Consider the following 53,157-nt stretch of genomic DNA (forward strand, 5'->3'; position numbering starts at 1 on the left):
GGGCAGGCTGGTGGCGAGGGCGACGACGACCTGCTGGCCGTCCTCGACCGGGGCGACGGCGCTGGTGAGCCAGCCCGGTATCGCCAGGTGGGCGCCGGGCTGGGGTCGCAGGATGATCTGCCGGCCCCAGGGCAGGCCCGGCACAGCGGTCAGGTTGTTGCCGGTGCGCGGGTCGGCGAGGGTGATCGCGCCGGACTCGTCGTGCCGCCCTCCGGAGGAGGCCAGTACGCACCAGGCGACGTAGTCGGCTGGGTAGGACACGGCCGGGGCGTCGTAGCCCGCGCCCCAGACCTCTACACGAAGATCGACACCGGTGCACGGGCCAGCGCCGTCCGCCGCGGCGAGCTCGTTGACCGAGGCCAGCAACACGGCCGCGAAGCCCTCGGGGTCGGCCAGGATGTCGTCAGGGGGCACGACGCGGACCGGCCGCCTGGTCATGGCCGGCGGCCAGGGTGGCACCAGCTGGCCGGCGAGGTCAACCGTGCCGAGCAGCACCGGGGTTGCCCAGTAGTGCGACACCGCGCCGTCGGCGCCGGCGAGGACGGGAACCGGCGCCAGACCAGCCGGCGCCGCCTCGGGGGCGATCATCGCGCACCGCCCGCGGGCAGGTCGCGGTAGCCGACGTTGAACGCGAGCGCGACCCGCATTCGGCCGCCGACGAGGGTCGCGCGCACGGCGTGCGGCAGCCAGCCGGGGAACGCGATGAGCCGGCCGGCGACGGCCTCCAGCAGGATCGGCCCCGGTGACGCCTGGCGCGCCACCGCCGTCGGCCGGGGGTCGAGCACCATCAGCTGGCCGGCGCCCGACGAGCCCGCGCCGGACCCGCCGTCGACGTAGTAGACGCCGCTCCACGGTGAGTCGTGGTGGGTGTGGGTCCGCAGGTTCCCGCCGCCGCGGTAGACCGCGCTCCATGCCTCGGCGACGATCTGCTGGTGGACGGTCCGCGCCGCGTCGCCAAGGACGTCGGCCATCAGCGTGTCGACCGCCGTCCGGATGTGGCCGAGCAGCCAGGTGATCTCCGGCCGGTCCCAGCGCAGGATGTTCCTGTTCGCGCGGACCACGTCGGTGCCCCCAAGGAAGACCTCCGCGCCCGGGTCGCGTCGCTCGGCTTCCAGGATCAGTGGTAGGAGGGTGGTGTTGACGGCGTCGGCGCCGGGCAGGTCCGCGACGTAGATCGGCGTGCGCCACGTCCGAAGGACCTGCCGGCGGGCAGCCACGTTCCCGGTCGGTGGGGCATCGATGTCCGGTGGATCGGCGGGAGTAGCCGCGGACGCGGCCTGCACGGTCATAGCTTCTCCTGGAGTCGATGGGCGAGCCGGGCGCCGGCGGCCGTCAGACCGTCGCTGCCGGTGGGGCCGAGCAGAGCCAGGCAGCCCGCCGCATAGGCCGCCAGCTCGTCGATCCGGCTCGTGGTGGGGTCGACGACCCGGTACCAGCGGATGAGCGCGAGGGCGACGTGGGCCGCGCCAAGCACCTCTGAGGAGCTGCGTGGCCCGGTGCCGGACGGCAGGGTGTGGACGCGGGCCGCCTCGGTCTGGTCCGGCTGAAGCGGCCACAGCTCCTCGATGAGGTACCACCACTGGTGACACATCTCGTGGAGCACCTGACCGCACAGGGCGCCGAACGATGCGAACGCCGACTGGCCGAGCAGGACGTGTTGCAGCCAGGCCCGTGACGACGCCGAGTGCGCGCCCGTCGTCAGTGTGCCGAACCAGACTGGCAGGCCCAGCAGCGGGCGCCACGCCGGCACCCTGCCCTCAAGCGCCGACAAGGCCCCGGCGACCAGCTCGCCCCGGCCCTCGCGCAGTCCGGCGGCGTCCGGCGGTGCGGCGCGCCGTAGGTGCAGCACCTGGTCGGGCCGCAGCCAGGTCTCGATCTGCCGGTTGGTGACGCCGTCGCCGAGGCCGGCGCGACGCGCCTCGATGTGGCGGGCGGCGGCGACGGCGGCGAGCAGGCGGCCGTGCGCGAAGCCGTCGTCGAGAAACGGGATGCCCCCAAGTGTCGGGAGGCAGTCGTCGCGGTCATAGAGCACCGGCGGGCCGGTGAGGGTAGGGCCGACGACCATGCTTGGCTCCTCGCTCCCGGACGGCCTGCTCGGCGCCTACACGTCACGGCGCGCGCCGAATTCGGCGTCTGCCATGTCCGCTGCCCTGCCAGATACCGGCCGGGCATGACCACGGTGCCACGACCGTCCGCGGAAAGGAATTCCCTTGAATGGGAAGGTTTTGTTCGTGCCCGTGCGCCGCGCCGACCTGCGGAAACAACTCCAGGCGTCGGATTTTCTTCCCCTGCTCGGACCCCTCATGGGTGAGAAGTCCGCCGCGCCCGCCAGTAGCGCCGCGCTTGTGGCAGGGCCCTGGAAAGCGCCGCCCGTCGTCGGCCTTCGTATGACCATGCGACCCGCTGCGCTGGGTCCGCGAGGATGCCAGCCCCTGCCTTCGGCCGATCAACGAACGGTCCGGCTGGGAGACGGACGGCCGCAGCCCGGCCCGCCCAGCCGCCGTCAACCCGGCGGTGCTGCGCGGGCGACCGTCGCCGAACCCGACCTTGGGCGAGCTTGAGAGCCGGCACCTCTACGTGGACGACCGCGATCGGGCGCGACGTCGCGGGCGTTAGGCGCCCGGAAGCCCGAGACCCTTGCGAAGCGCGTCGACGGCCAGCCTGCGGTGGGAGATCGCGTTCTTCTGCTCGCTCGTCATCTGGGCGAAGGTCAGGCCGCTGCCGTCGGGCACGAAGACAGCGTCGTAGCCGAAGCCACCGTGGCCGCGCGGTTCAGTGGTCAGCATTCCGTGCAGCGTGCCGGTGAAGACTCGGACGCCGTCGGCGTCGGCGTAGCCGAGGGCGGTGGTGACGGTGGCGCGCCGGTCGGCCACACCCGCGGCCATGTCGAGGAGACCGTCGGCGCCGACGGTGTCGAGAAACCACGCGATGAGGGCTCCGGGCAGGCCGTTCCAGGCGTGCAGGGCCAGGCCGGTGTCGTCGACGAGCACCGGCCTGCGCAGCTTGGCGTAGGCATCGGCGGCCTTACGTTCCACCACCTTCGCGACGTCGAGCGCCTGGATCTCGATGAGCTCCTCTTTGGCCGCCGTGACCTCGACGCCCAACAGCGTGGCGTACTCGCGGGCCTTGCCGTCATTTCCCGTGATCAACGAGATGCGCTCGATCATGCGGTTCTCCTCCGAGCGGATCTCACCGGGCTGGCTCCACCGGCGGTAGCCGCGTCTACCGATCATCTGCACTTCTGTTCCCAAGACGGTGGGGCCGTCGCGGCGGGCTTCCCCGAGGATCGTCTCGTCGTGCGGCCCGCGGCCTGTGGGCGGCGGTCCCTCTTCCTTGTGCTCGTGCCGCGCAGGATGGTCAGCTCCGGGTCGCTTCGCCGCCGCCGCTGGTGGTGGAGGTGCCGGGCGTGAGCTGGGCGGTGAGGCGTAAGGCGGCGTGGTCGCTGAGGCGGTGGTGACGGGGTTCGTGCAGGTAGTCGCAGCCGGTCAGCTCCAGCCGGCCAGGGGTGATGAAGGCGTGGTCGAAGCGGTAGCCGTTGCCACCGCGGCCGTACCAGCTGTGCCCCACCGCGTCGGGGTAGAGCGTCCGGTAGGCGTCGGCGAGACCGGCGCTGTGGAAAGAGCGATAGAAGTCGTACTCCCAGCGGCCGAAGACCGGGTAGTGCGGGACGTGGCCCGGTTCGACGACGTTGAGGTCGCCCGCCACAACAACAGGTCCGCCGCTGTCGGCGATCAGCTGGGGCAGCGCCTGGGTGACGGCGTGCTGGAAGGCGCGCTTGTTCTCGTTGCGGCGTTCCTGCGGGCCTCGGGACGGGACGTACAGGCCGAGCAGGCGCAGCCGCTGCCCGCCGATACGCAGGTCCACCGCGGGCGCGCGGTGGGGAAGGACACCGATGCCAGTCGATACGGGTTCGAGCGGCGCGCTGCGGGAGGCGACGACCGTGCTGTAGTCGGCAAGGGCTGGCCGCGGCGCGTGGAGATGGATGTAGCCGTGCTGGCCGAGTGCGCCCAGGAGGGCGGCTCCGCCAGGTCCGGGGCCGACCTCGGTGAGAACGACGAGATCCGCGTCGGGCTGCTGGCCAAGCCAGGCTGCCTGGCGGCATGCCCGGTCAGGCGCAGCATGCTGGACGTTGAAGGTGAGCACACGCACCAATGCCACGAGCTCCGAGGTCGTCGGAGGTCGCCGGCTTTCAGGCACAGGCTGGCGGCCGGCGGCCTCGGGCATCCTGGGAGATCGCGCTCCAGATCGGGAACGGCTCATCTCCGCAACCCTTTGATCATTAGCGGCCGGGTGTCCACCATGTAGGTCCATAGGGTCTGTGGACATCGGCTCCTCCCGCGCTCCCTGAGACGAGTGACTGTGGTCAGAACAGGCTGGGCTGTGCGTCGGCTGGCGAACCCGTCATGATGCCGGCGACGGCGCGCAACGTGTCCAGGGTCGGCGGGTGGTGCCAGCGCTGCTGGACGAGCCGGGTGAGCAGGTAGGCGGCTGCGGTGGCGTCCCAGAGAGCGCGGTGGGGTTGGCTGGTCGGGACGGTGATGTGCATCAGGGCATCGAGTCCGGTGCTCTGGATCAGCGCTGTGAGTGACCTGCCGCCGTCACGGCCGCAGGAGCGGGCGAGAACCAGGGTGTCGATCAACCCGGCCGGTTTGAGGGCGGGAAGGTGGCGCTGAAGGAGCCGCCAGTCAACAGCGACGTTGTGGCCGACGATCCACCGGCCGTCGAGAAGCGCGCTCAAGGAGGCTGCGCACTGCCGCAGCGGTGGGGCGGCGCTCAGCGTCTGATCGGTGAGGCCCGGGGAGGTCCAGGGTCGGCGCGGAATTGGGCGCCCTGGGTTGACGAAGGTCGTGAAGGCCCGTGGGAGGTCCGGGTGGCCGCCGAGCAGGGGTACGGCGGCGAGTTCGAGGATCGCTTCGTGTTCGCGGTCCTGCGCTCCGCTGCCTTCGAGGTCGAGCGCGACGAGAGCGGCGTCATACCACGGTGGCGCTGTCACGATGGCAGTCTCGCGCGCCGCGCGGTCAGGCGTCCGCGCACCGCGCCCTGTGTTCACCTCGCAGCTCATCGCTTCGACGTCTGCCTGTCAGCCGTCTGCCTGCCCTGGCGGTCTGCCGGTGCTGTTCCACCCGTGGACAGCGAAGTTCCGGCCCGTTGCATACAGCTCAACGCCGAGCCGGGTGTACGGGTAGGTGTTGTCAGGAAGCGCACCGATCGGGAACCAGTCGATGCGGGAACACTTGTGCGGTTCGGCGTTGACTGGTTCGCCGTCCCAGTGCTGCGGCAGAAAGAACAAGCCCAGCCGCCCCTCCCCGTGTTCGTTCCGGAAATGGACGGTCGAGACGAGGGTGAGCGACGCCGGGTCCAGGTGAAGGCCGACCTCCTCCCGCGCCTCACGGCACAGCGCGGCAGCGGCGTCCTCCCCGTCTTCGATTTTTCCGGAGGGGAGGTTGAACCAGCCATCGGCGAATCCCGTGCCAGATCGCTGCGCGAGTAGGACCGCGCCGTCGCGGACGAGCAGGAGCATGACGTCGATGACGCTGCGGTACGCCATGGTGACAGTGTCTCCCGGGATGGGTGGAGGCGGTCAGCGGGTGGTCGGGTCGAGGCCCAGCGCGGTGAGCTGCTCGGCGATCCAGTCGACCCGCGCGCTGGTGGGCATGTTCGGAGGGATGTCGTAGATACGCTGCCCGACGGTGGCGCAGATGCTGCGCACGACACGGTCGGCGGCCGGCTGGATGTCGAGGACCTTGGAGCGGTAGGGGTCGCCGCTCTGGTGCTGGTCGAAGCGGTCGCAGCAGTAGAACACCGCGTCGTAGACGTGTGCCCAGGCGCGGCAGAAGGCTTCCATGGCGTGCAGCACGCCGGCGTGGGGCCCGTCGGGACCGCCTGGCAGGACCAGCCAGGCGTAGGCCAGGACGTTCGCGACCGTCTTGTCGCAGATGATCATCGTGTGTTGGCGGGCGACGCGCAGCTGGCTGGACAGTTGGGCGGCGAACAGGTCGACCTCGGTTTCCAGGTCGAACTCGCCGCGGCCGTGCACGACGATCTCCTCGATGAACGGTGAGTTCCTCGCGGGTTCGGGGACGCAGGCGACGTGCACGCCACGTTCCCGGTAGTAGGCGGCGAGGGCGTGGGTCAGGGTGGTCTTGCCCGAGGCATGGGTGCCTTCCACCGCGAGGACCAGACAGTTGCGCAGCATCAGGGAACTCCTTCGCGACCAGCGCTGGTCGATGCGGCAGGCGGGGACGTTGGCCCGTATCGTCGCGGCCGTCTCCCACGCAGGACAGGGGACGCAGGGGCAGGCAGATCTGCGCGCTGGTCGCAGGCTGGCGGCCTTGATTTCCGCATCGGCGTCGAGTGCACCCAGGGGCAGCGGCCTGCGTTCCACGCAGTGATCAGTGCTCGCCGCGCGGCCTTGACTTCCGCCGCATGAACCAGAGAGCCCCCCACACGGGGACCGACAACAGCAGCGGGGACAGCCAACTCGGAAGACCCATCGAGCCGAAAAGGATGATCGCCCCCACGATGGGAGCCGTGAGCACGGCGACGAAAGCAACCGTCAGTACGGCTAGCACCGCGACCGTCACTGGAATCGGTAGCCGTCCAACGCTGATCAGCCAGTTCCCGACCTTCTGATAGGACACGAGAAATCGACTCCAGAATCTAACTTCGATATCAATTGGTCGACGGGGACGACGCGGGGACGACTGCCACCTTTGGATGGGATGGGACAGCCGCGCCGGTCATGAGACCGGTGTGACGGGCAGGTCGGTGAGCTGGTCCCAGGCGGCGGCCTCGACGACCGCGTCGAGGTGGAGGGTGTCCCACTGGTAGCGGCCCGCGTGCCGTGCGGCGATCAGCGCGCTGGCCAGCGCGCGCATGACGAGATGGCGAAGGATCTGCGGTGCTATCCACGGCGCGGCAGCCCCGGCTGGAGGGATGTCGAGAGGCAGCCCGTGCAGGTGGTAGCCGGCACAGATGTCCGCCAGCGCGGCCGGGGTACGTTCGCTCGCCGTGTCGTGGAGGCGAGCCAGCCCGCGTTCGGCGGTGCCGTCCGTCCATGCGGTGGCGATCGCGGTGATCCCACGGGTGGGCTGACCGGCGACGGCGCCGGTCAGGCTCGCCAGTTCGTCGGCGAACCGGTGGCCGGCGACTATCGCCGCCTGACGTCGGGCCTGGACGAGCAGCGCGTCGACCGTGGTGACGACAGCGGCGGCCTCTGCCGGTTCCTCGGCGGCGACGGCGTGGAAGCCGAACCGCAACGTCGTGTCGCTGACCCGCAGGGCGCGAGCGCGCGTCAGCGGCAGATACACAGCCCCGGCAGCTGCCAGCGAGGAGCGATTGGTCATGATCGAGAAGGCGGCCAGCAGGGATGTCCGGTCGGCGAACGGCCGCCGTGCAGCTCCGAAGGGGGTGTCGGTCCAGCCCAGATTGGTCGCCTCACGCATGGGCGGTGATCCTCAGCGGCGGGCGTGCTGACGGTGGCCGGTCAGCGCGGGCGACGGCCTTAATCGAGCGTCCCAGGTACTTGGCGTAGTGGTTGCGCTTGAACCGATAGCGCGTCCAGATCTGCGTGATCGGCTCGTGGAGCAGGTTACCCAGCGGTTCGAGCAGGTCGGGCGCGTCGTAGACGGGCCAGGCGCTGGCGGTGCCACTCGGCCCGACCACGATCATGTGGCCTTCGGTGTCCGCCGTCCACGCCGTCAGCCGCAGCGCCGGCCGCCAGTCATGCACCGTCCGCAACTCGGTCAGCCGCTCGAACGTCGCCGTCGCCTCGTCGAGGCTGAGGAACTCGTGGGCGGCGAGATCGAGCGCATTGCCCTTGCGCAGCGGCAGGATCAGCTTGAGTTTCCCGGCGTCCAGCACATCGGCGATCTGGTAGGTGAACGGCAACGCGGCCAGGGTCGAGCGGTAGACCACCGCCGACAGCGACAGCGGCAGGCCGGCGTCCTGGAAGGCCCGCACCCCGGCCATGATCATGTCGTAGTCGCCGCGGACCCGGTTCGTCGTCGCCCGCGGCCCCTCCAGCCCGATGTTGACGAACGAGATCTTGCCGGCCAGGCGAGCCGCGTGCTGGAGGCCACGGGTGGCGTTGGTAGGCACGCCGATGACCGTGCCCGAGAACATGTCGACGATCTCGATGAAGTCCCGGCGCAGCAACGGCTCGCCACCGGACAGGAACACACGGGGAACGCCGGCCAGGTTGTCCCGGATGCGTTGGAGCGCGTCGAGGGTGGGGTCGGGCTCGTGCAGGACCTCCGAGCAGAACGAGCAGTCGAAGTTGCACCGTTTGGTGACCTGGACGATCACAGAGAGAGGCCCTGAAGCGCTGTCGGCGGCCGTGCGCAGGCTGTGCGGGTCGGTGAGGCGGAAGTGATGCCCCTCGGTGAAGACGATGGAGGCCGCCCCGTTGCATGGCTGCTGGTCGTTGTGGTCCGTCGTCGTTTCGCGGGGAAGGACGGTTGGCGGTGCTGGGGCAGAGGCGATCATGGGTTCCTCTCGCGTGGACGCGCGCAGGCGGAGGCGGTCGCCGTGGTGACGGCACGTTGTCCGCAGCGACGCTGAACGTCGCCAGCGTCCCAAGCAGGGACGCGGGCGTCATTCCCCGCAGAGGGAACATGTTGTTCGTCCTATGCACCCCCGCTGACCTGGGCAGACCGGGAGTTGGTGCCCGAAACGTTCCAGCGGGAGCCCGTCAGTCCTTCGCGGCATCTCAAGGTCTGGCCGGTCTCCTAGCTTCTGCCGGCGTCGTCGAGAGCTGTGACTCGTCCGGCGAGGGGGGACGAGGTGATCGTCTTGTCCAGTTCGTGGGCGAGACGGTGCCAGGGGAACAAGGCGTTGCCTGACTCTCCCTGGTTGGGGCGCGGCAGCCAGTCCGCGTCGGGCTCGAAGACGAGGCGCACGCCCCAGGACCGCAGCAGCGACACGCTGGCGGTGAAGGCCGGGTGCCGGGCCAGCATCCGGTTCGGGAACGGCACCATGACGATGGGGAGATCGCTGCCGAGAGCCTCGTTGAGCAGCCCCAGCGCCAAGGTGTCGGAGATCCCCGCGGCGAACTTGTTGACCGTGTTGAAGGTCGCGGGCGCCACCACGAACACGTCGGGAGGAGGCAGCACGTCCGGCTCCTCCGGCCTCTTGTAGTCGGAGCGCACCGGATGCCCCGTCAGCCGGGCGAGGCCGTCGGCGTCCAGGAATTTCGTCCCGGACGGGGTGGCGATCACGCACACGTCCCACCCAGCCTGCTGCGCTTGCCGTACGAACGCGGGCAGGTCGGCGGCGGGCCGTCCACCGCACGCGATGCTGTAGAGAACAGGCTTACTCGGCTGACTCATCGTCCCCGTGTTCCTGCCCGGCCGGCGTGGTCATCCGCCCGAACAATCCGGTGAGCTGGTCGTTGCGGCGCGGGCTGGCCGCCAGCATCTCGGAGACCAGCCCGTACGCATGTGGACTGTGGCGCAGCTCTTCGGGCGCGTGCTGCTCGGCGGTGAGCAGCACCGCGAGCGCGGCGTCGACGTCACCACGTTGGACGTGACCGTGGGCGGTTCCCAGCAGCACGTAGGTGCGCCGTTCGGTGAGGAACGCCGGCAGATGGTCAGCGGAGACGGTCGCGGCCCGGCGGAGCGCCTGGGCGCCGTCGCCGAGGCACACGGCGACGTGCACGGCGTGGATCGTCCAGTTCACCGGTCCGAAGACCGCGAACGGGTCGGCATGGTCGGTGGCCAGAAGGTCCGCGGCCACGTGTGAGGCGCCGAGCAGTTCCCAGGCTTCGACCGGCGCCTGCATCCGCGCGGTGGCGAGGGAGGCAGTCGCGAGGAGAGCTCCCCAGGTCGCGGTGTGCGAGCGGTCCGCCGTCATCCGGGTGCGCAGGCCGTCCGCCGCTTGCACGGCGACATCGCGGGCGGAGCCGAGCTGCCCGGCCGCCAGCAGGATGTTCGCGAGGCGGTAGGCCGCCGCCGCGTACAGCAGCGGGTCGTCGGCGGTCGCCGCGAGGTGAACGGCGCGGTCTGCCGCGATCGCGGCCAGCTCGGGTGAGCCAAGCCTGCCGGCCAACGAGGAGGCCGTGTTGTAGAGGTGGACGAGCGCCCCGATGCCACCGATGTCGCTCCGTCGCTCTTCCGGGTCCTGGACGGCTGCCAGCACGCGGGGCAGCTCCACCGACAGTTGCCGGTAGCGCGACCGTTGCCGTAGACGCCAGAGACGGACGACCTCACCGGCGATCTGCCCAACCGGTGGGCGCAGCAGCGGAGCCGACGGCGTAGCGGACAGCATCGACACCGCCAGTGGCCGCAGCGACGGGCCGACCCTGCCAACCAGGCTCGGCTCGACCATGAACGGCTCCTCAGCGGCGCGCGGCACCGGGACGGCACCTGACGCAGGCAACGACGCGACGGGGGCTGCGCGCGGCACGTCGTGGCTGTCCGCCGCGTCCTGCCTGCGGCTGCGGCGGACGCTGCGGCTGATGAGGAGCATGTCGGCGGGGTCGAAATGCTCGCGGTCGTCGAGATCGATCAGGCTGTGCATGTCGGTGCCGTACACCTCGGCAAGCAGCGCGAGCAGCTGCGGGGTGGGACGGCGTCGCAGCGGAAGCGGCCAGTTCTCCAATTCGCTCAGCCGCGGCCCGGTCATCGCCGCCACACCGTCCGCGTCGAGGCCAACTCGGGCGGCGTGGGCGTTGATGTGGTCGGCGGCCTGCTGCTGAGTCCAGCCAAGGGCGACACGATGAGCGGCGCGGGGCCGCAACCGGTAGCGGCGGGCGAACTCGATGGCGATCTCGTCGTGGGTCATCCCGACCGCGCGCATCCGCGTCCGCAGTTCGTCCTGCTCGACCCGTCGGCTTTGCCTGTTCATGACCTGGCGACGCCCCTCCGGCGATGACGCTGACCGGTGCCGGAACGCTGCCTCACAGAGGACGACCGGACCTATCAACCGTAGTGGTCCGCTCACGTACAGAACAGACCCACCGCCAGGTCAAGCAGGTACTGACCGTGGACATCGCCATACTCCGTCCGCCAGCTGCCAGGGAAGCCGTCCGCTGCGGTCGGCGAAGGAATCTCTTGCGGTAGAGCCGTCCTCGGCGCGACGGCCAGCGGTCCAATAGCTTGGTGCGCCGTGGAGCCGTCATTGTCTCAAGCGCTGACGATCGCGCCGTCCTCGACAGCCGCGCGGCTCGCGGACGACCTACGGAAACTGCTTGCGCTCAACGGCTCTGAACGCGAGGAGAGTCTGCACCGCCTCGGGCTTCGTTCCTTGACAGGCGGTCGGAACAATCACGTCTTCGCCTGGCGGCGAGCTCAAGGCGACGAGGTGTGTGTCAAGGCGTACAGGGTCGATGCCCGGCAGCGTGCGGAGCGGGAGTGGCGGGCGCTGTCCCTACTGGCCGAGCACTCTGATCCCAACGTGCCGCGGCCGTTGTGGTGGGACCGGCGCGACGCTCGGCCTGTTATCGCGATGACCATGCTGCCGGGAGTGCGCTTTCCCGATCTGACCGGCCCGGCCGAGCGAGAGACAGCGCTGGCGGGGCTGGCCGCGACGCTGCGACCGATCCACGACCTCCCGTGGGAAGCGGGTTTCGAGGGGTTGCCCCGCATCGACTCCGCGGAGCACTACGTGGCGAGGCTGACCAAGGTGTGGCCCACCCAACTCGATGCGCAGCCGCACGACCCGCACGCACGGGACCTGCGACAGCTGCTAGGGAGGTGGCGGGACAGCGGGGACGCGGAGACGCTCGCCCAGCCCGCGCCACGCATCTTCTCGCGAGGCGACGGAAACCTGGTCAACTGGCTGTGGGACGGCGAGGTCTCGCGCTGCGTCGACTTCGAGTTCTGCGGATGGAGCGATCTCGCGTTCGACGCGGCCGACCTCGTCGAGCACATCAGCGCCCGCGACGTCGACGACCCGGTCTGGTCAGAAGTCGTCGCGACGCTGGGAGTTTCCGGCGAGATGGTGCCGAGGTTCCAGGCGGCGCAGCGGACGTGTGCGATGCGGTGGCTGGCGGTGCTATGGAAGCAGCGGGAGCAGCGCATCCGCGAATTCGCCACCCAACTCGACCGTGTCCGCGTCCTGCTCGCAGGCATATGAGCGTTAGCGGCCGAGGAGGAGCGCGATCCCCCAGGATGCTGTGCTGTCGGTGGCAAGGTCATGCAGGATGGCGGCGATTCCGGCGGCTCCCTCGATGAGGCCGGGTGCTCGGTTGCTGATTGGCTCGGCTGGGTCGAGGCTGTCAAGGAGTCGGCTGGTTAGGGCTGGGAGGTGGCTGCCGAGCGGATAGTGGCGGGCGTCGGTGGCGGCGCGGTGTACGGTGGCGACCAGGCCGGCCCAGCCGTGGCAGAGCATCGGGTCGACGAATTTGGCGAGCTGGATGGGGTCGTCGAGGCAGGCGGCGAGCGCGGCTTCGGCGCGTTCCTGGCGCACAGTGTCGGCCAGCGCGAGGGCAGCGAGTTGCTGGGCGCGGGCAAGGCCCGGCGTCCCGTAGCACCAGGAAGCACGCCCTGGACGTTCTTGGGCAGGGCAGCCGGCGTTCAGTTCGCTGAGGGTGATTCTCTCGGGCCACCAGGGGCCGGTGGGGCTGTTCTGGCGCCAGGCGTCGAGCCAGTCGCAGATGCGTTGCAGAGCGTCGAGGTGGCCGGGGACGACGATGCTGTGACGGTGGGCGAGTGCGAGTAAGGCGAGCGGGCCGGCGATGCCGTGGGCCATTCCGAGGTCGGCGTGGCCCTCCGCGAACGCCGCGGCCGGTGCTCCAATGGGGAGGTCGCCACTCCACCAGCCTGGCAGCGTCAGTCCGCCGGGGGCGGGCGCGGGCTCGGTGAGGCGGACGAGGTAGGTCAGGACTTGGCGGAGCTGGTCTGCGTCTGGCTGGCTGGTGAGCAGGTAGGCGCCGAGTCCCGTCAGGCCGCAGACGAGGTCATATTCGGCGCGTTCCGGTCGCCGGCCGGCATCGAGGCGCCCGTTGGCTGCGGCGAGGCGCCGGCCGGTCATGTCTGTGATGGCGCTGTGCAGGTGCTGGCGGGCGGAACGGTAGTGGCCGGGTGGAGCCGCTGTGGCAAGCGTGAACGCGAGTGCCGGGGCGCCGAACCACAGGCCGGCTCGTGCCCCGACGCTCAGATTCTCGTGTGTGGCGGCTTTGAGCCAGGCGTCGACGGTGGCCCAGCTGCCGACGCCGTCACGGGCGCGCAGGCCGTGGAGCAGGGCGACGCCGGTGGCGCCGGCGGCCAGCGACTGCCCTCGCCGGTGCTCTCTGGTCGGCGCGGGGTCGTTGCCGGCAGGGGGCGGGGGTGGTGCGGTCAGCGCGTCGGCGAGACGTGCCGCGGCAGAGGATGCGCGGGCTCGCAGATCGCTGCTCAGGAGCATGGAGCACCTCCGGACGGTCCTGCCGGTTCGGCGAGAGACAGCAGGCCCTGGAGTTCAAAGGACGCTACGGGCCAGGCGCCGTCTCGCCGATGTGGGTGGGCGGTTCAGTAGGTGACGGTGATCATGCAGTCCTCCTTGACGATCGCCCGGTCGAGGATGCGGGCCTTAGCGGTCAGGAGCGCGGCGGTCAGGGTCGGGCGGACTGTGCGGTCGGTGTTCCAGGTGTGGATGTGTCCACACAGCCGCTCGGCAAGGAGGTGGCCGTCGGGTCCGTGCCCGTGGGCGCCGAGTTCGTAGACGGGGTCGGGGCCGTCCAACCGGCGCTTGGCGAGGTAGGCCAGCGAGGAGCCGGCGACCAGCGCGGGGCTCAGATTCGGGATAGACGGCACGCAGAGATCGGTGCTGACCGCGCCGGGGCTGGCGTTGATGCGGCACACGGCGGGGTCGGTCGCGGTCGCACGTAGCCAGATCCCGTCGATGGGGTCCTGCGGGCCGACGGTGACCCCGGACCAGGCACTGGTCCGGGGGGTGTCGAGGATGCCGGTCAGATGGGCCGGGTCGATGTCCTGATCGACATCGTAGTGGATCTGGATCAGCGGGTCGGTGTGCAGCGTGGCGGCGCGTTCGACGTCCTGGCCGATCATGGGTACGAAGCCGCAGAGGAACACCGACTCCGAGCGGAGCACACCATCGTCGCCCTTGACGAAGGCGACGCCGCGGGTCTGACCCCGCCAGCGCAGCGGCAGAACGATCCGCCCGCCGGGGGCAAGCTGGGCAAACCACACATCGGGGATGTCGCACGCGCCGACCGTTACGATGATCTTGTCGAGGGGTGTGTCGGTGTCGTTGCCGAGCGCGCCGTCGCGGGTGAGGACCCGTACGCCGCTGTAGCCTGCCGCAGCGAGAGCTTTCGATGCCTGGGCAGTGATGTCCTCATCGATATCGGCGGTGATGACCAGCCCGTCGGGGCCGGTGAGCTCGGCGAGCAGCGCGGCGTTGTAGCCCGTGCCGGCACCGACCTCGAAGATCCGATCGCCGGGACGTACCCGCAGCTCGTCGAGCATCCCGGCGACGAGGGTCGCGACCGAGGCGCAGGACAGGTGCGTGCCGTCGGGAGCCGTCTTCGTGATGACCGCCTTGTAGGGGTTATACGCCTCATCGAGCGTGGCCTCTGGCAGGAACAGGTGGCGGGGCACCGTGCGCAGGGCCTCGACGACAGTGCGGTCGAGGCTGGGCCGGCCGCTGGTGATCTTTCTGACCATGTCGGCGTGGAGTTCGGCGGCGGTGCCAGGTGTCGCGGTCGTCATGGACGTGTCCTTATCGGAGTGGAATCGGGTCAACGTCTGTGGTCGAGGAACGGGGGGCGAGGCGGGAGCGTCATCAGCGGGGAGGTTCCCGGCCGGCGGGCGTCTTCTCGGGCCCGTCCATCGCGGAATTGCCGGACAGAGCCGGGCTGACCGCCGACTGATCGCGGCCGTGTTCGCGATCTTCGGGCTGGTGAAGACGGCCGCACTCATACGGGTGCCACCTGCTGGGTGCTACGCCAGGCGAGCGCGACGCTGCGGGCCAGGCGAAGGCACGCGGCCTCGTGGTCCCGGTTGATGCCGCGGAGGCGGTTGTAGGACAGGTGCAGAAGGGAGTCGGCGACCGTCGCGGCGTCCATCTGGCTGGGTAACGCCGCGCGGTAGGCGCTCAGGGTCTTGGCGCGGGCTGCCCAGGCGTCGGCGAGGTCGCCAGGCAGGTTCGGCAGGTCACGAGGTGTGCCGTGGCGGGCCAGCCGGGTGGTCGCGCCGACGACACGGCGATCGATCATCTGTGGCCTGGCAAGGACGCGCGCGGTCAGATAGTCCGCAGCAGGACGCATGCCGCCGAGGAACGCCTCGGCGGTGTCGAGCATCGCCAACGCCGTGATGGTGTCCGGATGCAGCCCGGCCGGCGGTTGACGCAGAGCGATGATCGCCGCAGTGGTGTCGGTGCAGAACACGGCTTCGGCGGCCTCCAGAGCGGCGTCGGCACCGTAGCGGCCGGCCTCGGGGAAGTAGGTGTCAAAAGCCACCTGCCCGGCGATGCCGCTCGTGCCCAACTCGGCGGCCCACGCGCCGACGATGGCCACGCGAGCCGCGTGGTTCGCCTCCTCGATAGCGACGCGGATGCGCAGATGGTCAGTCAGCTCGGCGTTGCGGTAGCGGACCATCCACAGCGGCACGCCATCGAGCCGGGCGCCCAGGTCCGGCAGGTACCTGGCGATGAGGTCGTCCATCGCGGCGGGGTGCGTATGGACGCGGGCGGAGATCCAACGAGAGTTCGGATCTCCGGGACGGTGGCCGTCGGCGTTGACCCTGCTGGCCAGCGGCGGAGCGAGCTTGTTCGGCGCGGGTGGCCCCGCGCGGAACACCGGTACGACGACCTCGTGGGCATGCCCGATCCAACCAAGGTCCTCGTCGGGCATGGCTCGGTTCAGCATCGCTACACCCGCATCGGCCAGATGCTCACGCACGATCGTGCGATGCGCAGGGATCGTGAGATCCAGCCGCAAGGTCATGTCGCCATCGGCCAACTCCACCAGAGGCGGGCACCGATGCCGATGCCGCCACCGCCCCAGCTCACCGCTCCAGTCGGCAGCAGGCACGCCGGGTCCGGGCAGGTCGGCAGTGTGCAGGCGCCAACGTTCGGGAGCCAGGATGATCCGGCCGTAGCGGACCTCGGGAAGGTGCGGCAGCGCGCCCGCGGCCGGTCCGAACTCGAACGCGGTCAAGGAGGCCGCGAAGGCGCGCGGCAGGTGCGCCAGGAACCGTGCCAGCGGCGGCATCTGCCGGTCGAGGGCCAATGCGTGGTACACCTGCGGATCGATAATCCGGCCGTTAGCGGCCTCGATCAGCAGCAGGCCCCGGCCTGTCGCGGTCAGCGCCAGATCCGCAGGCCCCAGCCCGCGTGGCCCGTCCGATGGTGGTTCGCCGAGGGCCAGTACCTCGGGCAGAATCCGGGGCAGCCGCGCGACGTTCTGACCGCGCACGAACCTGGGTGGGCAGGACAGCTGTACCGTACTGGCGCCCTCGTGCAGCGCCGGAACCGAGCTGTAGACGCGGGCCATCGCCATGTCATGGGTGGCCGGCTGGAACCTTGCGGTCAGGGTTCCGGTCGCGCGGGCGGGGCTCACGGCCAGCTGGTAGTCCCCGGCGTTCAACGCCTCAACACTCCTGGCGCGAATCTTCGCCGCGATCTCTCCATGTGGCTGGAGGAAACGCGGGTCGAACAGGTCGCCCGCGGTGACGTGCTCGATCAGCACATCGGTCAGCTCAAGAGGACCACTGTCAGCAAGCGCCTCCCACGCCAGGGCAAGCAGCCGCCGGTCCCGATCGGTCGCTGTCTGCGCCGGTGCTGGCAGGACCGAGCCCGGATAGCCAGCCGGATAGCCAAGCCCCGACGCCTCGTCGAGCGCGTCAAGCAGCGGGACCACGCTGCCGACGCCGTAGCGCTCAACGAAGCGGCGGTGATAGTCCGCCCACGCCGCCGGTCCCAGCGGTTCCCGGCCCAGCCGCGTCAGGACACCAGCGGCAATCGCCATATCGGACGCGACCGACGCGGGCAGTTGAAGGTCGCAGTCGAGCACCAGGTCGAGCGCCAGGGGCGAGCGTTGCTGAGGGGCGATCCGGTCCATCGCCGCGAGCAGCGACGCGCGCGACGCTGCCTGCGCCTCCAGGGTCGGCGCCGCGTTGAGTTCGCCGAGCTGGGTGTGGATCGTGGTCAGCTCCTCCACCAGCGGCGCGACCTCCACCAGGTCACGCGCACTAGCCCTCCGAAGGACCGTGACCAGGTGACCGAGCGGATCAGTCTCGATCATTGGCGCCCGAAAGTCGGTGACCAGAACATGCTCAGCGACCAGCCGACACAGCAGTCCTTCGATGCCCTCACGGTCCACGTCGCTGAATGCCGCGTTCAGCCTGTCGACCAGCTCGACGAAGCGCACCGGGCTGCGGGCTGCATCCCGCACAATCTGCACCGGTGGAGTGAGAGGGACCTCCGCGTGGCCGTCCGGATGAGGCACGATCAGCCGCCCCGCCCGCTCGACAACGAGACTGCTGAACACGACGGTCACCCGCTCCAGCAGCGGACCCGTTTCCAGATGGTCGATGACCTCGCCCAGCCACGCGGCATCCACCCGAGCCATCGACCAGTGACGACCACCGATACGCACCGACCCCGCCCGCCCGAACCTCGCTGGCACGACACCCGCGAACAGCGCGAACGGCGTCGCCCGCCCCTCAGCACGTAGCAGGTAGCGCACCACCGTCGCCGCCGCGGCGCGCAGCCGTCGATCTGTGACAGGCTGTCCGGCCGCGATCTGCTCGACCCGAGCAGCCAACACGCTGCTGGCGAGCGTGACGGATTCCCGAGCCGCCGGCCAGACCTGCGCCAACCACGCTCGGCACTCGGTCGGATCTTCCAAGTCCGGCCAGCACGCCACGCTGCCCGGCAAGCTCGTCGCCGCGCGCAGCAGCGCGGGGCCGGCGGGCCGGTATAGCGCACCGCTCACGGCCTCGTCCCTTTCCCCGCCGTCGTCATATCCGAGTAGCGCACCGTCCCGTGCCGCCCCGACGCCGCGGGGCGGCACGGCGACGACCCGCGTCTACGAACTGACGCACGCCGACGGGCAGGTCGACGAGCAGCCGTCCGAGGTGTCACAGCCCTCGCTCGCCACGCACGTGCTGTCATCGACGATGGTGATCGGCAGGTCGAACCAGTCAGCCGGCGTCGCACCCGATGGGCCGACCTCCTGCACGATGGACATCCACGTCTCCTCTCAGTGCCGTTCCCCGGCGCACCTGCCGACCCCCGCGCGCCATGCGAAGGGCGTGCGTTCGCTTCGAGAAGCCACAGGGCCGAGGGTTACCATGCCGGCCTTCGGCGGTAACGAGAGGTAACAATGACTCACGCTCAGCGCGCGGTCATTCCCCAACCGGCGAAGTTTTGTCTTCGCACTTTGCCCGGCCCCTGACCTGGGCCGATGGCGTCCGCAGCGCCAGTATGTTCGGCCAGACACGCCGGGACACCCACCCAATTGTTCGTGGCACCGCCCGGCCGGAGCACGGCCGACCGCGCGACGATCACGGCTCGCGAGAAGCTCCGCGGCGGGCCCTCCTCGGACGGACGGCGACTTGTGATCCTGTTCCCGCTTCTCGGTGGGCTGCCTCGTCTGGTCCGACTCCACCGACGATGCGGCCGTTTCGATCCATCCGGCCCCTCTGTTCCGACCGTGAGCGGACGGCTACGGTGGCGACGGTTCGGTCGGTAGCGGAGAGGCGGCGGGCTTCGAGGCTGATCGGCATCGGGCTCAGGGAGGGGGCGCACCGGCATGGGCAGGACCAGTCGGCGGGTCGAGCAGGAGGAGCTGCGTGCCCGGATGCGTGCGGTGGGCATGGCGCACGATGAGATCGCTGTGGAGTTCGCCCGTCGCTACCGGCTGCGGCCTCGCGCCGCCCACCGGGTGGCGCGAGGTTGGACCCAGCAGCAGGCGGCCGGCCGCATCAACGCTCACCTTGCCCGCATCGGTCCGGACACGGATGGCGCCGCCTCGATGAGTGGCCCGTGGCTGTCGGAGTTGGAGAACTGGCCGCTGCCGGCCCGCCGTCGTCTCACCCCGCAGGTTCTCGCCGTGCTCGCCGAGGTCTACGGCACCGACATCCACCACCTGCTCGATCTTGACGATCGGGAGCATTTGACGGCCGACGACATGCTTCTCGTCAACCGCATGCGCAGACCCGCGCCACCGCCGTCCGCCACGTCCGCAGGGTTGGGGTTCGTCCCTGCCGCACGGGGTTTGCTGGACAACGGTCTGGTGGGCTCACCCGTCTCGTCCGTCCCCTCGGCGAGGGACCATCGACAGCAGGATTGCTATGGAAGCCTCCGCACAGGCACCTGGGGCGCCACGGCGCGGCTGGTGGCGGGCGGCGGCGGCAACGGGCCGGGGCTGGACGAGCCGGCAGCGGGATGGCTGGTGGAGAGGATGGTCGTCATGGCAGCTCGCGAGTCCGCCGACTTCGGCCGGACAGCTGGTGGCAGCAACGTGGGTCCCCTCGCCGTCGAGCAGTTCCACGCGGATCTGACCTGGCTGGCCACGCGCTACCCGCACCGCCCTGTGGCCCCGTCGTTCGCCGAGATCGTCGAGCTGCGTAACCACGCGTTCAGCCTGCTGGAAGATCGGCAGCGTCCGGCCGAGACCCGGGATCTGTACGTGATCGCGGGCGTGTTGTGCGGGATGCTGGCCAACGCCTCTTTCGACCTCGGCTACCTGCCTGCCGCGACGACGCAGGCCCGGACGGCGTTCCTGTGTGGGGAGCTGGCCGGGCACAACGGCCTGCGCTGCTGGGTCCGCGGCATGCAAAGCCTGATCGCCTACTGGCAGGGCAGGCTGCTTGAAGCCGTCGAGCTGGCCCGCGAGGGGTGGGAGTTCGTTCCCGAACACGGCACCGCCCGTGTACGGGCCGCAGCCCTGGAAGCCCGCGCCGCGGGCAAGCTCGGCGATGAAGCAACGGTGCAGGACGCGCTGAGACGAGCCGGACAGGCCCGCGACGAGATCATCGGTGAGGACGCGCCCGGCGGGATGTTGACCTTTCCCGAGTCCAAGCAGTTCTTCTACACCGCGTCCTCCTATCTGGGACTGCACGGCCGGACCGAAACCCTGCCCGCGGGCAGCTGGGCGGCCCGCGCCGAACAGGCCGCCAGGACCGCGATCGGCCTCTACGAGGCCGCACCCGTCGGTGAACAGCGGCTCGGGGAGCTGTCGCTGGCCCGGCTCGACCTGGCTGCCGCCCACCTGGAGCGCTCCGAACTCGACGGTGCCGCGCAGACGATCCGGACCGTGCTGGACGCCGCGACGCGCCGGCCCACCGACAGCGTCCTGCGCCGCCTCCGCCAACTCGCCACCGTCACTGACCGACCCCGATACCGGGACCTCCAGTCTGCCCAACACCTGCGGGAGGAGATCCTCGACATCTGCGCGACCGCCGCGCCGACAACGAGCCGTTCCCACGACTCTCACGCCGACGCCGAATGAGCCGGGCACAGCCGACGGTGGCGCTGCTGCACCCCGGGTCGATGGGCGCTGCTGTGGGCCAGCAGGCCACCGGAAAGGCGCGGGTGCTGTGGCTGCCGGAAGGCCGCAGCGCCGAGACGGCAGGCCGCGCGGGCGCCGCCGGATTGCAGCCCACGCCAGACATGGCCACCCTCGTCCACGACGCGGACGTGGTCATCTCGCTGTGTCCCCCGCAGTTCGCCGAGCGGATCGCCGCGGAGGTGCGGGCGGCCGGCTTCCACCGCGGTGTCTTCCTCGATGCCAACGCGCTCACTCCCGAGCGGATGACGGCGATCGGCGACCTGTTCACGGACACCGCGGTCCGGGTCGTAGACGGCTCGATCATCGGCCCTCCGCCTACCCGGTCGGGGACGACCCGGCTCTACCTCGCGGGCGCGCCCGCGGACACCGCCACCGTGATGGACCTGTTCACCGGCTCTGGCCTGGACGTCCTCACGATCTCCGAACAGATCGGTGCCGCGTCGGCGCTGAAGACCGCGCAGGCGGTGTTCCAAAAGGCCAGCCGCGCCCTCGCGGGGCTCGCGCACGCCCTCGCCGACCACTACGGCGTCGCCGACGTCCTGACCGCTGAGGGGCAGCGCTACCACCGGCCGATCCTCGCCGAACCCGACTTCCTGCCCACCGTCGCCGCCCGTGCGTGGCGCTGGTCGCCAGAGATGGCCGAGGCCGCCACCGCCCTGCACGCCGCCGGCCTGCCCGACACCATGATCCGCGGCGCCGAAGAGATCTTCGACGCCTGGGCGGCCCACCGCGACGCCCCGCCCGACGAGATCGAAACGCTCTTCGCCGGCCTGCGCCGGCCGGCCGAGCAGGAGGCAAAGGACAGCTCCGACCGCGGTGAGCATGCCGCCGCTGTGACTCCGTCCGGCCAGACCCAGCGGTTCGCGGGACAGGCCGTGCGCGGCGGCGGGGATAGGCAGAGCGTCTGATGGCCAGGGCCAGCCTGCGTGCGGAACAGAGCGATCTGCGTAGCCGCATGCGCGAACGCGGTATGAGCCACGAGGAGATCGCGGCGGAGTTCGCCCGCCGGTACAAGCTGCGGCCTCGGGCGGCCTACCGGCATGCGTTCGGCTGGACCTTGACGCAGGCAGCAGACCGGATCAACGCCTATGCCGCCGAACAGGGTCTCGATGACACGGGCAGGGCGCCGATGACCGAGTCGCGTCTGTGCGAGCTGGAGAACTTCCCGACCTCGACACGGGTACGACGGCTGACACCGCAGGTCCTCGCATTGCTCGCCGGCGTCTACGGCACCGACATCCACGCGCTGGTGGACCTGGGGGACCGCGAGCACCTCACCCCGCCGGACCAGCTTCTGCTCAACAGCGTGCGCCCTCCCACGCCGAAGCCCCCCCCGCTCCGCCGGCGACGCGGTACCTGTGCTGCCCCTGGACGAGTCCGCTGAGGAACGATCAGTGTCCCGGTCTCGATCCGCTGTCCAGCCCTGGCCTGCGTCTCTGTCCGGCCTGGCGCTGTCCGGTGAGGAGGGGCATGTCGGCGAGCGGCTTGGCTACGTCGGCGAGCATCCCCGAGGCGTCGACCTGGTGGCGATCGCGATGCTGCGGCAGCGGGTCGACGATCTCGATGTCCAGTACGACCGGACACCGTCAGCGTCGCTGCTGCCTGAGGCGAGCCAGCTGTTCGCCCTGGCTGGCTACCTGCGGTCGCAGGCACCGACCCCGCGGCTGCGCCGCGAGCTGCTGACCGTCGAAGCCGAAGCGGCGATCCTCATGGGTCAGCTCGTCTGGGATGCCTCCCAGCGGCGTGACCACCGCCAGGCCCGGGTCTACCTGGACCGGGCCGCTGCTGCCGGGCGGGAGCTGCGGAATCCGATCGCCGAGGGACTCGCGCTCCTGCGCTCCACGATCACCGCCCTGTACGGTGAGCGCTCCTCGGAGGCCGCGCTGGATCTCGCGCACCGGTGCATCGCCGTGACGAACGGCGCCAGTGAGGTGCTCGCCGGGCTTGCCCTGCTGCACGCCGCCGAAGCGCACGCGATGGTCGGCCGCGCCAGGGAATGCGAGGAGCTGCTTGGCCAGGCTGACCAGGCCCTCGCCCGTGTCGATGGCGCAGACGAGGCGTTCCACCTGTACTCGCCCGGTCACATCCCGCGCATGGCTGGCTCCTGCTACCTGTTCCTCGACCGGCCGAAGGAAGCCGAGAGACTGCTCGAACACGTCGGCTCCTCGGCGCGGGAGCCCGCGAAAGCGGACGCGATCGCCCTGGGCAATCTCGCGCTCGCCCGGATTCGCCAGCGGAAACCAGACGAAGCCGGCCAGGCGTTCGACCAGGCCCTCGACGTGGTCAGCCGGACCTGGGGCGGAGGCGGCATCACGATGGCCTTCACCATCGGCCGGGAACTCAAGCCCTGGCGCCATGTGCCGACCGTCCGCGACGCCTGCGACCGTCTCCTCGACGTCATGGCACCCGCCACCGAGCCGGCACCGTGAGCCCCGACATCCTCGGCGCCAAGCAGCAGGTCCGTGAACGTGTCTGGGCGCTGCTGGCACGCGAGCACGCGGCGCCGCCCGACGTCCACGGCTACATTCCCGCGTTCGCCGGCGCTGAGCAGGCCGCCGAGCTCCTGGCAGCGCTGCCCGCCTGGGCGTCGGCACGGGTCGTGAAAGCCGTCCCGGACCGGGCCCAGCAGCCCGTCCGGGCCCGCGCCCTGCGCGACAGGAAGACCGTCTACATGGCGGTGCCGAAGCTGGCCGAACCGCTGCCGTTCCGCCACCTCGACCCGACGACCCTGCCCGTTCCGCCCGACCAGGCCGCCTCCCGGCACGTCGCCGCCACCGTCGCCCGTCCGGTCGGCCTGGACGACATGCAGCCTGTCGATCTGGTGGTGTGCGGCAGCGTCGCCGTGAACCGCCACGGCACACGGCTGGGCAAGGGAGCCGGATACGCCGACATCGAGTTCGCCCTTCTGCGCGAGACCGGCCTCATCGCAGCCACGACCGTCATCGCGACGACCGTGCACGACCTTCAGGTCGTCGACGACGACCTACCGGAAACCCGCCACGACTTCAGCGTCGACTTCGTCGTCACCCCCACGCAGGTCATCACCTGCGGGCCGGCGCGCCGCCCGGAGGGCCTGTACTGGGACGACCTCGACGAGGAAACCGTATCCGCGATCCCCGTCCTCGCAGCCCGCCGGCCTTACAAAGGCACCTGATGGCAACACCGGGCAGCGACGGGGCCGACGCGGTCGCTGTCTCCCGTCCGGCGCCGACGACGCTGCGGATCGCCGCCGTGCTCTCACCCGTCCCTCACCGGAGCGTCGTCCAGCCGGTCGGACGCTCAAGCGGTGGGACGACGCCCGCGGCTGGCACGAGATGTGCGGTGTGCTCGGGCACGGTGGGCTGGTGGTGGCTGAGCCAGCGGCGGACCTGGGCGCTCAGCTGCTCGCCGAGGTCTGGGTGGGTCGCGGTGACGGTGCCGGTGGTGTGTGCCCACGCGACGTGCTGGTCAGGGGTGTGCAGGGCGAGCTGGCCGGCGCCCGCGGGGAAGGTGTCGTCGTCCATCCACGCCCGGGTGATCCGGGTGTCACCGGTGGCGAGGTGGAACCACAGGTCGTGGTAGGTCGGCGGGTCAAGGGGGCCGGCGAGGCTGGCCGAGAAGACCAACGGCCGGGTGGGGACCGGGCGGACGGGGTTGCGGCCGATCAGCTGGTCGGGGCGCAGCGGCCCGGCGGCGGGCATGAAGTCACCGCCGATACAGCCGGCGACTCGACCGTCACGGCCGATGGTCATGAGTGGGTGGATGCCGCCGTGGAGCAGGGGGGCGAGCATGAGGCCGGTGTCGGTGAGCTGGTCGAGCCAGCCGGGTGGGATACCGGCGATGCCGCAGGTGACGACGATCCGGTCGAAGGGGCCGTGGTCGGGAGCGCCGTGGTACCCGTCGGCTTCGAGGACCGTGATCTGCTCGTGCAGGCCGAGGCGACGCAGCGAGGCAGTGGCCTCGGCTGCGGTGGCCGGGTGTGCTTCGACGGTGACGACGCCGGCCTGGGTGAGGTGGGCGAGCAGGGCGGCGTTGTAGCCGGTGCCAGCGCCGATCTCCAGGACCCGCTGTCCGGGCTGAAGATGCAGCGCTTCGAGCATCTTCGCCATGATCGTCGGTGCGGAGGACGAGGACGGGATGCCCGCGGTACGGGTGACCAGGGCCTGCTGGCTGTAGATAGCGTCGAGCACGGCCGGGGCCGGCGTGGTGTCGTGCGTGAGGGTGATCGTCTGTCCGGCGTGTTGGAAGTGGGTCAGGCACAGGTCCCGGCGGATGGTGGCGAACGCGGCGTGCACCGGGTCGGTACGGATAGCGCCGCCCACTCTCAGCGCGTCGGCGTAGTCGGCGACGCGAGTGGCCAGCGGCGAGGCGGTCGGGGTGGTGGGCACGCGCACGGTTCCTTCCGGGTCCATGGTGAGGATGGGCTGGTACAGCAGGCCGGGATCGACCGGTTCTGCCACCGGCGCTCCAGCGGCTCCCGATCGACGATCGCCCCGAGAGTCGCTACGTGGGGGAGCCCTTTTGAGACGATTGCGCCATGCGTCTGCTGCTTCTGGGAGGAACCTGGTTCGTCGGCCGTGTCCTGGCCGAGGAGGCGGTTGGCCGTGGCTGGGCGGTCACGACGTTCAACCGGGGTAGGTCCGGACCTGATGTCGCAGGGGTCCACCCGTTGCGAGGCGACCGAACCAACGCCCAGGATCTTGATCGCCTCGCTGTGGAGGGACCGTGGGATGCCGTGGTGGATGTCGGCGGCGCGGAGCCCCGTTTGGTCGGCCTTGCTGCGCAGGTTCTCGGTGAGCAGGCCCGTCGGTATGTGTTTGTGTCGACCGTCTCGGTGTATCGAGACTGGCCCGCGTTCGCTGTCGACGAGTCCTCGCCGCTGCATCCGGGAGATCCCGATCTGGTGGTGGAAGATCCTCGCTGGGACGCGGGGCGCTACGGTCCCCACAAGGCTGGGTGCGAGGCCGCGGTCCGACGGAGCGTTTCCCCTGACCAGGCGGTCATCGTGCGGCCGGGTGTCGTGCTCGGCCCGCATGAGTACGTCGGACGGCTGCCGTGGTGGCTTCGCCGGATGGCGCGCGGCGGGCCGGTGCTGGCCCCGGCGCCCGCCGGCAGGCTCATCCAGCCGGTGGACGCACGCGACCTCGCGGCGTTTCTGCTCGACCTGGTCGGACGGTCGGCCAGCGGGATCTTCAACGTTGCGGCGCCCGCCGGCCACGCAACCTACGGCAGCATGTTGGACGCGTGCATCGCGGCGACGCGGGACGTCCGAGGCGCAGGCGAGGTCGAGGTCGTCTGGGCGGACCCCGGCTGGCTGGTCGAGCAGGGTGTGCGCCAGTGGACGGAGATCCCGCTGTGGCGGGTGCCTCCCGGGACGTGGCAGCTGGACGCGCGCCGGGCAGCGGCGGCGGGTCTGCGCTGCCGGCCGATCGAGGACACGGTCCTGGACACGTGGGCGTGGCTGGCGGCCGGCGGCGCGCCGGTCCGACACGAGCGTCAGGACGAGCACGGTATCGACCCCGACCGGGAGCGCCGCCTCCTCGACCTGTGGGAGCTGCGGTCAGACGCCACCGCCGGCGAGAAGCGACGGGTGTGAGGTACCTGGGGGCAGCATGGCGGTCGCCGACTCGCGCACGAAATGTTCGATCTGGTCGTCGAGTTGCTCGGCGTCGGTGGAGCCGCGGTAGCGTGGCTGGCTCAATGACCGGCGCAACCGGTGAAGCCTTCCCGTCAGGCGCCCCGTACGTTGCTCGGACGGCAGCGCGAGCACGGGGACGAGGGCGTCGTGTGCCCCGTCGAGGTTGCCGCCCAGTGTTCGGGCGACGATCAGATCGATCCGGGCACCGTGCTCACCGGGTGTCCACCGGTCGGTGACCGGAATCGCGGTGAACAGGTCGATCGCCTGGGACGCCGCGTGCTCAGCCTGGTCGAGCTGGCCCAGGGCGAGATGTGTTGCCGCGGCGCTGAGGAGCCGGCGTTCCTCGCCGAACGAGAACTCGCCACCCACACTGTCGAGAAGATCGTCCGATGCGTCTGTCTCGGCGGTGTTCTGGGCAGCGGCCAGCGCGGTCATCGCCTCGTCCGTGGCTCCGATCATCGCGTAGGATCGGGCCTGCACGGCGTGCAGGCGAACCTTTCCGGACCCGGGTCTGGCGTGGTCAAGGCCCGTGGTCGTCAGCCGTATCCCTTCTCGGGGGCGGTCGGACCAGAAGGCGATGGTGGCCTGGACGGCGCGGGCCCACGAGCGCAGCCCGTCATCGTCGACAATCTGTCCGTAGGCCCAGGCTGCGCGGGCGTTCTCGACGCCGGCATCGGGAAACCCGAGGTCGAGACTGACGATGCCGAGCAGGCCGCAGAGCTGCCCGGCGAACATGTAGAGGTCGTCGAGCTGCCGTGGGCGTTTCGTCTGCTCCAGCAGCGCGTACACGGTGTTCCGGGTCTTGGCCAGTTCGGTGAACATCTGGAAGGGAGGGGTGGTGTTGTAGGTGTGCGCGAGCCGGCGGACATCGTCGGCGAGCTGTTCGACAGAGCTGGTATCGAGACTTCTGGCCGCCGCGAACATCGCGTGCTCCCCCGACTCCTTGGCAGCCGACATGACACGCTCCATTTCTACCGGTACATAGGGTATTGATGTGTGCTCGATCCCACCCGGCTGCAACCCTCCGGCCGCAGGTACGGACAACGTCGCAGGGTAGGAATGCGTGGTCACACGGATTCGGGCGGACGTGTGCTGGATCTGACCAGTCTGGCTAAGAATGAGATGGTCTGCGGGTGTGAGGTGTTCGCGGTCGTCGAGGTCGATCAGGTTGTGAATGCTGGTGTCGTAGACCTCGGCGAGCAGGACGAGAAGCTGGGGGGTGGGTCGGCGGCGGTTGTTCGGCAGCGGCCAGTTCTCCAGCTCCGACAACCGTGGAGCGGTCATCGGGGCGGCGCCTTGGGGGTCGAGGCCGGCGCGGGCGGCGTGGGCGTTGATGTGGTTCGCGGCCTGCGCCTGGGTCCAACCGTGCGCGACGCGGTGGGCTGCCCGGGGGCGCAGCTGGTAGCGGCGGGCGAACTCGATCGCGATCTCGTCGTGCGACATGCCCACCGCGCGCATCCGCGCCCGCAACTCATCCTGCTCCACCCGCAGACTGCGTCTATTCATGCCGCATCCCCTTCCAGACCTGGCCCGCAGACCGGCGCCGGTCCGCCGTTCCAGGAACAGAAGATCACCTCGATGATCCACCAGCGTCGGGTCAGAGTCGATGGCGCATCTGTCGTCCAGGACGCTGCCAGCTCCACGAGACAGACAGGCCGCCATAATGATCACGTGGCCCGGTGGTGCAGGTCATTCCCCCTGCCACGAACATGTTCTTCGGCTGCCGAGAGGACGCTGAGCTGCGGAAATGGCGCGAGGCGGTGCGATCTGTTCGGCGCCAGGCGGTGTGTCAGTTCGCGCGCGGCAGGCCGAAGATCCGGACATACACGAGCTCGTCACCGTTGCCGTCAGGCAACGGGAGAGCGGTTGCGCGGTGATGGACGCGGCGTGCGGGGCGTCTACCGAGCCGGTCTGCACTCGTGGATGCCACTGCTCGGTTGGGTCAGCGCCGCCGTACCGCGGGTGGAAGATCATGGCGGCGGTGTCGACCTGGTGGCGGGCCTCGTCGAGGTCCCGGCCGTGCTGTGCCGCCTGGTCGTAGGCGTCCAGGGCGGAGCACAGGTCGGACCATTCCGGAGCTGTCGGGTCGACGGGTGGTGTGAAGGCGGCGAGCAGGTCCGCCAGCCGCTCGGCCGGGAGCAGGTCACGCGTCCTGGCTAGCAGGACGATCGGGCGGAGCGCGGGTGGCACGTGTGGCGGTCAGATGGCATAGGGGCCGGTTTCGTCATCGGAGGTCTGTGTGGCCGTGGTGACGCTTCGCCGCCGGAGGCCACGCCGTCGTGCCGGGACCGACCGTGACCAGCGAGGGGCAGTCCGCCGAGGCTGTCGCCGTCTGAGCTGGCCGATCCATCGGCGGGATTGCTGCGGGCGTGGCGCGCGGGGCCGGCGGGCAGCGGTGACGCTGTCTGCGTCGCTATGCGGACCCGTCGTCGATCGGCGACTGATGTTCTTGAACGTCGCGTGCCGCGGCGACAGCCTGGGTGAGGGCGGCGGTGAGGGTGGCGGCTTCGTCCAGGGTGAGTGCTTCGCTGTCGGGGTCTTCGCCGCGGCCGAGGGAGATCATCGGAGGGTGGATGGTCTTGGCGGTGATGTACTGCTCGATGGACACCTGGAGAACGGTCGCGTCGCGTAGCCCGGGAATTCCTGGCAGGTCAATCTGGGTGAACTCGGAGACGTGGTAGTCGCCGGGACCGGCGGGTTCGACGTGCAGGTGGCCGGCGGGCTGCTCGCACCAGGGCGGGCAGGAACGGTCCGCGGGGTCGGTCATGGGGCCTCCCGTCTAGGTCGGTCGGATGTGGCGGTCGGAGCGGGTGGGTTTGGTGGGCGGTGCCTGGCCGTCGAGGTTGCGCAGGCCGTCGCGGACCCGTTGCAGCAGCGCGAGGTCGAAGACGTCCGGGGTCGCCATGGTCTCGGCGTGGGCGGCGAATCGTTCACGTCGCGGTAGCTCGTCGGTCGGGGCGGTCGAGACGCGCTGCGGGAGTGGGGTGTTGTGGGGCAGGGCTGCCCAGACGACCTTGCCCTTCCTCTGGTAACTGCCGTCGGCGGTGCGGACCCGGGCCAGGTAGTACCCGGTGCGCCGGGTCAGCGCGGCGACCAGGTACAGGCCGCGGCCGTCCTCGGCGTCAGGGTCGGCGGGTCGGCGGGTCGGGTGGCCTGGTCCGCCGTCCCAGACCTCGACGATCACATGGTTGTCGCTGTAGGTCAGGCGCATCGCAATCTGCGACGTCAGGTCGCCGGCGCCGCGCAGGCTCGCGGCGAGCGCGTTGGTAACCAGTTCCGACGTCACCAGGGTGGCCGGGTCGATCAAACGGCCCAGGTTCCACCGGTGGAGTTGCGTGGTGACGTCGTGGCGGGCGGCGCTGGCGGACTGCGGGCTGGTCGGGTAGTGCCAGACGCGGTGCGGTAGCAGGTGGACGGCTGGTTCGGGCGTGGCGGACGGGGCGGTGGCTACGGCGGTGGTCATGCGGCTCTCCTGGCTGCGGGGATCTGGGCTGACCTCGCCGTCGCGTCGCGGGTACGTGGGCCGTTGGGACGTGATGCGGTTGCCCGCGGCCCGCGACGACACGGCTGCGCGGCCGGCGCTGTCAGAGGTGGATGGGGCGGGGGCCGTGTCATGCACGAGCGTGAGGTTGTTCTCGGCGAGCATCACGATGCGGCACGGCCAGGCGCACCCGCACTCCTCGCACGCCCCATTCCGCTGGAGGTGCCGGTCGAGGTGGCGGACCGCCGTGCCGCGCAGCAGGTCGAACGCGCGCTCCGGCGAGCAAGGGCCGGCCTCGGGCGGCTGCGGGTCCGCCTGCTGACCGAGGGCGACCGCTGGGTCCGTGGACGGGCCGGGGGTAGCGAGGACCTGCGGGGACCGGGAGGCGGAGGTGGGGGCAGGCGGCGGCGGGCAGGCCGGCTGTGATCGGCTGCCCGGTGCCCGGGTGAGGGTGATGGCCATGGACGTGCACCTTCGGTCTGCGAACAGGAGAGGGATCAGCGTGCTGCGGCCGGCTGCGCCGGTTGGTCAGCCGGGCTGTCGGCAAGCGCGGCGAGGGCGGCGTTCAGCGCCGGGGCGGCGCCGCGGCGGCGCAGCTCGCGGGTGAGCACGCCGAGGACGGCCAGCGCCGGGCGCGGCCGGGCCAGCAGATCGGCCACGGCCGGGTCGAGCGGCACGGCAGCCGCGGGCAGCGTCAGCGCGGTGACAACCTGGTCATAGACGGTGGCCGCCCAGACGGTCAGGACAGCGAACAGCCAGCCCCTCCACTGATCCCGGCAGGCGGCCAGCCGGCCGGACAGCCACGCCTCGACACCTTCCATCAGTTCCGCCCGGACCGGCGGCGGGCGGCCAATGGCCAGCAGATGCAGATGGCCGAGCAGTGTTCCGGCGTCCACGAGATCCCCACCGGGTTCGAGCGCGGGTGACACCAGCACCGCCCGCGGCGATCCGTCGGGATACAGCACGCCGCTCGGGCAGAGACTTCCGAAGGCGATGCCGGTGCGGGTGAACGCTGCCGGGTCCAGCTGGGCGGTCAGCCGGCCGAGCCGCGCCGACAGGCTCCCCAGCAGCGCCCGTAGCTCCCCGGCATCACCGGCCGACGCTCGTTCGGCGTGGAGGTGCTCTGCCGAGCGGCTCACCGCCTCGGCGACGACCCGAGGCAGAGGCCGGCCGCGGGCGGGCGCCGCGGCCTGTCGCAGCTGCCCGGCGGGGTCGCGGTGCAGCTCGCTCAGGTCGTCCATCAGCGCCGTCACCATCTCGGTGAGCACCGCCGGCCGGGTCTGGAGCCGGCCGGCCAGGCTGGGGCCGCTCACCCAGGGGGTGAACATCACCCCCTTCGCCGTCGCGGTCGGGGCGGCCACCCGCACACGGGAGTAGGTCGCCAGCGCCGTGAGCTGCTCGGCCTCGCGCAGCGTCGCGTTCGCCGGCCCCCCGTCGCCGTCGGCCAGCACGGTGGCCAGATCGCCGTGGTCGCCGCGCGCAAGGCTCGACAGCGCCGCGCCTGCCGGGCGGACCGTCGCGCGCAGCGTCTCCTCGCCGATCCGGACCTGCCGATACAGCGCCCCGCCTGCGGTGGCCATCGCTCCGAACGTGACGCCGGCCTGCGGCCACAGATGCCCGGTCGCAGCGGCGATCCATCCCTCGACGTAGCTGACAAGATCGTGGACGTCGTCGCTTTGCCAGCAGGTCAGGCAGCCCGAGAACGGGCTCACCGCAGGCGCCCGACACCGGCGTAGACCGGCAGCCGACCCTCCAGCGCCGTGCGACGGCGCGTCCGGTCCTGCTCCCAGCCCGGCAGCAGGACCAGACCGGGCTCGACCAGCGCGCGGTCGTCGAAGAACGCCAACACCTGCTCACGGCTGCGCAGCTGGAACGGCGCGGTCGTGCGCCGGTACACCTCGGCCGCCTCAATGACGTCCTGGGACTGGCCGTCACCGGTGGCATGGGTCAGGACCAGGTAGCTGCCCGCCGGCAGAGCGTCCCGCAGCTGCGCAACCAGGTGCTGCGGGCCGGTGTCCTCGGGGAAGAAATGCAGGATCGCGACCAGCAGCAGCGCCACCGGCTGCCCCAGGCCCAGCAGCCGGGACACCTCCGGGTGGCCCAGGATCTCACCGGGCCGGGCCAGATCCGCTTCCACGGCCACCGCCGCCGGGTTGGGCGCGAGCAGGATCTGACTGTGCGCCACCGCGACCGGGTCGTTGTCCACGTAGACGACCTCGGCGTCCGGGGCCACCTGCTGAGCGGCCTCATGGACATTACCCATCGTCGGCATCCCCGACCCGATATCGAGGAACTGGCGGATACCGACCTCACCGGCGAGGTAACGGACCGCCTCGCCCAGGAACAGCCGGTTGGCGCGGGCGGTGTCACGGATCTGCGGCCACGTCTGCTGCACCTTCGCCGCGGCCTCCCGGTCAGCCGGGAAGTTGTGCGCACCGCCTAGGAAGTAGTCGTAGACCCGAGCCACGTTCGGACCTTCGGCCGCCACCGGAGCGGCGCCGTCCGCGCCCATCAGGATCGCGCCCGCGGCCAGCGCGCCGTCGTGACGACGCCGCCGTGCGGCCGGCACAGCCCACCTGACCGGCCGGCCGAGCCGGTCCCGGGACTGGAGGGGTGGTCATGGCGCGTCGCACCGACGATCCTCATCATGGGAACGGTCCTCACTGAGGGTAGGCAAAGCGGAACCGTTCCACCATCGGCCGAGCGGGGTCCAGCGGTCATCCCCCGCACCACGAAGAAGTCGTTCGCCCCTCCCGACCCAGCTTGAGCTGGGGAAACGCCCACGAAAGCGGCCGTCACTTCGGGCGGCACCAGCCCCTACTCCCCGGGATGTGATCAATTCACTACCGTGGAGGTGCCGGCGGAACCGCAAAGCGACACGCTGTTGTCGAGAAGATGCCTGATCGTGGCCACTCCCAGTCAGCGAGCCGATCAGGAGGAGTTGCGGGCGCGGATGCGCGCGGTGGGCATGTCCCACGGACGAGGTCCGAAACCGATCAACAGCCAGTCGACCCTCAGCCCAGCTAACCCATCCTCTCAACGATTGACCGGGAGTACCCCCACGACCGCTGCCATCGGACGCAGCGGTCGCGTGGGGCGCTCTTCGCCCTCGGCCAGTCCCAGAGCCACGCTCCAGGAGGAGACGAGCCGATGATCAAAGAAGCGACGTCGACTGTCTTCGTCTTCCGCGAGCACACGGGGACGGGCTGGCAGGTCGCGATGATCTGGCATCCACGGATGGGCGGATGGCTTCCGCCCGGTGGCCACATCGAGGCGAACGAGAACGCGGCCGAGGCCGCCGTTCGAGAAGTCGAGGAAGAAGTCGGGTGTCGGGTTCGGCTGGTAGCCGGTCCGACAACCCCGCTGCCCGAGGGCTTCCCCCACGTGCCCGTTGTCACGCCCTGGTGGGTCGTCGAAATGGCCGCGAGCCCCGACAGCCACACCACCAGCGAGCATCTCCATGTCGACCACGTCTTCGTCGCGCTCTGGGAGCGCCCGGCGCAGCGGGCGCAGACCGCGGTCCGATGGTTCGACAAACAGGAGCTCACCACTGAGGGCAACATCGCCGAGGACTCGCGTCTACAGGCGACGGCGCTGTTTGCCCGCCTCAGCGCGATCGGATACCTGAGTCAGGACTGACGATCCGGGAAACCAAAGCCAGCGGACACTCGCTCTGGACAGCTGATCCGGTCAGCCGATGCAGCGAAGCCACCCGCCCACGGCCACGGCCTGACCTTCTCGCGCCCGCGCGCAGGCCAGGCCCGCCAGGAGCGACGAGCCTTGGCGGGCTGGCGCGCAGTGGACCGCTGTCCGGGTGGTGAGAAATCCCGAAGAGCGGGATCTGCATTTGGGCCCGCGTTTCGACACGATCGCCGCTGCGGCCTCTGGGTGGCGGGTGGCGATCCACGTGTCTACCTCGGTCTGCCGGTGGAATAGCCGTCGGCGCGGCCCACGGCGGGGTCCTTTCTCTGGCCGCATTGGTCGATGCGCCCCTGTCTGATGTGGAAGGGGTGTCAGACTCGGGCCATGACCGCCTCGCTGCCGGACCCGCTGTCGCGGCTCGACGATGCGGCCGGAGCCGCGGCCCGCGAGTTGGAGCGCGTGTGCGAGCAGGTCGCCGCCGATCTGGTCGAGGCAGGCCGGGAGCCGCCGTTTGCCGTGTCGTCGGCGGATTTCGTCGGCGATCCCTGGCTGATCTGCGCCGACCGGTACTGGCGGCGCCGACTGCTCGCCGAGCCCACGGTCGAGGTCGCTGCCCGCTGCGCGCACTGGCTGGTCGACCACGCCGGCCCGCAGATCCGCACGGAGATCATCGAGCGGTGGGCGCTGGGCTACGCCTTCCTCACCAGGGACACCGTCGAGGCGCGCGCCGACCTCGACCTGGCCACCGGCCGCATCCTCCAGACCTTCCACGGCTCCGCCGACGTGGCCTACTTCGTGTTGCTGTACTACGCCGGCAAGCTCCGGTCGAACTTCTGGTTCGAGGACCTGGACCGGTTTCTGGACTCGTCGCTGCTGGCTCTCGCCGCAGACCAGCACCGCGCCGAGCCGCTGACCACAGCGCTGCGTGCGTTCGCCCGGTTCGGCATGCGCGACCCCGACCGCGGGATGACGCTACTCACCGCTGCGTGGACCGCCACGCCGCAGCGCCGGGAGATCATCGACGTCTGCCTGCACGCCCTCGACGTCGGTGCCCCGAGTCCCGCGCAGAACGAGCGGCTATGCCGGTACGCAGCCGAGGCGACCACGGCGAGCCCGACCGCGCATCTGTGGTGGTATCGCTACGCCCGCGGCCAACGCCGCTGCCGCGATCTCGACGGCGCGCTGGTGTCCATCGAGAAGGCGCTCATCTGTCTGCCGGCGCAGGGCAGCCGGATCGCCCACGAACACCTCCAGGAGCGCTACCTGCACGAACGCGACCTGATCACGGCGATGATGGCGGTGCGGGTGGAGACCGGATCTCCTCGGAAAGAGCCCTCGGCGTGGATACCCGTCCTGATCACTGCGTTCGTGGGCGGCGTGCTGGCGGCGACGGCGGCCGTCGCGACCGGGCTGACGATGCCCTCGCCGCTCGGCGACAGAATCGGACGCGTGACGCTGCTCGGCGCCAGCCTGCTGCTGTTCACCGCGGCCCTCAGCACGCTGCTGCGAACGTGGCGACGCATCGCGCGCTGACGGTCGCAACGCGTCCACCGCTCCTCCACGCCACCGCCCGGAGGCTCCCCGCGGGCACACGGGGTCAACGCTGACCGGCCACAGGTCAGCAACACTGCGCCGTCTAGGCGCACCGTGGCGCGCGAAGATTCAGCGCTTGTGGGCCGTTGCATGGCCGCGCCTCGCCTTGCAGCGGTCCGGCCCACACGGTCGGGCGCAGGATGGCCCCGGTCTCTGGCCGCGCGGACCAGTTCATGCCCGGTGGGCAGCCGCGAGAGTCCCGGTTCTGGCTATCCAAACCAGGTTTCGCCGGTGCCGCTGTAGGTCGTCGGGCCCTGCTGCCAGTCCGGCGCCGGCAGTCGCCGCGTCCGCAGGATGCGACGACCCCAGTTTAGGGCCTCGGCCGTGTCGTCGCTGCTGGCATCGAGCGTATGAGCGAGAGCACGGATGAGACGCCAGCCGTCGCTGAAGCGCTGAATGATATGGCAGCGGGCGGAGAGGCCGTCCATACCTATCCACAACTCGTCACGCAGTTCCGCAGCAGTTTCAAGCTGATAGAATCTGCTCTCGTCCGCGCCTAGGTGATTCATAGCCCACCGTATCGCCTCGCCTCGGTCCTCCATTCCCGATTGAACGGCCAGTACCTCGCCGACGTAACGAACCATCCCAATACAACAAAGGAAGCGCAAGGGTGCCTTGTCGACCGGCTCGGAGATCCCTCGCGTGGACTGCCGATCAGTACCGAGCAGATGGTGGATGCCCCAGCCCTCGGCGGGCACGCCCATGTCGCGGAGTGCCTCTGTCATGTCTATGGAGAGGGCCAGCTCTGCGTTCTTGCGCATCTCCGGATGATTGTCATCGTAGGAATTGCGGTCGTGTTCCTGTAACCGTAGGAAGATTCTCCGCGCCTCCGTGAAATCGGATTTGGCGAGATGCGCGGTGGACAGATGATACAGTGTGGCCGATAGGCGCCCTTGACGCGATGGGTCTAGGTTCTGTAGCTGGCCGAGGGCAGAAACGAGCAATGGAATTGCCGTATCTGCTTCTCCCCGGGTTGTCAACAGTCGCCCGAGGACACTTTGAATTTCAGCGTGGAGCCAGTCGTCGGCGCCGAACCTCTGTTCTGTGAGGATCTTGGCTTCGTCCAGAAGAGTCGCCGACTCCTGTAGGAGTTCCAACGGTCTGTCAGAGTTTTCGACGGCTCCGAGCGCCATGTCCCGAGCCGTATCTTCGGCGAGGTCGATGCAGGCGTCGGCGAGATCGACGATCGCCCGGATGAAATGCGCATCGTCGGCGCGGGGGTAAGAACCTGTGCCACGTACGTCCTTGCGGCGAAACAAGATTTTTCTCGAATAGTCCAATCTTTTCTCTGAGTCTCGTAGATCGAGTGCCAGTCTTGACGCGTCCTCATAAATGAAACCGATTATTGTATCGTCAGCTTCGGCGCTTGCTGTGACGATCGAGGCGGACCACTCGTTGATCCGGGCTGCCTCCTCTAGACGTCCCAGCATCGAGAGCATCTGAAACTTGACATGTCCCGCGTACAGATTGAAGTGGGAGACGCCTTCGCTCTCGTGAAATGGAATATCGTCCACTATCTGCTCGACGAGACTTCGCATGTCCGACAAGACGGCGGTCTCGCCGAGGTTGACGAGAAGGGCTGCCTCGGCGCTCCTGTCGTTGATCTCTCGCGCGATTTCGAGGCCGCGCTGAAACAGCTCGATCGCGCGGTCGGCGTGGCCCGCCCACTGTTCTGCCGCACCCATGGCCGCGTGGACGTCGATCAGCCAGCCTTCAGGTATTTTTCCGGTGGCGGCCTGGTCTTTCGCCATGCTCATCGCTGTCGCTGCGAACTCCAGAGCCTGTTTCGCATCGCCGAACGGCCCAAGGAAGCGAGCTAGGTACATACAGGCGGCGAGTAGGTCCGGGCCGGAATAGCCTGTCTCAAGTCCCCATCTTGTCACCGCCGAGACGTGGCTAATGTACGCATCCAGTTTCCTGTTATGCTCGCTATGCCTCGGCGAGAGCCATCGCACAAATGTCCCCATCATGACTTCGAACGCTACTACGCCATCGCCGATCATCTCGCGAGATACCAGCTGGACTATGGGGTGAATCCGCAACCTCCCGGCGTCCCGCTGCACAAGGGAGAAGTCATGAAGGACCGCGACGGCCTCGTCCCGACGAAGCTGGTCGCGGAGGGATTCTCGCATGGCGAAGGCGGAGCTGTTGAATGTATAATAAGACTTGATTCCATCCGAATTTGTTCGCCGCGTCCAGAAGCGATACCACGGATTCTTTTGAGGTTGATCGATGACCGTTCGCTCTCGAACGAGAGCGGGCCGACTCTCATTATCGAAGATTTCCTCCAGGATGGGTGCATCTCCGGTGAACGCAAGTGCGTGGAGGAGGGCCAGGGCCAGCCTGTCCGTCTCCGCGACCGCTGTTATGCTGAGATTTACGGCAGTCGTTGCCGTATTGGGAACCCAACCTGCCAGCCTGCGGTCGAGGAGTCGAGCTGGTTCAGCGTCAAAGCGGCGCAGGTACTCTGGTATCGAAATCCGGAGAGCTCGGCAGTAGTTCGCGGCCTGCGCGACCGCCAGCGGATAGTTGTGAAGGGACCGAGCGAGGTTGCCTGCATCGCTGCCATCGGCGCCAGCCAAAACTCGCTGTATATACGTGACGCTATCTTCGGGAGCCCAATCCGCTATCTCAATATGAAGGTATCCGTCATCTACGTGCGCGATCTGCGTTGTTATCAGGACCCTACAGAGGTTCTGGCGGGATACGATTCCTTGGATGGCCTCGCGGTCCCGCACCCCATCGAGTATTAGAAGCATTGATGGGTTATGTGGAAGCGTCGGCGCGGCTGGGGCGCCGCGGTTAGGGAGAGCGCCGGCCACCGAAATATCCGGACTGGCCGCTCCGGCGAGTTCGTTGAGCGCATGTATCAGCGCTGCCCGGCTTTCCACGTTGATAAGAACAGGGGTGAGGGAACCAGAGGATCGGGCGGCCACCTCCAAAGCCAGGCTTGTCTTGCCACAGCCCGTCACTCCGTGGAATACGACCGGAGCGACACGGTCGGATTCGCCGATTCGCAGAGCATGCAGCGCCCGCGCCAACTCGTTCTTTCGACCTGTAAAGAGCGGGTCTGGCTCCCAAGGTTGGCCCTCGGTCCGAGGTGCCCGAGCGTCGCGTCTATCGCTTTCGGCAAGTATGGTGTTCCGAAGGTCTGCTGCCGACAGATATCGTCTACTTACATCGTCGTGCCTGAGTTTCCGGTTCAGATCACGTAAAGTAGCGGCCACGGGCGCGGGCGCGGCTACGGATCGGCGCGCAGGCGGAACGTCGGTGCCCGCCTCACGTATCCTCCCCACGAAATGCTCATAGCATTCGTACGCCCAACGTCCCGGGCGCCCCGCTTCTGCCAGATACTCCTGCATCCGACGTACATTGCTGTCGGTGATATGCGGCCGGGCAGGCAAGGGGTCCCGAAGAAACTCAAGCGCCGAAAGGAAATCGGAAGCGTCATCTTTTCGCAGACCGAACTCATTGATGAGAATAGCTGTCGCTCGCTGATGATCCACAGACTCGCGGGTCATACACGCGCGGTGAATCGCGTATGCCTCGGCGCCTTGGGCGCCGGAGTTGCTGACAAATGCCACCGAGCAAGGTATGGCGGCCTTACGCCAGTTTTGATAAAGCCCGGTAATAACCTTATCGTTCCGTAGCGCCGCGAGCGTCCAGCCTACGCTACTCGACTGGTTCGGCTCGCGATGCTTGACAGACACCAGCTCGGGGTCGCCGGTCTTGCTCAGTATAACGAAGTCGGTGGTCTTTTCCACCAGGACGCCGAGAAGATCCTGGCTGCGCAGTCCTTGTAGGACCCACCAAGCCACACACTCATCCTGGTAGTCGAATCGCGCGCGCGTGGGTGGAGCGGTATTTTTAACGTCGGTCCCAACCTGGTACACAGCTTCTGGGATACCGAACTCGCCGACCTGGTCACCTGCCGATGTGGGCCCTCCGCCACTCACCAGCCGACATTAACGCGTCTGAACGTCGGGCGTAAGCAAATCGCCAGAGTCAGCGCGCGGGCGACACCCACGGCAACACCCTCAGGCAACCGTGTCCTCGTCCCCCGGTGCGACGTCCAGTTGGTCCTGCGTCAACCCGAGAACGCCGGTCAGGTACGACCTGGCCACCGGACGCGGGTCAAGTCCGCGCCGCGCAGGCGAGCGCCTGCGCGGCGCCAGCCCGTGGGCTCCAGCCGCGTAGCAGCACGATGTCGACAGCCTCGATGTCGTCGAGCGCCGGCTCCGTCCTCGTAACTGACCGCAAGCTGCGCCCGGCTGGCGGACCCACGCTGGCATGGTTGGCCACCGGTGTTGCTGGAGCAAGACGGCTATGCCTTCGGCCCTGGATGGCGTTGTGACAGCTCCGGTCTCGCTTCGAGCCGCTGGCGGCCCCTGCGCACACCAGAGCGCTGGCGGGCGCGACACACGGATCACCTCTCACAGCACGTGGATCAACTTCACCGGCGCACAGCTCCGTGGCAACGGATACCTGCTGGGCGGCAGGCACAACTTTGTCCCCTACCCTGGCCAGCACTGTCTTTATCGACAGTGCCTCACCCATCAGTTAGCGTCCTTGTCATGAGTCGCGCGGACAGCGGAAACCGTGAGCATGGTGACCTCGTGGGCATCGGATACCTGATGGATCGCCTCCGGCGATCCCGGACCCGCTGCTATCAGCTCACCCAGCGCCCCAACTTCCCGACGCCTGCTGGCGAGACTGGGCTTGGACGCGTCTGGCGCAAGGTCGACATGGACGAGTGGATCAACGCCCATCGCCCGGCGGCGCAGACCGCCTCCTCCCCCAACAAGCTGCCGGCACATGCCGCGACCCGTTCCGGCGATTGACCAGATCACCTAGTGAACTCATACTCTGAGCGGCCGGCAGCCTTCCCCCCGTAGGCTGCCGGCCTTCGCGCTTCCGGGAAGCGACCGCTGGTTCCGGCGGTCAACCGGCTACAGCAGCAGATCGGCAGCCTCGACGAGATCCCGCCCTGCGGTCATGTCGATTGTCATCTGCTTCCGAGCACGCGAAGGACTGGGCGTTGTACGTCGATGCTTAGCATCTGGCGGACGCGTGGAACGTCCCAGGCGAGTTCGCGAGCGAGGTCGCTGATCGTCAGTCCGTGGTCGCAGGCGAGCTCGAATGCCTGGGCCAGGAGGGCAGGCAGCTCGCCGGGATAGCCGGCCGGAGGTTCGGCGGCGAAGCCCGGTTGGCCCTCCAGGCTGTGGAGGCGTTGATAGGCGCGGCTGGCCGAGGAGTCCGACAGAAGGCCGAGTTCGCGGCAGCGGTAGATCAGGGACTTGACGGACACGCCCCAGGTGCCACGCAGCTGGGAGAGCCTGTGTAGATCGGCTCGGCCAGGGAGCTGCGGCAGGATCGCGTCGCGGGGAGTGAGGAACTCGGCGGCGAAGGTGTCCGCTTCCCGTTCCTGGGTGATGTCGCCGGGATTGGCCTCGCCGTGCAGGACGAGGTGACCGAGCTCGTGGGCGGCGCTGAACCGGTGGCGGTAGACGTCGTCGGTCCGATTCGGTGTCAGCACGATCACCGGGCGGGGAAGCCGTGACGTGGAGAACGCGTCGACCGACCGCATGTCGTCGTCGCGCTGGGGTGCGTGCACGACGATTCCGTGTGCCTCCAGGCGCCGCACCAGATGTGTGATCGGCCCGCTGCCCAGCCCCCACGCGCCGCGCAGGGCGCGGGCGGCGGCGGCCGGGTCGGTGGGGAGCGCGGTGCCGGGATGCACTTCCCCGCCGCTGAACCCGGGGAGGTCGACCGGAGGGAGCTGGACGCGTTTCTCCAGCGCGTAGGCGAGTTCCCAGACCTGTTCGGTCAGGGCGATGGCCTTCGCACGCTGGTAGGCGCGGGTGTTGCGCAGGCTGCGGAAATGCGCCGCCGAGGAGTCCAGCCGCGCGTGGGGCCGGCCGATCATGAAGAACGTCAACGGCACACCGAGAACGTCGGCGACGCGCGGCAGGAGGTCTGCCCGGGGACGGTTCGTGCCCGTCTCATACTGGCTGACCGCCGCCGGCGTCACCCCGAGCTCGTCCGCGAGCCGCCGCTTGGTCATCCCGGCGAGATGACGTGCCTGTGTCAACCGAGTCGGGTCAAACGCCTCGTGCACCTCAGCCGGCGACGGCATCCCCGCGCGACCGGTGCGGGCAACACGGGTACCGACAGCGGTGAACAGAGGCGGTTGGATGTCTCTACTCATCGCCGTCTTCAGCCGCCGGGTCGGCTTCCTCGACCTCTGAGGACGGGAGCTGCGTGGGCTCGGCCCGCGGAGTCATCCCCAGCGGTGGCAGATCACCCTGGGCGAAGCCCGCCACCGTGTCCAACGTCCCGGTCGGACGAAGGTCACCGCGACGCCCATCGGCCGTGCCCGAGGCCGCGATGCTCATGTCGAGCCGCTCAGGCGACCAGACCATGGCGCCGTCGTCCTCCAACGCCGTCGGCGTGCCCCACCAGGCGCCGAGCACCTCATCGCTGTCCGCGTTGGCCACCCATCCCACGTAGATCACCACAAGGTTCTCCACCGTCGCCGCCGCGGCAGCCTCGGCAACCGTCGGACCCGCCGTGTCAGCCGACTCGGTCGGCCTCGTCGCGCCGTCGTCCACACCGGCCGCGTCCTCCGAGCCAACCACGTCGAACAACGTCGGGGCGGGTCGCACACCGTTGTTCCGGGCGACCTCGTGGGGGATCTTGTTGCTGAGCTTCGCGCTGGCGATCGGCACCTTCAGCGATGTGGCGTGCCGGAACGGGATCAGCACCCGCCCGTTGATCACAGCCAGGCTATACGAGGCGCCCTTGGGCCTATGCGCCTGATACCCGGGCAGCTTCGCCAGCTCGAACTGCTTGATGACCAGGCGGTAGCGCGTAGCCCACATGCTGCCGTAGGCCCGCCTGTCCGCGGCTCCCTCGCGCTCGGCTGCCTGCTGCACCAACCGAGCCGCCTGCTGAGCCCGCACCAGGCCGGTGACCACGTGACGAACCACGTCCGCCGCGTGCTCGCCGAACTGCTCGACGGCCCACCGCGACGGCGCGACCTCACCAGCCATGGCCCCTCCGTAGGACAGCCCACTTCATGAACATGGATCAACCTACCACGGGCGCTTAACTTTTCCGCACCTACCGCCCGGTGCCGTGCCGGGCAGTCAGCGGGATCAGGACGCGCGGCTGGGTTGCCACCTACGCGACTCGGGAGCGGCGAGCTTCGCGGCCAGCCTGTTCAACATCACACAGCGGGACACGCCAGACGGTGTCGCCCTCGTCGCGGACGAAGACGTCACGCAGGCGGTGCTGTCCGCGCTGCGTTTCCTGGCCGAGCACGCCCGCGACCGCGCCGGCACCGCAGGAACCGCATCCGTTTCCGCCACGCTCACCCCGCCCAACGGCTACCACACATTGGCGTTGGCCGACGTCGGCTCGTCCTTCCGAGACCGCCTGGGTATCCGAGCGGTGGCGCCTCCCATCACCTCGATCAGCATCGGCGACATCGACGACATGGCCGCCAGCCGACCCGGTCTGATCTCCGCGGCGCACCGGCTGATCGAGGGACTGGCCCACCACTTCGGCATGCCAGAACCCCGCCAGACCACACCCGACGGCCAGCTACGGGCCCGCGGCTGGTCCACCCACCGGACCGCCGATTTGACGGCATGGGCCGACTCAATCGATGTCAGCGTCGTCTGAACTGCTGCGGCGGCCGAAGTACCGGGCGGGACGCCGGGCGTATCGATCACTACTACAGGTTGCCGACGATAAGCGACGATCTACACCTGCCGGCTGACTGGGTGCAGCACGACGACCGGCCGAGCCCACTCTGCCCGGTCTGCCATATCGACCACCTGGCCGTAGACAGCACCTCGGACCTGCCGTCCACTTCCTACGGTCGAGGAACGGCTGGCCGTTAAGGCTGCGGTAACAGCATCGCCGCGTGTTCAGCTACGAGTCGCGACAGACCGGGCCGGTACGGTTCGCTTAGTCTTCCGGGGTGCCTACCGCCGTGGATCTGCGTGAGCTCCTGGTTCGCCTCGCGGACCGCCGTCCCGGGCGGACCGAGGCGAACGTGCAGAGCGACCTGCACATGCTGCTGACGGTCGCTCCGCTCGATCTCGGCGATGGCGATCTTGAGGAGATCGTTCTGGAGTCGCCGGCGGGCCAGCGGCGCCGGATCGACGTGGAGACCGGCTTCACCGTCTTCGAGGTCAAACGCGACCTGCGGGTCGGCAACGTCCGGGCGGACGCGGTGACGCAGCTGGCCGGCTACGTCGCCGGCCGGGTCCGCGAAACCGGGCAGCGCTACGTCGGGGTTCTCACCGACGGCGCCGAGTGGCACCTCTACCACCTGGTCGGCGGCCAGATGTCGCTGGTCTCGTCGTTCACCCTGGACGTCCGCGACCCGCAGGTCGAGCTGTTCTGCGTATGGCTCGAAGGGGTGCTCGCGACCGGCCAGCGGATCGTGCCCACGCCCCGGGAGATCGAGCGGCGCCTCGGCGCGGACAGCTCCGCGCACGCACTCGACGCCGCGGACCTGCGGGCGCTCTACGCCCGCCACCGCGACTTGCCGACGGTCAAACTCAAACGACAGCTGTGGGCAAAGCTGCTGACGACCGCGCTGGGCACCAGCTTCCGCGACGAGGAGGAGCTGTTCGTCGAACACACCCTGCTGGTGATGACCGCCGAGATCATCAGCCACGCGGTGATGGGGTTCGACCCGGCCGACCCGACCCACAGCCCGGCGACCCTGCTCGGCGGCGGCCGATTTGCCGAGGCGCAGATCGGCGGGGTTGTAGAGGCCGACTTCTTCGACTGGCCCGCTGAGGTCGACGGCGGCGGCGCCCTGGTACGCGCGATGGCCCGTCGGCTGAGCCGGTTTGCCTGGTCGCAGGTCGAGCACGACGTGATGAAGGTGCTCTACGAGTCGGTCATCTCCGCCGACCAGCGACACCGCCTCGGCGAGTACTACACCCCGGACTGGCTCGCCGAGGCGGTCGTGGCCGAGGCCGTCGATGACCCGCTGCACCAGCGGGTGCTCGACCCCAGCTGCGGGTCGGGCACGTTCCTGTTCCATGCCGTGCGCCGCTATCTCGCCGCCGCCGAGACTGCTGAGCTCGGCGGACCGGAGGCGATCGAGGGCGTTACCCGGTCGGTCGCCGGCATCGACGTGCACCCGGTCGCGGTGACCTTCGCCCGGGTCACCTACCTGCTCGCGATCGGGATGGACCGGCTCCAGGCCGACGACCGGCCGCCGTTCTCCGTCCCGGTCTATCTGGGCGACAGCATGCAGTGGGGCCAGCAGCGCACCCTGCTGGCCGCCGACATGCTGACCGTGCCCACCGACGACGGCGCGCAGCTGTTCGCCAACGAGCTACAGTTCCCCAACCGGCTCCTCGCCGACGCCGGCCGGTTCGACCGGCTTGTCTCCGAACTGGCTGACCGCGCCGCGAACCGTCCGGCCGGCAGCCCGCCGCCGCCCCTGACCGCCGTGTTCCGGCTCTACGCCGTGCTCCCCGACGACCAGGAGCCGGTCGCGCGCACGTTCGCCACGATGTGCGAGCTGCACGATGCTGGGCGCGACCACATCTGGGGCTACTACGTCCGCAACCTCGCCCGTCCCGTCTGGCAAGCCCGCGGCGAGAACCGGGTCGACGTGCTTGTCGGCAACCCGCCGTGGCTGGCCTACCGGTTCATGCCCGAAGCGACCAAGGCCGACTTCCGGGCGATGAGCGACGACCGCGGCTTCTGGGCCGGCGCGGCGGTCGCCACCCACCAGGACCTCTCCGGCCTGTTCGTCGCCCGCGCCGCCGAGCTCTACCTCAAGACCAGCGGGAAGTTCGGCTTTGTGCTGCCGCTGGCCACCCTGTCGCGGCGCCAGTTCGCCGGCTTCCGGACCGGCAAGTGGAGCACACCTTTGGACAGCGTCGTCGCCGCCTTCGACGCCGCCTGGGACCTGCACGCGGTCAAGCCGTCGTTCTTCCCGGTCCCCGCCTGCGTCCTGTTCGGCCATCGTGCCCCGGTCGATCCGAAGCCACTGGCCACGCCCGCGCAGTCCTGGTCGGGCCGCCTGGCCGGGCGCAACATCTCCCTCGCCGAGGCGCTGCCCGCCCTCACCCGCAGCGAGGGCGGGGCCGCGACCGAAGCCGGGCCCCGGTCCCCGTATGCGTCTCGGTTCGCCCAAGGCGCCAGCCTCGTGCCCCGAGTGCTCGTCCTCGTCGAGCCCGCGCCGTCCAGTCCTCTGGGAGCCGGCGCCGGCCGACGGGCCGTGCGCAGCCAGCGCAGTGCCAACGAGAAGAAGCCGTGGAAGGATCTCGCCCCTCTCACCGGCAACGTCGAGCGGCCGTTCGTCCGGCCCGTGCACCTCGGCCACACCGTGCTGCCGTTCCGCACGCTCGCTCCGCACCTGGCGGTGATCCCCTGGGACGGGCAGCGTCTCCTCGACGGCACGGACGACCGGCTTGATCTCTACCCGGGCCTCGCCGGCTGGTGGCGGAGCGCCGAACGGATCTGGGCGGCCCACCGCGCCAGCCCCGGTATGAGCCTGCTGGACCAGATCGACTACCGACGCAAACTGCGCGGGCAGCTCCCGGCTACCTCCCACCGGGTCGTCTATGCCAAAGGCGGCATGTACATGGCGGCGGCCATCATCAGCGACCCGAACGCCGTCATCGACCACAAGCTCTACTGGGCAACCGCCGCCGACATCGACGAGGCCCGCTACCTGACCGCAGTCCTCAACAGCGCCACGCTTCTTGAGATGGTCCGGCCGTTGCAGTCCCGGGGCGAGCACAACCCCCGCGACTTCGACAAGTACGTCTTCCAGGTGCCGATCCCCCTGTACAACGCCGACGCCGAGCAACACCGCGAACTCGCCGGCCTCGCTGAACGCGCCGAAGCAGTCGCCACCGCCATCGAACTACCCGCCGTGTCCTTCCAGGCCCAGCGCCGCCGAATCCGTCAAGCCCTGGAGGAGGATGGAGTCGCGCAAAAGATCGACGACACCGTCCGGCTCCTGCTCACTCCTGCCGGCTAACACGGATGGCAAGCACCTGCCGCCCGCGCAACCCCGCCGCGACCCCGCTTCCTTCCCGCACTCAGGGCGTTCGTACTAACGCTCGGCTGGGCGATGCCTCTCGACGAGATCTTCAGGGGGGGCGGGCGGCATGCATTCCCTCCCACCGCCCATAGGAACACTATGTGCCGTACTTCACATGCGAACGGTAGGCTCGTCGGCGTCGGGTCGGTCGGCTGGCCACATGGTCGTTCGGCGGGGGGCCGGACAGTCGGCGCGGCGTGGTGAGGGTGGAGATGGAGCAGTACGTAGAGGGTCTGCGTTGTCAGGACGTCCACGCCGGGCTCCGGACGGTGGACCCGAACTCTCCGGGCCTGGTGCCGTTGAAGAACACCCGCCTGGTCGGGATGGCCGCCGATGTGGCCGCCCTGATCCGTGACCGGCATCTGATCCCGGACGTGAGCGCGCTGGAGGCCGTGGCCGTCAGCGAGCTGGACGTGGCGCCGCATGCCTTCGAGCGGGTCTTGGACCTCCTTGAAGAGGCTGGCTTCGTGGAGCTAACCCGCGACGCGGCTGGGCAGGTCACCGGGCTGACTGAGGGCGTACCGGTTTATCACGACCTGTACGACGACCTCGGAGGGCGGTGGCGTGCGCTCAGACCGCGGCAGTTCGAGGAGCAGATGCTCGCCGTGGTGGACCGCCTCGCCAGTGGCCCAGTACCCGTTGAGGTTCTCGCCGATGCTGTCAACCTCAGCACAGCTGACTCCGGTCGATTGGTCGCCATCGGGCGGGAGTCCGGGTTGCTGCGTACGGTGGCGACGATCGACGGGGAGATCGCCTACTCGCCGTTCACGGCCTTCGAGCACCCGGACGTTCTTGACGAACTGCTCACCGCCCACGGCCCGGATCGGATGCTCGTCGAGTTCGACGCCCTGAAGAAGCATCAAGGGCTGGCGATCACACAGGAGGAGTTCCCGCTCCTGGTTGACGCGGTCGCCCGCGGTCTGGTGCCCGCGCCGACCGTCCAGTTGCCGGACGAGACGATGCGGGCATTCGCGACACTGCCCTACAGCCTGGATCGTGAGCTGCTGGTGACGCGGAAGCCAGTGCTGGACAAGGCTCTTGCGATCATTGCGTGCGTGCGATGCGCTGAGGACTTCGGCGGGTTCAGCAGCGTCAGCAACGCGGTATACCTCATCACAGCCTTGCTTGAGGAGGGCAGCCTCAACCCTCACGGGTCCTCGGAGCGCCAGTACCAGCTGATGCGCAACCGGGGGATCATCTCCTTCGGCCCTGACGACGTGTCCTGGGGACGGTGGGTGCGACCGACCCTCATCGACACGCCCGACAACCGGGAGGCGTTAACCATCGCGCGGGACATGCTGCTGGCTGGCGAGCCCATGGTGGCGGGCCGCCAGGCGTCAGAGCAGGTACGCGATCTTCTGTCGCTGGACGCCCGGTACTTGCAGCCGCTCCAGACCGCGGCACGCACGCGCAAGCAGGTCCGGATTCCGGATCGGGAGTACGCCAAGGTGTTCGACGCGTTGATGGGGCGGGGAGCGTTGTGAGCGAACTGGACCTGGAGCAGAAGGGCGCCGTGCGGCGGCTGCTGTGGCGGATGGGGTTCGCCACGCGTGTGGACGTCCCGCTGCGCGCCTACGTGCCGGCCCGCCGGGGCCGACCAGACTTCGAGTCGTACACCGATCTTGATGTCCTGGCCATCACGATCGCTCCCGGCTTCCGGGTACACACTGCCATCGCCGACTGCAAGAGCACCTCCAAGGCAACTACGGAGCGGATGTTCTGGATACGCGGGGTAGGTGACTTCTTCGGCGCCGACGCCGCCTACATGGTCCGTCCGACCAAGGTCACCGACGCCTCGCGGCAGCTCGCCGCCCGGCTGAAGATCGCTGTTTTGACCGGCGATGACCTTACCGCGCTTGAGGTCCAGCACCCGATCGAACTCGATCTGACCGATGCGCCGCTGGCTCGACTGTTCGACCCCGTTCAGATCGAGCAGTACCTGAAGGCGTTCACAGGGTTGGACCGCAAGCTCGACCCGTTGCTGGAATATCGGCAGTTCGACTACTGGGTCTACGAACCGTACCGCAACCTCACCCAGATGGTGAGCCACCTCGCGGACGCCTCCGTCGCTCTCGACCCGGCGAACCCGCTGCACGCCGCCCTGCTGCTCGACTGCTCGTGGCTGTTCCTACTCACGGTCTCCCGCGCCGTCGAACATATCCGAGCCACCCACGCCGCAGATGTACGGACCTGCCTGATCGAGTACTTTGTCGGTGGCCAGGTCGCCTTCCGCGAGAAGACACAGTTGCTCGAACAGCTACGCCGGGTCCTGCCCCCGGCAGCTGAATCCAGCGCGCAAGTGCTGCCGACCTGGTTCGGTCAACTGCTCGAACTTGTCGGACGGTTCAGCCGCTCGCCGGCCACTTGCCTTCCCGCCCTGCGCTACGCCGAGATGCTCAGCGCCGCGCTCGTCGCCCGCAAGCGCACCACTATACTGAAGGCGTTCGCCGGCAACACCGACCCGATCGCTGCCAAACTCCTTGCCGACATCGTCGGGTTTCTGGTCGCCTCCGCCGGCCTGGACCCAAACTTCCGGGCCATGGCCCGAGAACTCCTCGTCCACGACCTGACCGGCGGTGACCGGCGCGACCCGCAGGCTGCAACGCCAGCCGTGGAAGCCGACAGGAACTCGCAGCTGACGCTCCTGCCCGACGACGTGATTCGATAGGCCGATCTCGGCGCGACGGATCAGGCAGATTCGGAGGCCAACTCCAGGCAGAGAAAGACTCGACGCCCGCACCAGATGGCCCTGACCAATCGAAACCCAGTGAGTTGCGCCCGTGTCGGGACGGGGGCGGGCCGGAGGGGTGACCTGGTAGCCGAGGCTGGCGAGCTGGTCGAGGAGGCGGCTGACGTTGCGGGCCTTGGCGCGGTCGTCGAGCCGGTTGACGAAGTGGTCAGGACCAAGATCGTGGTAGGGCTGGCCGGCGGTGAGCATGACCCAGACGGAGATGAGGATCGAGTGGCCGACGGCGACGAGGGCGCGTTTCTTGCCGCGGCGGGCGGCGAGGCGCCGGTAGCGGGCCGCGAGGTAGGTGCCCTTCGTGCGGCTGGCGGCGATCGCGACCTGGCCGAGGGCGGCCTTGAGCCAGGGTCGCCGTGGCGGGTCGGCCCGCTTCTGGCGATGGCGGCGGACTGGTTGTTGCCGGGACACATCCCAGCCGAGGACGCCAGGGCGGCGGCCGTCGGAAAGCGGTCATGTCGGCGCCGATCTCGGCGAGGATGACCTGCGCAGTGCGCCCCCTGGCCCCGGGGACCGTCTCGATCAAGTCGAGCTGGCGGCGAAAGGGACGGGTCGAGCGGTGAGCGCCAGCCCACCACCGACGAGGCCGGGCTCATCGCGGTCAAACTGGCCGAAGCACGCCGCCTGTTCACCACGCTCTTGGCCGACACCACCGCGACCACCAAACAGATCCTCACATGCTCCCGCTGGCGACGACGCCACCAGCACCGAGCCCGCACCGCCCACTACTGTCAGACCCGAAACCGCAGACCACAGCCCCCGTCTATGGCACCAGGGCGACGGGGCCTGCCAGACCATTGCGTAACGGCGGCGACCCTCCGGCGAGGCACTTCGTCACGGTGTCGGCACCTCGAACTGCCCACCGCGTGACGGAATGCCGACCTGGCGGATTCACCGCCGGCGGCACGGACCAACTGGCGTGGGGCGGTTTCAGTCGTCGCGCCCGGCTCCGCGATCGGGTGCGCTCATGTCCCCCGTCCCGGGCGTGCCATCGGCAAGCCCGTAGCGCAGGTACACGATGCCCTTCGGACTGGCTACCGGCGGTTCGAGGAGTGTGACGTTCGTCGCACGGGCCTCCTCGGCCTCGGCCGCCTTCTCGGCCACGACGGCACGTGCCCGCTCAAGGAGGGCGGGATCACCCGCCTCCTCGATCAGCGCCATCAGAGCTCTGGCCCGCCCCCAGCCCTCACGCGACCGAATCATCGACTCGACCCGTTCCTTGCCCCGCGCGGACCGCCGCTGGACTTCCGCGTCAAGCGTCCACCCGATGCCGGCGAAAGACCCGAGGAGCATGAACGTACTGAGCGTCGCCTTGTAGAAGAGTTCCTCGCCGGTCCGGCGCGAGCAGATGAGTCCGGTCGCCGGCCAAGCGGCGCCGTACTCCCACAAGATCAGCGCCACCGTCGCGGTCGGCTCCGTCTGGAAGGCGATCTTCATCCGGTCGACCGCACGCCGCATCCGGTCGAGCCGTGACGTGTCGTCGAAGCCTTCCAGCCCGAACGCAGCCGGCTTGAGTTCGATGTAGGTGTCGAACCCGGACAGCCGGAAGTCCGGCAACCACTGGCCGTCTGGCCCGGCGAAGCACATCGGCTCGTACTCCCACTTGAAACCATGCCGGTCGAGCCAGCCAGCGAAGTCGGCCTCAAGTCGTGACCGCATCTGCGTACCCGCATACATGGTGGGCCGTGCCTGCACCGGAGGCGGATCGACCACCGTCAGACCTCCTGCTGGATGAGTGCGCCGAACAGCCGCGCACCAGTCCCCTCGCCCAGCGCCGCCGCGGTCGCGTGCATGAGGTCGAGATCAGCGCGCGGCGAGGCTGCGGCTGAGCACGCGCAGCACCGATGATCTTAACCTCTGATCGGTTTCTGGGCTTAGCCTCGGTATGGTGACCGCCACTCCGGCGAGCCCCGACACGCCGCTGCCAGAGCTGCTCGTCCGCTGCCGCAGGATGTTGGCGTTGCAGCGCACCACGATGCAGCGGGACGTCGAGTCCTACGCCGCAGCGCCGGCGCCGGACAGTCCCTTCCGGCGCGACGAAGTGGCGTGGAAGGACGCGCCGCACAGGCGCCGTGCTCACCAGCGACGGCTCTGGCTCGGCACGCTGCAAGTCTCCCGCCTACTCGTGGCCAGCGTGATCGATCATCTGAATGCTGCTGAACGGCTACTGGACGGGCCCTCGATCTTCCTGTGGGCGCCGTCCACCGTGATCCGAGTGGCGTGCGAGGCATCAGCGAAGGTCGCCTATCTGCTCGACCCGCAGCTTCCCTATCAGCTACGAATCACGCGGGGAGCCGGCTTGCTGCTCGACAGCGCCGAAGCGCGCCTCAAAGCGGCTGCCAACGTCACCGGGACCGTCCCGAACGCCGTCGAGCAAGCCACCCGGGAGCGCGACCAGATCCTCGACCGGATCACCCGTGCCGGCATCGTCGTGAACGGCAGCAAACCACTGACCTCGCCAGCCGGAGACCGGATGGCTCGCACTCCACAACTGACCACGTTGGTCACCGAGCATTTTCCGGGAAGGCCAAGCCTTTACCAGGCGGCGTCCGGCGTCGTGCACAGCAACGCGTGGATGCTCACCGGCGCCGTGACCTCGCCACCCTCGCAACCCGACCTGGTCCTAGAGCCGGACCTCATGGAACTGGGCGCGATGACGCTCGCAGGACTCGACGCCGCGAACGTCGTCGATACCGCCTACGCCCGCTACTACGGCCACGACCCACGCAGTGCAACCGTCGCCTGGCAGCAGCGCACCCGTGCCATCGATGAGCTAATGAACGTCCACTTCCTCAGCCCTAGCCGACCCGTTCGTCCCGTCCACCCAACGACGTAGTGTCCGCTTCCTCTATCCATCCTCCGCTTGCCGGGGGTAAATGCGCAGCCACATCCCGGGCGACGGGCCGCGTCCGCCGGCATGCTAGGCCGAGGCTCCTTGAGGCCCCGTGCCCACCGGTGCCAGGCACTCGTGGGCACGGGGACCACCGCATTGCCTCAGATCACACCGGCTGCTGGGGCTCCTCTTCGACGAGGTCTGTGGCGCCTTCGATCTGGCTGTGGATGTCGCTGCGCAGCCGCGCGACCAGCCTCCGCGCTGTAGGAGTGCCCACGTGCAGGCGTTTGCGGAGCGTCTCCGCGGAGATCGGCCGCTGATTCTGCTGCCAATGCAACACGTCCTCGGCCCGAGCTCGATGCAGCAAATCCTGCTCGCGCGCCCTATTGTCCACCCGACGCCGCTCCTTCGTCGCCGAGCGCGCCTCGGTAACGGCCGGGCCGTCCTCCTGCCCGCGCTGTTCCGCCACCACGCGACCATCCGCCACATCCGCCACATGCGGCTCCCGTGGCGCGGCCCCCGTCCCAGCAGGCCGCATGGCATGGAGTAGACCCGACCCCACCTCCGCCCATCCGATCAACAACAAAGGGCCAACGGCATCGAACGCCGCCTTGCCCAGATTCCCGGCCGCAATAGGCTCGGCGATATTGAGCGCCAGCGTCACCACGCTCGCGAACACGAGAAGTCGACGAGCGGGCCGGATCTCCTCACGAGGCGCGCCCCGCAGCGCAAGCTCCCGAATCGCGACAAGCAGGCCAAGCACGGACAAATCCACCGCGGGCGCGACCAACGGCGCCACATAGGCCGGCACACCCAGCCGCAGACCAAGCAGCCAGACATTGCCGAACCCAAACAAAAAGGTCAGACCGACCACCGCACCAATGATCACGGTGACCGCCCGGAACGCTACACTACGCCCGTCCACACCAGGCGCCGAGACAGGAGGCGTCGTGGTCATCGCGCACCACGCGGAACATCGAAACTGGCCTCCACGACCAGTTCCCCGGTAGGAACCCCCAGGTCAGCGCCTCCCCCTTCTACGAGGTTCCCCGCCGGGGGCACGTACTGCATCCACGCGGTGAGAGCGCCGTGTGGTGGTTGTACGTGCTGCGGCGGTGTTGGCGGCCACCTCCGCGAGGTCGGTGACTGTGTCGAGGTCTGCGACCGGGATTTTGATCATCATGTGTACCTCCTGTTTCTCGTGGTCGAGGTGTACGGTGAGCTGGGTGATCTCGTAGAGGCGTCGCTGGAGCGCTTCTGGGGCTTTGTCGAGCGTGAGGGTGAGCGTCGGTAGGGCGTCGAGGAGGGCGAGGCTGTCGGGGCCTGGCTGGTCGGGTTCGGCGGCGTCGGCCGTGTCGAGTTCCTGGATCCTCGTGAGAGCGGTTCTGCGTTCGGTGTCGAGTTGGTTGTAGGCGGCTCGCAGTCCCTGGGTGAACGGGTCGTCGGGGTCGCCGTCCTGGGCTTGGCGGAGCAGGTTGGCCTGCCGGCGACCAAGGTCGTCGATCTTCTTCTGAAGCCTGCCTCGCTCGACCGCCCGTTCCTGGGTCGCGCGGTTGTCGTAGGTCGCGAGCTCCGCGGTCAGCAGGGCGATCCGGCTACGCCCGAAGACACGCTCGGCGTAGAAACCGGTAATCGCGGCTTCGAGGACGTCTTCGCGGATCCGCACGGTCTTGGGTGGAGCGTTCCCGATTTAGTAGACAG

At 69.3% G+C, this 53,157-nt stretch carries 47 protein-coding genes; 15 read left to right on the top strand and 32 right to left on the bottom strand.

The features are described from left to right. The 13 genes from AC08OV_RS02390 to AC08OV_RS02450 all read right to left on the bottom strand — a co-directional run. Positions 1-588, bottom strand: a 588-nt coding sequence (locus AC08OV_RS02390; RefSeq protein ID WP_476619202.1) for a hypothetical protein, incomplete at its 3' end; no start/stop codon positions are given. Then, positions 585-1,289, bottom strand: a complete 705-nt coding sequence (locus AC08OV_RS02395) for a putative 2OG-Fe(II) oxygenase (protein ID WP_476619203.1) — start codon at positions 1,287-1,289, stop codon at positions 585-587. The genes AC08OV_RS02395 and AC08OV_RS02390, both read right to left, overlap by 4 nt. Beyond that, positions 1,286-2,065, bottom strand: coding sequence for a hypothetical protein (locus AC08OV_RS02400; protein ID WP_476619204.1), 780 nt, complete (start codon positions 2,063-2,065; stop codon positions 1,286-1,288). Before AC08OV_RS02400 ends, AC08OV_RS02395 begins: the two co-directional genes overlap by 4 nt. 547 nt (positions 2,066-2,612) lie before the next feature. Next, positions 2,613-3,233 carry a non-canonical purine NTP pyrophosphatase gene (locus AC08OV_RS02405; RefSeq protein WP_476619205.1) on the bottom strand — a complete coding sequence of 207 codons (621 nt, stop codon included), beginning with the start codon at positions 3,231-3,233 and terminating at the stop codon, positions 2,613-2,615. Between the two features lie 124 nt (positions 3,234-3,357). Then, positions 3,358-4,158, bottom strand: a complete 801-nt coding sequence (locus tag AC08OV_RS02410) for an endonuclease/exonuclease/phosphatase family protein (RefSeq protein ID WP_476619206.1) — start codon at positions 4,156-4,158, stop codon at positions 3,358-3,360. A 205-nt stretch (positions 4,159-4,363) separates the two neighbouring features. Further along, complete coding sequence (locus AC08OV_RS02415; protein ID WP_476619207.1) at positions 4,364-4,993, bottom strand: 3'-5' exonuclease; 630 nt, start codon at positions 4,991-4,993, stop codon at positions 4,364-4,366. A gap of 87 nt (positions 4,994-5,080) precedes the next feature. Beyond that, on the bottom strand, positions 5,081-5,548 hold the full coding sequence (locus AC08OV_RS02420; RefSeq protein WP_476619208.1) for an NUDIX hydrolase: 468 nt from the start codon (positions 5,546-5,548) through the stop codon (positions 5,081-5,083). Positions 5,549-5,581: 33 nt separating this feature from the next. After that, positions 5,582-6,196, bottom strand: a complete 615-nt coding sequence (locus AC08OV_RS02425) for an AAA family ATPase (protein WP_476619209.1) — start codon at positions 6,194-6,196, stop codon at positions 5,582-5,584. A gap of 196 nt (positions 6,197-6,392) precedes the next feature. Next, positions 6,393-6,641: a hypothetical protein gene (locus tag AC08OV_RS02430; RefSeq protein WP_476619210.1), complete on the bottom strand. Its 249-nt coding sequence runs from the start codon at positions 6,639-6,641 to the stop codon at positions 6,393-6,395. Between the two features lie 99 nt (positions 6,642-6,740). Then, positions 6,741-7,445, bottom strand: coding sequence for a hypothetical protein (locus AC08OV_RS02435; RefSeq protein ID WP_476619211.1), 705 nt, complete (start codon positions 7,443-7,445; stop codon positions 6,741-6,743). Next, the gene (locus AC08OV_RS02440; protein WP_476619212.1) at positions 7,438-8,487 is read right to left on the bottom strand and encodes a radical SAM protein; all 1,050 of its coding nucleotides are present in this window, start codon (positions 8,485-8,487) and stop codon (positions 7,438-7,440) included. The genes AC08OV_RS02435 and AC08OV_RS02440 overlap by 8 nt, the downstream gene beginning before the upstream one ends. Positions 8,488-8,729: 242 nt before the next feature. After that, positions 8,730-9,329: a flavoprotein gene (locus AC08OV_RS02445; protein ID WP_476619213.1), complete on the bottom strand. Its 600-nt coding sequence runs from the start codon at positions 9,327-9,329 to the stop codon at positions 8,730-8,732. After that, entirely contained in the window at positions 9,313-10,845 is a 1,533-nt protein-coding gene (locus AC08OV_RS02450) for a hypothetical protein (RefSeq protein ID WP_476619214.1), read from the bottom strand. Before AC08OV_RS02450 ends, AC08OV_RS02445 begins: the two co-directional genes overlap by 17 nt. Before the next feature lie 273 nt (positions 10,846-11,118). On the opposite strand from AC08OV_RS02450, the gene AC08OV_RS02455 reads away from it, so the two are divergent. After that, positions 11,119-12,075 (top strand): phosphotransferase family protein, encoded by a 957-nt coding sequence (locus AC08OV_RS02455; RefSeq protein WP_476619215.1) that lies wholly within the window; start codon positions 11,119-11,121, stop codon positions 12,073-12,075. A 3-nt stretch (positions 12,076-12,078) separates the two neighbouring features. Here the strand turns inward: AC08OV_RS02455 and AC08OV_RS02460 are convergent, their stop codons facing one another. The 4 genes from AC08OV_RS02460 to AC08OV_RS02475 all read right to left on the bottom strand — a co-directional run bounded on the left by AC08OV_RS02460 (position 12,079) and on the right by AC08OV_RS02475 (position 18,133). Continuing rightward, positions 12,079-13,344, bottom strand: coding sequence for a lanthionine synthetase C family protein (locus tag AC08OV_RS02460; protein ID WP_476619216.1), 1,266 nt, complete (start codon positions 13,342-13,344; stop codon positions 12,079-12,081). Between the two features lie 104 nt (positions 13,345-13,448). Continuing rightward, entirely contained in the window at positions 13,449-14,651 is a 1,203-nt protein-coding gene (gene fxlM, locus AC08OV_RS02465; protein ID WP_476619217.1) for a methyltransferase, FxLD system, read from the bottom strand. Between the two features lie 206 nt (positions 14,652-14,857). Continuing rightward, complete coding sequence (locus AC08OV_RS02470; RefSeq protein WP_476619218.1) at positions 14,858-17,878, bottom strand: lantibiotic dehydratase; 3,021 nt, start codon at positions 17,876-17,878, stop codon at positions 14,858-14,860. A gap of 93 nt (positions 17,879-17,971) precedes the next feature. After that, positions 17,972-18,133, bottom strand: coding sequence for an FxLD family lanthipeptide (locus tag AC08OV_RS02475; RefSeq protein ID WP_476619219.1), 162 nt, complete (start codon positions 18,131-18,133; stop codon positions 17,972-17,974). A gap of 564 nt (positions 18,134-18,697) precedes the next feature. Here AC08OV_RS02475 and AC08OV_RS02480 point away from each other — a divergent pair. Genes AC08OV_RS02480 through AC08OV_RS02500 form a run of 5 tightly spaced genes read left to right on the top strand, consistent with a single transcriptional unit; the run spans position 18,698 to position 23,612 of the window. After that, complete coding sequence (locus AC08OV_RS02480; protein WP_476619220.1) at positions 18,698-20,398, top strand: helix-turn-helix domain-containing protein; 1,701 nt, start codon at positions 18,698-18,700, stop codon at positions 20,396-20,398. Next, positions 20,395-21,366, top strand: a complete 972-nt coding sequence (locus tag AC08OV_RS02485) for a DUF1932 domain-containing protein (protein WP_476619221.1) — start codon at positions 20,395-20,397, stop codon at positions 21,364-21,366. The genes AC08OV_RS02480 and AC08OV_RS02485 overlap by 4 nt, the downstream gene beginning before the upstream one ends. Further along, the gene (locus AC08OV_RS02490) at positions 21,366-21,842 is read left to right on the top strand and encodes a hypothetical protein (protein WP_476619222.1); all 477 of its coding nucleotides are present in this window, start codon (positions 21,366-21,368) and stop codon (positions 21,840-21,842) included. Before AC08OV_RS02485 ends, AC08OV_RS02490 begins: the two co-directional genes overlap by 1 nt. 10 nt (positions 21,843-21,852) lie before the next feature. Beyond that, positions 21,853-22,887, top strand: coding sequence for a hypothetical protein (locus tag AC08OV_RS02495; RefSeq protein ID WP_476619223.1), 1,035 nt, complete (start codon positions 21,853-21,855; stop codon positions 22,885-22,887). Continuing rightward, complete coding sequence (locus AC08OV_RS02500; RefSeq protein WP_476619224.1) at positions 22,884-23,612, top strand: 5-formyltetrahydrofolate cyclo-ligase; 729 nt, start codon at positions 22,884-22,886, stop codon at positions 23,610-23,612. Before AC08OV_RS02495 ends, AC08OV_RS02500 begins: the two co-directional genes overlap by 4 nt. A gap of 94 nt (positions 23,613-23,706) precedes the next feature. Here AC08OV_RS02500 and AC08OV_RS02505 read toward each other — a convergent pair whose 3' ends face one another. Beyond that, entirely contained in the window at positions 23,707-24,897 is a 1,191-nt protein-coding gene (locus AC08OV_RS02505) for a protein-L-isoaspartate O-methyltransferase family protein (protein WP_476619225.1), read from the bottom strand. Between the two features lie 77 nt (positions 24,898-24,974). On the opposite strand from AC08OV_RS02505, the gene AC08OV_RS02510 reads away from it, so the two are divergent. Then, positions 24,975-26,033 carry an NAD-dependent epimerase/dehydratase family protein gene (locus tag AC08OV_RS02510; RefSeq protein WP_476619226.1) on the top strand — a complete coding sequence of 353 codons (1,059 nt, stop codon included), beginning with the start codon at positions 24,975-24,977 and terminating at the stop codon, positions 26,031-26,033. On the opposite strand, the gene AC08OV_RS02515 is transcribed toward AC08OV_RS02510, so the two are convergent. The 6 genes from AC08OV_RS02515 to AC08OV_RS02540 form a co-directional block, all read right to left on the bottom strand. After that, positions 25,998-27,581, bottom strand: a complete 1,584-nt coding sequence (locus AC08OV_RS02515) for a hypothetical protein (protein ID WP_476619227.1) — start codon at positions 27,579-27,581, stop codon at positions 25,998-26,000. The genes AC08OV_RS02510 and AC08OV_RS02515 overlap by 36 nt on opposite strands. Positions 27,582-27,764: 183 nt before the next feature. Then, entirely contained in the window at positions 27,765-28,265 is a 501-nt protein-coding gene (locus tag AC08OV_RS02520) for a hypothetical protein (RefSeq protein WP_476619228.1), read from the bottom strand. A gap of 223 nt (positions 28,266-28,488) precedes the next feature. Continuing rightward, entirely contained in the window at positions 28,489-28,842 is a 354-nt protein-coding gene (locus AC08OV_RS02525) for a DUF6907 domain-containing protein (protein ID WP_476619229.1), read from the bottom strand. A 12-nt stretch (positions 28,843-28,854) separates the two neighbouring features. Beyond that, complete coding sequence (locus tag AC08OV_RS02530) at positions 28,855-30,018, bottom strand: ATP-binding protein (protein WP_476619230.1); 1,164 nt, start codon at positions 30,016-30,018, stop codon at positions 28,855-28,857. A 35-nt stretch (positions 30,019-30,053) separates the two neighbouring features. After that, positions 30,054-31,268, bottom strand: coding sequence for a hypothetical protein (locus AC08OV_RS02535; RefSeq protein ID WP_476619231.1), 1,215 nt, complete (start codon positions 31,266-31,268; stop codon positions 30,054-30,056). Further along, a complete protein-coding gene (locus AC08OV_RS02540) occupies positions 31,265-32,125 on the bottom strand; it encodes an SAM-dependent methyltransferase (RefSeq protein ID WP_476619232.1) in 861 nt (286 codons plus the stop codon). Before AC08OV_RS02540 ends, AC08OV_RS02535 begins: the two co-directional genes overlap by 4 nt. A gap of 581 nt (positions 32,126-32,706) precedes the next feature. Between AC08OV_RS02540 and AC08OV_RS02545 the strand changes: the two genes are divergently transcribed. Both AC08OV_RS02545 and AC08OV_RS02550 read left to right on the top strand, forming a co-directional pair. Further along, entirely contained in the window at positions 32,707-33,195 is a 489-nt protein-coding gene (locus AC08OV_RS02545) for an NUDIX domain-containing protein (protein ID WP_476619233.1), read from the top strand. Positions 33,196-33,582: 387 nt separating this feature from the next. Further along, on the top strand, positions 33,583-34,731 hold the full coding sequence (locus AC08OV_RS02550; protein ID WP_476619234.1) for a hypothetical protein: 1,149 nt from the start codon (positions 33,583-33,585) through the stop codon (positions 34,729-34,731). A 269-nt stretch (positions 34,732-35,000) separates the two neighbouring features. Here the strand turns inward: AC08OV_RS02550 and AC08OV_RS02555 are convergent, their stop codons facing one another. Continuing rightward, entirely contained in the window at positions 35,001-38,609 is a 3,609-nt protein-coding gene (locus AC08OV_RS02555) for a hypothetical protein (RefSeq protein WP_476619235.1), read from the bottom strand. A gap of 316 nt (positions 38,610-38,925) precedes the next feature. Beyond that, a complete protein-coding gene (locus AC08OV_RS02560) occupies positions 38,926-39,051 on the bottom strand; it encodes a hypothetical protein (RefSeq protein WP_476619236.1) in 126 nt (41 codons plus the stop codon). Between the two features lie 314 nt (positions 39,052-39,365). On the opposite strand from AC08OV_RS02560, the gene AC08OV_RS02565 reads away from it, so the two are divergent. Next, positions 39,366-39,632: a hypothetical protein gene (locus AC08OV_RS02565; protein WP_476619237.1), complete on the top strand. Its 267-nt coding sequence runs from the start codon at positions 39,366-39,368 to the stop codon at positions 39,630-39,632. 164 nt (positions 39,633-39,796) lie between these two features. Here the strand turns inward: AC08OV_RS02565 and AC08OV_RS02570 are convergent, their stop codons facing one another. Then, complete coding sequence (locus AC08OV_RS02570) at positions 39,797-40,999, bottom strand: helix-turn-helix domain-containing protein (RefSeq protein ID WP_476619238.1); 1,203 nt, start codon at positions 40,997-40,999, stop codon at positions 39,797-39,799. Then, the gene (locus AC08OV_RS02575; protein ID WP_476619239.1) at positions 40,992-41,843 is read right to left on the bottom strand and encodes a hypothetical protein; all 852 of its coding nucleotides are present in this window, start codon (positions 41,841-41,843) and stop codon (positions 40,992-40,994) included. Before AC08OV_RS02575 ends, AC08OV_RS02570 begins: the two co-directional genes overlap by 8 nt. 85 nt (positions 41,844-41,928) lie before the next feature. On the opposite strand from AC08OV_RS02575, the gene AC08OV_RS02580 reads away from it, so the two are divergent. From AC08OV_RS02580 to AC08OV_RS02595, 4 genes are all read left to right on the top strand, one after another. Next, the gene (locus AC08OV_RS02580) at positions 41,929-42,477 is read left to right on the top strand and encodes a hypothetical protein (protein WP_476619240.1); all 549 of its coding nucleotides are present in this window, start codon (positions 41,929-41,931) and stop codon (positions 42,475-42,477) included. A 301-nt stretch (positions 42,478-42,778) separates the two neighbouring features. Then, the gene (locus AC08OV_RS02585) at positions 42,779-45,817 is read left to right on the top strand and encodes an N-6 DNA methylase (protein WP_476619241.1); all 3,039 of its coding nucleotides are present in this window, start codon (positions 42,779-42,781) and stop codon (positions 45,815-45,817) included. 275 nt (positions 45,818-46,092) lie between these two features. Further along, on the top strand, positions 46,093-47,364 hold the full coding sequence (locus AC08OV_RS02590; RefSeq protein ID WP_476619242.1) for a hypothetical protein: 1,272 nt from the start codon (positions 46,093-46,095) through the stop codon (positions 47,362-47,364). Continuing rightward, complete coding sequence (locus AC08OV_RS02595; protein ID WP_476619243.1) at positions 47,361-48,548, top strand: hypothetical protein; 1,188 nt, start codon at positions 47,361-47,363, stop codon at positions 48,546-48,548. The genes AC08OV_RS02590 and AC08OV_RS02595 overlap by 4 nt, the downstream gene beginning before the upstream one ends. Positions 48,549-48,568: 20 nt before the next feature. Here the strand turns inward: AC08OV_RS02595 and AC08OV_RS02600 are convergent, their stop codons facing one another. Continuing rightward, positions 48,569-49,219: a transposase gene (locus AC08OV_RS02600; protein WP_476619252.1), complete on the bottom strand. Its 651-nt coding sequence runs from the start codon at positions 49,217-49,219 to the stop codon at positions 48,569-48,571. A gap of 334 nt (positions 49,220-49,553) precedes the next feature. After that, complete coding sequence (locus tag AC08OV_RS02605; protein WP_476619244.1) at positions 49,554-50,282, bottom strand: PDDEXK family nuclease; 729 nt, start codon at positions 50,280-50,282, stop codon at positions 49,554-49,556. Between the two features lie 229 nt (positions 50,283-50,511). On the opposite strand from AC08OV_RS02605, the gene AC08OV_RS02610 reads away from it, so the two are divergent. Then, a complete protein-coding gene (locus AC08OV_RS02610) occupies positions 50,512-51,459 on the top strand; it encodes a hypothetical protein (protein ID WP_476619245.1) in 948 nt (315 codons plus the stop codon). Positions 51,460-51,622: 163 nt separating this feature from the next. Here AC08OV_RS02610 and AC08OV_RS02615 read toward each other — a convergent pair whose 3' ends face one another. After that, positions 51,623-52,414 (bottom strand): hypothetical protein, encoded by a 792-nt coding sequence (locus tag AC08OV_RS02615; RefSeq protein WP_476619246.1) that lies wholly within the window; start codon positions 52,412-52,414, stop codon positions 51,623-51,625. A gap of 63 nt (positions 52,415-52,477) precedes the next feature. Then, entirely contained in the window at positions 52,478-53,122 is a 645-nt protein-coding gene (locus AC08OV_RS02620; protein WP_476619247.1) for a hypothetical protein, read from the bottom strand. Positions 53,123-53,157: the final 35 nt, after the last annotated feature.

Source organism: Frankia sp. CeTa3Moorea (genome assembly GCF_978021225.1).

Bases quoted from the DNA above. Each gene is read 5' to 3' on its own strand.
- AC08OV_RS02550 (WP_476619234.1), top strand. From the start codon at position 33,583: ATGACCGCCTCGCTGCCGGACCCGCTGTCGCGGCTCGACGATGCGGCC.
- AC08OV_RS02435 (WP_476619211.1), bottom strand. From the start codon at position 7,445: ATGCGTGAGGCGACCAATCTGGGCTGGACCGACACCCCCTTCGGAGCT.
- AC08OV_RS02600 (WP_476619252.1), bottom strand. From the start codon at position 49,219: ATGAGCCCGGCCTCGTCGGTGGTGGGCTGGCGCTCACCGCTCGACCCG.
- AC08OV_RS02565 (WP_476619237.1), top strand. From the start codon at position 39,366: ATGAGTCGCGCGGACAGCGGAAACCGTGAGCATGGTGACCTCGTGGGC.
- AC08OV_RS02405 (WP_476619205.1), bottom strand. From the start codon at position 3,233: ATGATCGGTAGACGCGGCTACCGCCGGTGGAGCCAGCCCGGTGAGATC.
- fxlM (WP_476619217.1), bottom strand. From the start codon at position 14,651: ATGACGACCGCGACACCTGGCACCGCCGCCGAACTCCACGCCGACATG.
- AC08OV_RS02615 (WP_476619246.1), bottom strand. From the start codon at position 52,414: ATGACCACGACGCCTCCTGTCTCGGCGCCTGGTGTGGACGGGCGTAGT.
- AC08OV_RS02425 (WP_476619209.1), bottom strand. From the start codon at position 6,196: ATGCTGCGCAACTGTCTGGTCCTCGCGGTGGAAGGCACCCATGCCTCG.
- AC08OV_RS02590 (WP_476619242.1), top strand. From the start codon at position 46,093: ATGGAGCAGTACGTAGAGGGTCTGCGTTGTCAGGACGTCCACGCCGGG.
- AC08OV_RS02460 (WP_476619216.1), bottom strand. From the start codon at position 13,344: ATGCTCCTGAGCAGCGATCTGCGAGCCCGCGCATCCTCTGCCGCGGCA.
- AC08OV_RS02475 (WP_476619219.1), bottom strand. From the start codon at position 18,133: ATGTCCATCGTGCAGGAGGTCGGCCCATCGGGTGCGACGCCGGCTGAC.
- AC08OV_RS02445 (WP_476619213.1), bottom strand. From the start codon at position 9,329: ATGAGTCAGCCGAGTAAGCCTGTTCTCTACAGCATCGCGTGCGGTGGA.
- AC08OV_RS02420 (WP_476619208.1), bottom strand. From the start codon at position 5,548: ATGGCGTACCGCAGCGTCATCGACGTCATGCTCCTGCTCGTCCGCGAC.
- AC08OV_RS02395 (WP_476619203.1), bottom strand. From the start codon at position 1,289: ATGACCGTGCAGGCCGCGTCCGCGGCTACTCCCGCCGATCCACCGGAC.
- AC08OV_RS02545 (WP_476619233.1), top strand. From the start codon at position 32,707: ATGATCAAAGAAGCGACGTCGACTGTCTTCGTCTTCCGCGAGCACACG.
- AC08OV_RS02510 (WP_476619226.1), top strand. From the start codon at position 24,975: ATGCGTCTGCTGCTTCTGGGAGGAACCTGGTTCGTCGGCCGTGTCCTG.
- AC08OV_RS02525 (WP_476619229.1), bottom strand. From the start codon at position 28,842: ATGACCGACCCCGCGGACCGTTCCTGCCCGCCCTGGTGCGAGCAGCCC.
- AC08OV_RS02530 (WP_476619230.1), bottom strand. From the start codon at position 30,018: ATGGCCATCACCCTCACCCGGGCACCGGGCAGCCGATCACAGCCGGCC.
- AC08OV_RS02570 (WP_476619238.1), bottom strand. From the start codon at position 40,999: ATGAGTAGAGACATCCAACCGCCTCTGTTCACCGCTGTCGGTACCCGT.
- AC08OV_RS02485 (WP_476619221.1), top strand. From the start codon at position 20,395: ATGAGCCGGGCACAGCCGACGGTGGCGCTGCTGCACCCCGGGTCGATG.
- AC08OV_RS02400 (WP_476619204.1), bottom strand. From the start codon at position 2,065: ATGGTCGTCGGCCCTACCCTCACCGGCCCGCCGGTGCTCTATGACCGC.
- AC08OV_RS02480 (WP_476619220.1), top strand. From the start codon at position 18,698: ATGGGCAGGACCAGTCGGCGGGTCGAGCAGGAGGAGCTGCGTGCCCGG.
- AC08OV_RS02605 (WP_476619244.1), bottom strand. From the start codon at position 50,282: ATGCGGTCACGACTTGAGGCCGACTTCGCTGGCTGGCTCGACCGGCAT.
- AC08OV_RS02450 (WP_476619214.1), bottom strand. From the start codon at position 10,845: ATGAACAGGCAAAGCCGACGGGTCGAGCAGGACGAACTGCGGACGCGG.
- AC08OV_RS02575 (WP_476619239.1), bottom strand. From the start codon at position 41,843: ATGGCTGGTGAGGTCGCGCCGTCGCGGTGGGCCGTCGAGCAGTTCGGC.
- AC08OV_RS02440 (WP_476619212.1), bottom strand. From the start codon at position 8,487: ATGATCGCCTCTGCCCCAGCACCGCCAACCGTCCTTCCCCGCGAAACG.
- AC08OV_RS02490 (WP_476619222.1), top strand. From the start codon at position 21,366: ATGGCCAGGGCCAGCCTGCGTGCGGAACAGAGCGATCTGCGTAGCCGC.
- AC08OV_RS02515 (WP_476619227.1), bottom strand. From the start codon at position 27,581: ATGAATAGACGCAGTCTGCGGGTGGAGCAGGATGAGTTGCGGGCGCGG.